At 64.9% G+C, this 56,240-nt stretch carries 49 protein-coding genes (1 of these 49 running past the window's edge); 23 read left to right on the top strand and 26 right to left on the bottom strand.

Annotation, left to right across the window (positions count from 1 at the left end):
- Positions 1 to 170: 170 nt before the first annotated feature.
- The 4 genes from AC1DW2_RS21085 to AC1DW2_RS21070 form a co-directional block, all read right to left on the bottom strand.
- Positions 171 to 1,103: an alpha/beta hydrolase gene (locus AC1DW2_RS21085; RefSeq protein WP_166105555.1), complete on the bottom strand. Its 933-nt coding sequence runs from the start codon at positions 1,101 to 1,103 to the stop codon at positions 171 to 173.
- Positions 1,104 to 1,246: 143 nt separating this feature from the next.
- A complete protein-coding gene (locus AC1DW2_RS21080; RefSeq protein ID WP_175618015.1) occupies positions 1,247 to 1,762 on the bottom strand; it encodes a hypothetical protein in 516 nt (171 codons plus the stop codon).
- Between the two features lie 20 nt (positions 1,763 to 1,782).
- Positions 1,783 to 3,405: a flavin monoamine oxidase family protein gene (locus tag AC1DW2_RS21075; protein ID WP_477007110.1), complete on the bottom strand. Its 1,623-nt coding sequence runs from the start codon at positions 3,403 to 3,405 to the stop codon at positions 1,783 to 1,785.
- Positions 3,406 to 3,734: 329 nt separating this feature from the next.
- A complete protein-coding gene (locus AC1DW2_RS21070; protein WP_477007109.1) occupies positions 3,735 to 4,304 on the bottom strand; it encodes an alpha-ketoglutarate-dependent dioxygenase AlkB in 570 nt (189 codons plus the stop codon).
- Between the two features lie 79 nt (positions 4,305 to 4,383).
- Between AC1DW2_RS21070 and AC1DW2_RS21065 the strand changes: the two genes are divergently transcribed.
- Positions 4,384 to 4,524, top strand: coding sequence for a hypothetical protein (locus AC1DW2_RS21065; RefSeq protein ID WP_007597071.1), 141 nt, complete (start codon positions 4,384 to 4,386; stop codon positions 4,522 to 4,524).
- Here the strand turns inward: AC1DW2_RS21065 and AC1DW2_RS21060 are convergent.
- Genes AC1DW2_RS21060 through AC1DW2_RS21050 form a run of 3 tightly spaced genes read right to left on the bottom strand, consistent with a single transcriptional unit; the run spans position 4,521 to position 8,321 of the window.
- The gene (locus AC1DW2_RS21060) at positions 4,521 to 6,107 is read right to left on the bottom strand and encodes an ATP-binding protein (RefSeq protein WP_477007108.1); all 1,587 of its coding nucleotides are present in this window, start codon (positions 6,105 to 6,107) and stop codon (positions 4,521 to 4,523) included. The two genes, AC1DW2_RS21065 and AC1DW2_RS21060, sit on opposite strands and share 4 nt — an antisense overlap.
- Complete coding sequence (locus AC1DW2_RS21055; protein ID WP_477007107.1) at positions 6,104 to 6,808, bottom strand: response regulator; 705 nt, start codon at positions 6,806 to 6,808, stop codon at positions 6,104 to 6,106. The genes AC1DW2_RS21060 and AC1DW2_RS21055 overlap by 4 nt, the downstream gene beginning before the upstream one ends.
- A gap of 16 nt (positions 6,809 to 6,824) precedes the next feature.
- Complete coding sequence (locus AC1DW2_RS21050; RefSeq protein WP_477007106.1) at positions 6,825 to 8,321, bottom strand: DUF4153 domain-containing protein; 1,497 nt, start codon at positions 8,319 to 8,321, stop codon at positions 6,825 to 6,827.
- A gap of 189 nt (positions 8,322 to 8,510) precedes the next feature.
- On the opposite strand from AC1DW2_RS21050, the gene AC1DW2_RS21045 reads away from it, so the two are divergent.
- Positions 8,511 to 9,875 carry a glycoside hydrolase family 3 N-terminal domain-containing protein gene (locus tag AC1DW2_RS21045; RefSeq protein ID WP_477007105.1) on the top strand — a complete coding sequence of 455 codons (1,365 nt, stop codon included), beginning with the start codon at positions 8,511 to 8,513 and terminating at the stop codon, positions 9,873 to 9,875.
- Here AC1DW2_RS21045 and AC1DW2_RS21040 read toward each other — a convergent pair.
- A complete protein-coding gene (locus tag AC1DW2_RS21040) occupies positions 9,851 to 11,473 on the bottom strand; it encodes an ABC transporter substrate-binding protein (RefSeq protein WP_477007104.1) in 1,623 nt (540 codons plus the stop codon). The genes AC1DW2_RS21045 and AC1DW2_RS21040 overlap by 25 nt on opposite strands.
- 108 nt (positions 11,474 to 11,581) lie before the next feature.
- Entirely contained in the window at positions 11,582 to 12,472 is an 891-nt protein-coding gene (locus AC1DW2_RS21035; RefSeq protein WP_477007103.1) for a LysR family transcriptional regulator, read from the bottom strand.
- A 97-nt stretch (positions 12,473 to 12,569) separates the two neighbouring features.
- Between AC1DW2_RS21035 and AC1DW2_RS21030 the strand changes: the two genes are divergently transcribed.
- Positions 12,570 to 13,247: a peroxiredoxin-like family protein gene (locus tag AC1DW2_RS21030; RefSeq protein ID WP_477007102.1), complete on the top strand. Its 678-nt coding sequence runs from the start codon at positions 12,570 to 12,572 to the stop codon at positions 13,245 to 13,247.
- Positions 13,248 to 13,371: 124 nt separating this feature from the next.
- A complete protein-coding gene (locus AC1DW2_RS21025) occupies positions 13,372 to 13,632 on the top strand; it encodes an outer membrane protein (RefSeq protein ID WP_477007101.1) in 261 nt (86 codons plus the stop codon).
- A gap of 65 nt (positions 13,633 to 13,697) precedes the next feature.
- On the opposite strand, the gene hydA is transcribed toward AC1DW2_RS21025, so the two are convergent.
- Together hydA and AC1DW2_RS21015 are read right to left on the bottom strand one after the other, a co-directional pair.
- Complete coding sequence (hydA, locus tag AC1DW2_RS21020; protein ID WP_477007100.1) at positions 13,698 to 15,152, bottom strand: dihydropyrimidinase; 1,455 nt, start codon at positions 15,150 to 15,152, stop codon at positions 13,698 to 13,700.
- Positions 15,153 to 15,266: 114 nt separating this feature from the next.
- Positions 15,267 to 15,875 (bottom strand): TetR/AcrR family transcriptional regulator, encoded by a 609-nt coding sequence (locus tag AC1DW2_RS21015; RefSeq protein WP_477007099.1) that lies wholly within the window; start codon positions 15,873 to 15,875, stop codon positions 15,267 to 15,269.
- Positions 15,876 to 15,978: 103 nt separating this feature from the next.
- Between AC1DW2_RS21015 and AC1DW2_RS21010 the strand changes: the two genes are divergently transcribed.
- From AC1DW2_RS21010 to AC1DW2_RS20985, 6 genes are all read left to right on the top strand, one after another.
- Positions 15,979 to 16,674: a PspA/IM30 family protein gene (locus AC1DW2_RS21010; RefSeq protein ID WP_071909451.1), complete on the top strand. Its 696-nt coding sequence runs from the start codon at positions 15,979 to 15,981 to the stop codon at positions 16,672 to 16,674.
- A gap of 40 nt (positions 16,675 to 16,714) precedes the next feature.
- Positions 16,715 to 16,990: a YiaA/YiaB family inner membrane protein gene (locus AC1DW2_RS21005; RefSeq protein WP_014491840.1), complete on the top strand. Its 276-nt coding sequence runs from the start codon at positions 16,715 to 16,717 to the stop codon at positions 16,988 to 16,990.
- Between the two features lie 261 nt (positions 16,991 to 17,251).
- Positions 17,252 to 18,313, top strand: a complete 1,062-nt coding sequence (locus AC1DW2_RS21000) for an amidohydrolase family protein (RefSeq protein WP_477007098.1) — start codon at positions 17,252 to 17,254, stop codon at positions 18,311 to 18,313.
- Between the two features lie 71 nt (positions 18,314 to 18,384).
- Complete coding sequence (locus AC1DW2_RS20995; protein WP_477007097.1) at positions 18,385 to 19,497, top strand: amidohydrolase family protein; 1,113 nt, start codon at positions 18,385 to 18,387, stop codon at positions 19,495 to 19,497.
- Between the two features lie 21 nt (positions 19,498 to 19,518).
- Positions 19,519 to 19,932 carry a Rieske (2Fe-2S) protein gene (locus tag AC1DW2_RS20990; protein ID WP_014491843.1) on the top strand — a complete coding sequence of 138 codons (414 nt, stop codon included), beginning with the start codon at positions 19,519 to 19,521 and terminating at the stop codon, positions 19,930 to 19,932.
- Positions 19,933 to 20,005: 73 nt separating this feature from the next.
- A complete protein-coding gene (locus tag AC1DW2_RS20985; RefSeq protein WP_014491844.1) occupies positions 20,006 to 20,212 on the top strand; it encodes a hypothetical protein in 207 nt (68 codons plus the stop codon).
- Between the two features lie 159 nt (positions 20,213 to 20,371).
- Here the strand turns inward: AC1DW2_RS20985 and AC1DW2_RS20980 are convergent, their stop codons facing one another.
- Positions 20,372 to 21,217 (bottom strand): SDR family NAD(P)-dependent oxidoreductase, encoded by an 846-nt coding sequence (locus AC1DW2_RS20980; RefSeq protein ID WP_166083544.1) that lies wholly within the window; start codon positions 21,215 to 21,217, stop codon positions 20,372 to 20,374.
- Between the two features lie 183 nt (positions 21,218 to 21,400).
- On the opposite strand from AC1DW2_RS20980, the gene AC1DW2_RS20975 reads away from it, so the two are divergent.
- The 3 genes from AC1DW2_RS20975 (at position 21,401) to AC1DW2_RS20965 (ending at position 24,877) form a co-directional block, all read left to right on the top strand.
- Positions 21,401 to 22,897, top strand: a complete 1,497-nt coding sequence (locus tag AC1DW2_RS20975; protein ID WP_166083562.1) for an aldehyde dehydrogenase family protein — start codon at positions 21,401 to 21,403, stop codon at positions 22,895 to 22,897.
- A 119-nt stretch (positions 22,898 to 23,016) separates the two neighbouring features.
- Complete coding sequence (locus tag AC1DW2_RS20970; RefSeq protein WP_208084436.1) at positions 23,017 to 24,144, top strand: alkene reductase; 1,128 nt, start codon at positions 23,017 to 23,019, stop codon at positions 24,142 to 24,144.
- Between the two features lie 226 nt (positions 24,145 to 24,370).
- A complete protein-coding gene (locus AC1DW2_RS20965) occupies positions 24,371 to 24,877 on the top strand; it encodes a GFA family protein (protein ID WP_231143646.1) in 507 nt (168 codons plus the stop codon).
- On the opposite strand, the gene AC1DW2_RS20960 is transcribed toward AC1DW2_RS20965, so the two are convergent.
- Positions 24,831 to 25,373 (bottom strand): TfoX/Sxy family protein, encoded by a 543-nt coding sequence (locus AC1DW2_RS20960; protein WP_477007096.1) that lies wholly within the window; start codon positions 25,371 to 25,373, stop codon positions 24,831 to 24,833. The two genes, AC1DW2_RS20965 and AC1DW2_RS20960, sit on opposite strands and share 47 nt — an antisense overlap.
- 40 nt (positions 25,374 to 25,413) lie before the next feature.
- On the opposite strand from AC1DW2_RS20960, the gene AC1DW2_RS20955 reads away from it, so the two are divergent.
- A complete protein-coding gene (locus AC1DW2_RS20955) occupies positions 25,414 to 27,075 on the top strand; it encodes a thiamine pyrophosphate-binding protein (RefSeq protein ID WP_477007095.1) in 1,662 nt (553 codons plus the stop codon).
- Positions 27,076 to 27,304: 229 nt separating this feature from the next.
- Here AC1DW2_RS20955 and AC1DW2_RS20950 read toward each other — a convergent pair whose 3' ends face one another.
- Positions 27,305 to 28,684, bottom strand: coding sequence for an LLM class flavin-dependent oxidoreductase (locus AC1DW2_RS20950; RefSeq protein ID WP_477007094.1), 1,380 nt, complete (start codon positions 28,682 to 28,684; stop codon positions 27,305 to 27,307).
- 285 nt (positions 28,685 to 28,969) lie between these two features.
- Here AC1DW2_RS20950 and AC1DW2_RS20945 point away from each other — a divergent pair, with 285 nt between their 5' ends.
- The 6 genes from AC1DW2_RS20945 (at position 28,970) to AC1DW2_RS20920 (ending at position 34,725) form a co-directional block, all read left to right on the top strand.
- Entirely contained in the window at positions 28,970 to 30,355 is a 1,386-nt protein-coding gene (locus AC1DW2_RS20945; protein ID WP_477007093.1) for a M20 family metallopeptidase, read from the top strand.
- Between the two features lie 100 nt (positions 30,356 to 30,455).
- Positions 30,456 to 31,367: an amino acid ABC transporter substrate-binding protein gene (locus tag AC1DW2_RS20940; RefSeq protein ID WP_063985668.1), complete on the top strand. Its 912-nt coding sequence runs from the start codon at positions 30,456 to 30,458 to the stop codon at positions 31,365 to 31,367.
- A 117-nt stretch (positions 31,368 to 31,484) separates the two neighbouring features.
- Positions 31,485 to 32,216, top strand: coding sequence for an amino acid ABC transporter permease (locus tag AC1DW2_RS20935; RefSeq protein WP_063985667.1), 732 nt, complete (start codon positions 31,485 to 31,487; stop codon positions 32,214 to 32,216).
- Between the two features lie 4 nt (positions 32,217 to 32,220).
- Entirely contained in the window at positions 32,221 to 32,913 is a 693-nt protein-coding gene (locus tag AC1DW2_RS20930) for an amino acid ABC transporter permease (RefSeq protein WP_166083568.1), read from the top strand.
- A gap of 12 nt (positions 32,914 to 32,925) precedes the next feature.
- Positions 32,926 to 33,657, top strand: coding sequence for an amino acid ABC transporter ATP-binding protein (locus AC1DW2_RS20925; protein ID WP_014491857.1), 732 nt, complete (start codon positions 32,926 to 32,928; stop codon positions 33,655 to 33,657).
- A gap of 207 nt (positions 33,658 to 33,864) precedes the next feature.
- Positions 33,865 to 34,725 carry a D-amino-acid transaminase gene (locus tag AC1DW2_RS20920; protein ID WP_166083569.1) on the top strand — a complete coding sequence of 287 codons (861 nt, stop codon included), beginning with the start codon at positions 33,865 to 33,867 and terminating at the stop codon, positions 34,723 to 34,725.
- A gap of 138 nt (positions 34,726 to 34,863) precedes the next feature.
- On the opposite strand, the gene AC1DW2_RS20915 is transcribed toward AC1DW2_RS20920, so the two are convergent.
- The 3 genes from AC1DW2_RS20915 to AC1DW2_RS20905 all read right to left on the bottom strand — a co-directional run bounded on the left by AC1DW2_RS20915 (position 34,864) and on the right by AC1DW2_RS20905 (position 38,250).
- Entirely contained in the window at positions 34,864 to 35,325 is a 462-nt protein-coding gene (locus AC1DW2_RS20915) for a carboxymuconolactone decarboxylase family protein (protein WP_007615070.1), read from the bottom strand.
- A gap of 40 nt (positions 35,326 to 35,365) precedes the next feature.
- On the bottom strand, positions 35,366 to 36,982 hold the full coding sequence (locus tag AC1DW2_RS20910; protein ID WP_477007092.1) for an MDR family MFS transporter: 1,617 nt from the start codon (positions 36,980 to 36,982) through the stop codon (positions 35,366 to 35,368).
- Positions 36,983 to 37,098: 116 nt separating this feature from the next.
- A complete protein-coding gene (locus AC1DW2_RS20905; protein ID WP_477007091.1) occupies positions 37,099 to 38,250 on the bottom strand; it encodes an HlyD family secretion protein in 1,152 nt (383 codons plus the stop codon).
- A 141-nt stretch (positions 38,251 to 38,391) separates the two neighbouring features.
- Between AC1DW2_RS20905 and AC1DW2_RS20900 the strand changes: the two genes are divergently transcribed.
- Positions 38,392 to 39,300 (top strand): LysR family transcriptional regulator, encoded by a 909-nt coding sequence (locus AC1DW2_RS20900; RefSeq protein WP_071909470.1) that lies wholly within the window; start codon positions 38,392 to 38,394, stop codon positions 39,298 to 39,300.
- A 237-nt stretch (positions 39,301 to 39,537) separates the two neighbouring features.
- Here the strand turns inward: AC1DW2_RS20900 and iaaH are convergent, their stop codons facing one another.
- Together iaaH and AC1DW2_RS20890 are read right to left on the bottom strand one after the other, a co-directional pair.
- On the bottom strand, positions 39,538 to 40,956 hold the full coding sequence (gene iaaH / locus AC1DW2_RS20895) for an indoleacetamide hydrolase (RefSeq protein WP_477007090.1): 1,419 nt from the start codon (positions 40,954 to 40,956) through the stop codon (positions 39,538 to 39,540).
- A 76-nt stretch (positions 40,957 to 41,032) separates the two neighbouring features.
- Positions 41,033 to 44,482 (bottom strand): indolepyruvate ferredoxin oxidoreductase family protein, encoded by a 3,450-nt coding sequence (locus AC1DW2_RS20890; RefSeq protein ID WP_477007089.1) that lies wholly within the window; start codon positions 44,480 to 44,482, stop codon positions 41,033 to 41,035.
- Positions 44,483 to 44,634: 152 nt separating this feature from the next.
- Between AC1DW2_RS20890 and AC1DW2_RS20885 the strand changes: the two genes are divergently transcribed.
- Complete coding sequence (locus AC1DW2_RS20885; RefSeq protein WP_014491864.1) at positions 44,635 to 45,090, top strand: Lrp/AsnC family transcriptional regulator; 456 nt, start codon at positions 44,635 to 44,637, stop codon at positions 45,088 to 45,090.
- 131 nt (positions 45,091 to 45,221) lie between these two features.
- On the opposite strand, the gene AC1DW2_RS20880 is transcribed toward AC1DW2_RS20885, so the two are convergent.
- Genes AC1DW2_RS20880 through AC1DW2_RS20870 form a run of 3 tightly spaced genes read right to left on the bottom strand, consistent with a single transcriptional unit; the run spans position 45,222 to position 48,462 of the window.
- Complete coding sequence (locus AC1DW2_RS20880; RefSeq protein WP_166083575.1) at positions 45,222 to 46,007, bottom strand: fumarylacetoacetate hydrolase family protein; 786 nt, start codon at positions 46,005 to 46,007, stop codon at positions 45,222 to 45,224.
- A 15-nt stretch (positions 46,008 to 46,022) separates the two neighbouring features.
- Positions 46,023 to 47,390: an LLM class flavin-dependent oxidoreductase gene (locus AC1DW2_RS20875; protein ID WP_477007088.1), complete on the bottom strand. Its 1,368-nt coding sequence runs from the start codon at positions 47,388 to 47,390 to the stop codon at positions 46,023 to 46,025.
- A gap of 19 nt (positions 47,391 to 47,409) precedes the next feature.
- Positions 47,410 to 48,462, bottom strand: coding sequence for an Ldh family oxidoreductase (locus tag AC1DW2_RS20870; protein ID WP_477007087.1), 1,053 nt, complete (start codon positions 48,460 to 48,462; stop codon positions 47,410 to 47,412).
- 295 nt (positions 48,463 to 48,757) lie between these two features.
- Between AC1DW2_RS20870 and AC1DW2_RS20865 the strand changes: the two genes are divergently transcribed.
- Positions 48,758 to 52,873: a bifunctional diguanylate cyclase/phosphodiesterase gene (locus AC1DW2_RS20865; RefSeq protein ID WP_477007086.1), complete on the top strand. Its 4,116-nt coding sequence runs from the start codon at positions 48,758 to 48,760 to the stop codon at positions 52,871 to 52,873.
- On the opposite strand, the gene AC1DW2_RS20860 is transcribed toward AC1DW2_RS20865, so the two are convergent.
- The 4 genes from AC1DW2_RS20860 to AC1DW2_RS20845 form a co-directional block, all read right to left on the bottom strand.
- Positions 52,847 to 53,188 carry a hypothetical protein gene (locus tag AC1DW2_RS20860; RefSeq protein ID WP_063985656.1) on the bottom strand — a complete coding sequence of 114 codons (342 nt, stop codon included), beginning with the start codon at positions 53,186 to 53,188 and terminating at the stop codon, positions 52,847 to 52,849. The genes AC1DW2_RS20865 and AC1DW2_RS20860 overlap by 27 nt on opposite strands.
- A 223-nt stretch (positions 53,189 to 53,411) precedes the next feature.
- Positions 53,412 to 54,404, bottom strand: a complete 993-nt coding sequence (gene galE / locus AC1DW2_RS20855; protein ID WP_028147948.1) for a UDP-glucose 4-epimerase GalE — start codon at positions 54,402 to 54,404, stop codon at positions 53,412 to 53,414.
- A 19-nt stretch (positions 54,405 to 54,423) separates the two neighbouring features.
- The gene (locus AC1DW2_RS20850; protein ID WP_071909478.1) at positions 54,424 to 55,230 is read right to left on the bottom strand and encodes a WecB/TagA/CpsF family glycosyltransferase; all 807 of its coding nucleotides are present in this window, start codon (positions 55,228 to 55,230) and stop codon (positions 54,424 to 54,426) included.
- Positions 55,223 to 56,240, bottom strand: partial view of an exopolysaccharide transport family protein gene (locus AC1DW2_RS20845; protein WP_477007085.1) — the final stretch only. 1,361 nt of this gene lie beyond the right edge of the window; only the last 1,018 of its 2,379 coding nucleotides appear in the window; its start codon lies off the right edge, out of view; the stop codon is at positions 55,223 to 55,225. Before AC1DW2_RS20845 ends, AC1DW2_RS20850 begins: the two co-directional genes overlap by 8 nt.

Below are 56,240 nucleotides of genomic sequence, written 5' to 3'. Positions count from 1 at the left end.
AGGGAACGCATCTTTCGTTTGGCGAGTGACTCCATTCATTAGCGCGTCGGCGATGAGGGCACAGCGTGGCCACGTGCTCCGCTGCGCTCCCTCCCCCCTTGCGGGGGAGGGCGGGGGAGAGGGGTGGCCCAGCAAAAGGTGAAAGTCGTCGCGCCGCCCGCAACGCGCCGCTACGGCAGCTCCCGCGCCTCGAGCTGATGCACCAGGAGCAGCGTCGGTTCGGCGAGGCTGTCGCCGGAGCCGTCGAGGCCGAAGGCGGCGGCGATGCCGTCGCGGCTGCGCAGCAGCGTGCTGCGCGGGCAGTGGCCGGCGCCGCAGAGGGTCTTCTTCAAGGTCTCGCCCTGCGCCACGAGGTTCGCGGGATCGTTCGCGGCCCAGGCCAGCACGATCGGCGCGTCGACGTTGAGGATGCCGGGGAAGACCGACCGCTTGTCGTATTGGGTGGGGTCAGTGCCAAGATAGGCCTTCTCGCTGTCGCTCGCGTCCTTGCCCGCGCGGTAGATCCCGGACACCAGCACGACGGCGGCGACATCGGCGCGGTCGGTCTGGAACTCGGGATGCGCCAGCAAGGTGGCGACATGGAAGGCGCCGGCGCCGTAGCCGACCGCGACGATCTCGCGGGCATCGCCATTGAACAGGTCGATGTTGCCGTGGACCCAGGATAGCGCCGCCGCGACGTCGGTTGCACCCATCGGCCAGGTCGCCGCAGGCGCAAAGCGATAGTTGACGCGCACGCCGATCATGCCGTTGCGCGCGGCAAAGCACATCGCCTGGTCCTGGACCTCGCGTGACAGGTCCGGCGCGCCGCGATCGCCGGTGAAGGTGTCGCCCCCCACGAACACCAGCACGGGCCGGGGCGTATCCGCCTTGGTCTCGCTGCTGGTGGCGACGTCGAGCACATTGGCCTCGCTCTCGCCGTAGCGCAGCCCCCGCGAGAAGGAGATCTGCTCGCACAGCCGCGCAGTGCCACCGGCGGTCGTGTCGTTGTCGGTGAGGCCCACCCGGACGAGATTGGACGGCCCCGTGAGCCGCGCGGGCAACGGACCGCGTGCGGAGGCTGCCGTCATGCCCAGGATGAGGAAGAAAGCGAGATAATTCTTCATGTTGGTATGTTGGTGCCGGCCCTGCGTGCCCGATATGGGCTCGCGCATTTGGCCCGTCTTTTCAATTCGCCTTATTAGTTAGTTCGTCTTGAGGCGATTTCACGGCACCCGGTTTCTTGCCCATGTTCTTGCCCATGCGCGGTTCAATTCCCCGGCTGGAACGTGCAGTCGGCCCCGCTCCCGTCCTTGCGGCGGATGGCATTGGGGTCGATCGTGCAGCTCAGCTTGCTCAGGCTCTCGAAGTTCGATCCCGCCGCACCATCGGGCGGAATGCCGGCGAGCGCTTCTGTCGCGAAAATTTCATTGGCCGTCGAACCGTTCACGGTCCTGCTCTTCTTGCCGAAGGTCAGCTCGCAATTGCGTAACGTGATGTCGACATTGCCGGTGCGGCAGACGATTCTGTCCACAGTCACCACGATTGGCTTCTTGTAGGGAATCTCGGCATTGGCGGCGAACAGCATCGCCACCGCCTTCCTCTCGGCGCCGGTCAGGTCCGGCGACAGCGGCGCGATCACGCCCGCGAGCGCCAGCGCCGTCGAGCCCGAGACTTTCGCAGGCGTCGCCCCCGAGGCTCCGGCGGCGTTGAAGGCGCCGGCAAAAGCGAGCGCGGAGATGATGCGGGCCCAAATCCTGGATCGGGCCCTTGTCGTGAATGTCATTCGCGTCGCTTCCTCTCCGGTCACGGCTTCGCCGCCGCAAGGCGCCCCGAACCTATGACAGAATTGCTAGTCCGGGCAGAGCCATGCGCTTCAGGCTGCTTGTCGATGGCCTTGATGATCGCAGCCGCCGCCGTCTGGCCGGACTGGAGAGCGCCTTCCATGTAACCGAAATAGGCAAAGCAGGTGTGCTCACCGGCAAAGAACAGGCGGTCCTCGAAGCCCTTGGCCAGCAGCGGACCGGCGCGGCAGACCTCGCCCGGGGCGGGACAGGAATAGCCGGCGGCGGTCCATTCGTCGCGCGGCCAAGCCATGAACTCCGGTTGATCGGCCAGATGCGCGACATAACCCTTGTAGACGCTGCCGATCTGCTGCGCGTAGAACGCGTCGACCTGCGTCTGGTCACCGGGCTGGTAGTGCTTGAGAGCTTCCGCCGCGACGTCGGCGCCGGCAAACAGGCTGAGCTCGACCGGATGATCCGGCGGGGCGATCTGGTTGTCCGTCCCTTCCCAGGTGACACCGAACTGGTTCGAGATGGCAGTCGGGGCGAGGCCCTCGCCGATCCAGAAGCGCTTCTTGAGCGGGCTGAGATATTTCACAGCCGTCCCCATCGTGACGTAGTAGTCGTGCGGCAGGTGGGGCGTGATCGTGATCTTGGCGTTGGGTGAGTCCGGCCACAGGCTCGGGGGTATCGCGAGCACGGCATAGTCGGCGGCGAAGGGCGCGCGTGCCGTTCCGTTGCCGGAGGGGCTGAATTCCAGGGTCACGCCTTCGCTGTCGATGCGGATGGCGCGCACCGGCGTCGACAGGTGGGTGCTGGCGCCCTTGTCCTCGATGTCCTGCGCGAGACGAATGGCGAGCTCCTGATTGCCTTCCGAGCAGCGCAAAGTCTCGGTCTGGGTGAAGAAGGCGTCGATCTGGTCCTTCATCCGTCCGCCCGCGACGACGGCCAGATTAGCAAGAAGGCTCTGCTTGGTGGTCGGCTGGCCGGCGTCGTTGGAGAACTGCTCGTCCATGGCGTGCTTGGTGAGCTTCGAGCAGTCGAGGCTGGCGATCCACTCCGCAATCGTCCTGGCGTCGAGTTTCCTTGCGCCCTTGGCGCGCCAGGGCTTGTCAGGCTTGACCCTGCCGGCCCACCGACTGAGCTTGCCGAAAGCATCGTCCATCTCGTGATAGACCAGCTTCATCTGGCCGTCGGAGAGCTTGTGGCCGTCGAGAAACACCGGCATGTCGAGCTCGAGCGCGTCGAAATTGGTGTCCGAGGTGATGACGGAGAGGCCGAGCTCGAACCGCTTGGCATATTTCAGCCAGAGCGGATGGTTGTAGCCGATCAGCTCGCCGCCGGCCTCGACGATCCCGCTCGGCTTCTTCTTGCTGAGAACCCGGCCGCCGAAGCGGTCGCGGGCCTCGAACAGCGTCACCTCGCAATGCGCGACGAGCTCGGAGGCCACCATCAGGCCGGCGAAGCCGCCGCCGATGATCGCGACTTTCGGGCGTCGCACCGCCAGCGCGCGGAGCGCGGTGGGTGAACGGATCGTGGGTGGGGTGGGTTGAAGGGCGAGCTTGTCCTTGACCCGCCGTTGGCGCTCCGCCCCCGAAATCCTGGGCCCGTAACGCCGGTGCAGCCGCGCAAACAGCGAACGCATCGCGAGCTTCCCTTGAAAATGTCTTCTGCCGGGACGGCGCCGTGCCGCGCCCTGAAATGCTGCAACATCGGTTAAAAATGGACCGGTCGATAGAAGCGAGACTAACTTACAATCTTGCGGAGAGTCGAGTGGCGGCTTCTCTTCCCCCCGAAATCTTGCCCCTGGCCCGCAATTGAAGGGAAAATCCGCGAACCGCGCGACGATTGCGCGGCGCGGCTGTTTTGGTCCGACGTGTCAAACATTTGGGGCGCGCGACCGCGGCCGCATGCCGGCCGCGCGTTCTACTGTGCATGGGGTTGTTTTCGCAGTTTTTGTTTTGGGGGGGCCGGTCACGCCTGCTTCATCGTCCGGAAGGTGATCGAATAGCGGCGTGCCTCAACCGGCGGGATGCTGTGCTCCCATTGTGACCGCGCCTCGCCGTCCATCAGGTAGAGCGAGCGCGGCAGGGCTTCGAGCGCGTGGCGCTCCCATTTGTCGCCGCTACGGCGGCGGAAGCGGAATTTGCACGGTGAGCCCAGCGACAGGCCGAGGATCTCCTTGAAATGCGGCTTGTCGCGGTGCCAGCCGATGCCGACGCCGGTGTCATATTCGGTGCAGAGCACCTGCCGGACGCTGCCGGCGGCGAGGCCCGCCCAGGCCTCGACCTGCCGCGCGACGGGCAGGACCCAGTCCGGGATCGGCTCGGCCTCGGCCAGCCGTTGCAGCGAATAGTCATAGCGATAGCCGAACGAGGCCACCCGGCGGTTGCCCTCGAAGGCGCCGAACTGGAAGCGCTGCAGCGGCAATGCTGCGATGCGGCCGATCAAGTCCTGCTCGACGGCGGCCACGACGAAGTCATCGGTATAGCGAAGCCCGGCAGGACCGGCTTGCGGTTCGGCGAATAGACCTAGCTGCGTCATTCCTCGCATTTCCGTGATGGAACCTATTGGCGGCTGAAGCGACTTACATAGGACACGGAAAAAAACGTGCGAGGCTGTCATGGCAGAGAAGCATACCGCCGATCCGGCAGAGATCATGCGGGCGACCGGTCATCCTGAGCTGGAATATGCCGCCGGCTGGACCATCGCCGGTCTGGTCACCATCGGCACCATCGTCGCCGCCTGGGTATTCGCGATCTAGGCTATCGGAAACTGGAGCTCGAAGGCCGCGCCCTCGTCGGTCGGCTTCAGCTTGATCGAGCCGCCATGGCTCGCCATCACCGCGCGCGCGATCGCCAGCCCCATCCCGGTGCCGCCCTGGTCGCGGCGGGTGGTGAAGAACGCATCAAATATCCTGTCGCGGTTCGGCGCCGAAATCGGCTCGCCATCATTGCTGACCGTCACAAGCAGGGTCGTCCGCTCGTCCACCGCCTCCAGCCTGATGGTCCTCGCCCGGTGCCGCATCGCGTTGTCGGCGAGATGCGACAGCACGATCAGCGCCTTCTCGCCGGACATGCCGATCGCCCGGTCGAGGCGGCCGCTGGCCTCGATTGAGCTTGCCGGAAACCGGCTCCTTAGGTCGGCGATGACAGGCGCAAGCTCGGTGCGCTCGTTCTGCGGCAGGCTCTCGGCGCGGGCGAGTTCGCGCAGCCGCTGCGCCATCGCCTCCAGCCGCTGCGTGTCCGACAGGATGTTGGCGATGAACGTCTTCTGCTCGGCAGGCGTCAGGCCTTCCGGCTTTCCTTGAAACGAATCCTGCAACAGCTCGGCCGCACCCTTGATCGAGGTCAGCGGCGATTTCAGCTCGTGGGTGAGGTGGGCCGAGAACGTCGCGATATAGTCCGAGCGCCGCGCCAGCTGTTCCGCCATGCCGAGAAAACTGTGCGAGAGCTGGGCGAACTCGCGGGTGCCGTAATGCCGGAGCGGCCGAAACGCCTCGCGGTCGCCGCGGCCGATGCGCGCGGCGCGGTCGATCAGCTCGCGCATCGGCAGCGTGATGGTGCGCGAGAATACGAGGCCGATCGCGATGGTGCCCAGGATCACGGCGAGCCCCGCCAGCACGAACTTGGCCCGCTCCTGGTAGAGATGGTCAAAGATGTTGCTCGGCGTCCGCGTGGTGTAGATCACCCCGGCGACGCGATTGTTGACGATGACGGGCATCGCCGAGAACACATGCACGCCGAGGCCGCGGCTGAAGGAATAGATCGGCGGCGGCGGTCGATCCGGGACGCGGTTGCGCAGGGTGGCGCGGTATTGCCCGTGCAGCGCGTCCGCGACCTCCTCGATATGGGCGAGCGACTGCCCGACCTCGTAGCGCCCGGCGATCACCACGCCCTGCGGATCGAGGATGCGAAAACCCGCCAGCGTCACCTTCTGGGTCTCGCGGATGATCGGCGTCAGCCTTGCGCCGATCTCGACATAGGCTGGCTGCGCCGGCTGCGGCGCGGCTTGCGCATCGGGCCGCCGCCGCAAGAGATCGTTGGCGGTGAGGTCGAGCGCGGGACGGATCGGGGTGACCTGGTCGCCGGGGTCGGGCAGCACGTTGGGCGGCACCTCGGCGCCGAGCGTCAGGCCGCTGTCGAGCCGCGCCGTGACCTCCTGCGCATAGATCGTCGCCAGCACGCGGCTCTGCGCAATCAGCTCGGCCTGGGTCTGGCGGATGAGCTGGTTGTCGTAGAGGCGGAAGAAGAACAGGCCGACCAGCGGCAGCACGCCGACGGTCGCCAGCACCGTGAAAATCACGAGGGTGAGCGACGGCCGCCATTTGTCGGGCGCTGCGCTCATGCCTCTTTCTCGCAGCGGCCGAGCTTGAAGCCGACGCCGTGGATGGTCTCGATCACGTTCTCGCAATTGTGCGCCGTGAGCTTGGCGCGGATGTTGCGGATGTGGCTGTCGATGGTGCGGTCGGAGACCTGGATGTTGAGCTGATAGGCCGCCCGCATCAGCTGCTCGCGGTTGAACACCGAGGTCGGCCGGGTCAGGAACGCGCGCAGGATGCCGAACTCGATCGCGGTCAGCTTCAGCGGCGTGCCGGCAAAGGATGCGACATGCTGCTCGGGATCGATCAGCAGGCCGCCTTGCGACAGCGCGCCCGGCCCGGTCTTGGCCTCGCCATTGCGCGGGCTGAGGCGGCGCAGGATGACGTTGACACGCGCCACCAGCTCGCGCGGGCTGAACGGCTTCGTCACGTAATCGTCGCCGCCGATCTCGAGGCCGAGGATGCGGTCGATCTCCTCGTCGCGCGCCGACAGGAACAGGATCGGCACGTCGGACACCTTGCGCACCTCGCGGCAGACATCGAGCCCGTCGAACTCGGGCATGCCGATGTCGAGCACGATCAGGTCGGGCTTGTCGGCGGCAAAGCGGGCGAGTGCCTCCTTGCCGTCGCGCGCCTCGATCACGTCCATGCCGGCCTTCTTCAGGGCGACGCGGATGACCTCGCGGATGTGGCCCTCGTCGTCGACGATGAGAATGCGATGCGCCAAGAACCTCTCCGCTTCCTCAGCCTGCCTGCTGATCCTTTGCCTGCGCGTCCAGCCTGCGCGGGAGCCGCCAGCTCCGAAAGCCCCAGCTCCGCCAGGCCAGATCCTGGCGCTGCTGTTCTACAAGGCGGTCGCGGCGCGACACAAGGCAGCTCTCGGGGGCGCCGGGCCGGAGCAAGATGGCCTTGTCGATGGCAGGCAGCGCCTGCGGCCCGAGCGTCAGGAGATAGTTGATGTCGATCTGCACGCCTTTGCCCGATGCTTCCCGGCTGTGGGTGACATTGTAGTCGGCAATGAACGCATCGAAGTTCACAAGCGAGCAGCTATAGAGCACGATCGTCAGCGCGATCAGATTGGCACCGACGAGCCACTGGTTGGACCGGTTGAGCGCGATGCGCGCCACGATCAGGACCAGCCCGAGCGCCACCAGCCCCATCCAGATGAAGGCCGCGATGCGCCAATAGGTCAGCATGTAGATGTCGACATAGAGATCGAGGCGAAGGATGGAGGAGGCGACGAGCAGCACGTTCTGCCCGACCCAGAGATAGACCAGCGGCCGGATCACTCTTGATTTCTCGGCCGCCCCGCCCGGGCGCATCGCGACCAGCACGAAGGCGGCGGCGAGCAACGCGGTCGCGATCAGCGGATAGGCGCCGCGATGGGCGTAGGCCGCATAGGTCAAATTGTCGGGCAGCGCCACATGGCCCCAGAGATAGATCCCGTCGAGGATGGACTGCGCCGCGAACAGCAGGTTGAACAAGATCAGCGAGCGCAGAATGGTGGAGGGGTTCAGAAATTCGGCCGAGACCAAGGGCGGGAGCGGGGCCGGCACGGGGCCATCGGCAACGGCGGTGGTGACAATCGTCCTGCGCCGCCAGCGCACATGGATGAACGGCCAGACCAGCGCCAGCATCATGGCCCAGAACAGCACGCGCGGGATGCTGATGTATTCGAGGATGAGCTTTGGATTGAGCAGGGACACCCATTGCTCGATCACCGGATTGGCCGCGGCGAACAGCGCGACGAAGACGGTGCTGAGCGTTGCCGGGAGCAGCCAGAGTGCAATGCCGCGGGTGAACGCCGACATGTTGAAGATCTGGAGCGCCTCGAGGAAGAACCTGAAGGGCCCGAACAGGACAAAGTTGCGCAGCGCGCGGGCACGCTCAGCGAACCCGGTCGTTTCGGGATTGGTCGCGATCAGAAGCGCAATGGCCAGCGCCATGGTGAAGATCAGGAAGGACAGCATGTTCAGCTCCTCGACGGCCGGAACGAGGCCGGCGACGAGAACGGCCGTGCCGATCATGGCGCGCCGCAGACCCAGGGCCGCATGATTGAAGAGCATCGACACGCAGGCCATCGCGACCGCAAAGAGCGTCAGCGACAGCCCGATCCGCTGGCCGTAGAACAGCCAGTCGGCGAGCGCGGCCAGCACCAGCGCGAGGCCGACCTTGGCCGGGATCGAGGAATGCCTGATCGGCTGGATTTCCGCTGCTATCGTCGAAGCCAGGCTCGTCATATCCAAATGACCTTTCGTGATGGGTGGCATCACGAAGTCTGAACACCTGTTGTGCAGAAGGCGGGACCATCATCTGCACGGTTTCAGGAGTCTTCTGCAGTTTTCGTGCAGGCGCGCGTTTGCCTCTCGCACAGCGTGATTCGCTTTGATAGGTGCGGAGCATTCGCCACTCATAGCGTGTGACGCATCATGCAATTCCTCGGTCGTATCGGTCTCATCCTGCTCTGGCTGGCCGCGCCGCTCGTCGCATTCGTGGCCGCCAACAAGAACGATCCCTATCTGGTCCCGCTGCGCGGCGCGGGAAACCTCGCGCTTGTCGTCGCAAGCCTCGCGATCGTCATCCTCCTGCTCCGCAAAGGGCGTTGGCGTACCATCGCGGGCAAGCTGCTCGTCGTGCTCTGGTGCCTGCCGCCGGTCCTGATGTCGGCGGCGCATCTGAAGTTCGAGCTGCGCAAGCACGACGTGCTCGCCGCGAGCGCCACCGAGGCGCGTCAGCTCGGACCTCACTTCATGGTGGGCTATTCCTCCTTTCCCGAGGTTGCGCGCCTTGCCGAGCAGGGCTTGATCGGGGGCGTCTACGTGACCCGGCGCAACATCCACGGCCGGACCGTCGAGACGTTGCGCGCCGAGATCGCGGCGCTCCAGGACAAGCGGCGCGCCGCCGGCCTGCCGCCGCTGGTCGTTGCGGCAGACCAGGAGGGCGGCATCGTCGGACATCTCGCGCCGCCGCTGACGAAGGTGCCGGCGCTGGCGACGCTCAGCGGGCTCGCCCCCGACGAACAGCAGGCCAGGGCCCAAGAGTTCGGCCGTATCCACGGCCGCGAGCTCGCCGGGCTCGGCGTCAACCTCAACCTCGCGCCGGTGCTCGACCTCAAGCCGCCGGTTCGGCGCAATCGTCTCGATTTTCACACGCTGATCGGTCAGCGCGCGATTGCGACCGACCCTGCCGTCGTCAGCACGATCGCGAGCGCCTATGTGCGCGGGCTGGAAGAGTCAGGCGTCGGTGCTACGCTGAAGCATTTTCCCGGCATCGGCCGCGTCCGCACGGACACGCATCATTTCAGCGCCAAGCTCGATACGCCGGTAAAAGAGCTCGAAGCCACCGACTGGCTGCCGTTCCGCGAGGTGTTGTCGCATTCGCGCAGCGCGCTCATGGTTGGGCACGTGACGCTCACGACCGTCGATCCCGATCGCGCCGCCTCGCATTCGAAACGCGTTATTGATGGCATCATCCGCGACAAGTGGGGTTACCAGGGCATGGTGATGACCGACGACCTCGTGATGGGTGCGATCTACCAGCACGACGTCTGCAAAGCCGTGGTCGAGGCGATCAACGCCGGCGTCGATCTGCTGCTGGTTGCCTATGATGGTGCGCAATTCTATCGGGTCTTCGCCTGCGCGCTGGATGGGTCGCAGCAGGGCAAGCTCGACGCGGCGATGCTGCGCACGAGCGCGGCACGGTTGGCGCGGGGCTTCCCGACCGAGCAGGCGCGAGCCGCCTCGGACGTCGTCCGCGTTGTCGACTGGCATCAGCCCTTCGCGAACTGGCGGTAGTCGGGTTCGCGGTGAAACCAGAACTCGTAGCCGGTGATGGCCTTCTGCATGGCGACGTCGTGGATCGGCTGGTTGAGCGGAACGACGGGAACGTCGCGCATGCAGAGCGCGATGAAATCCTTCACGCACCGGTCGTATTCCGCCGCATCCGCCGTGAAGCGCGCCTTGTCGATCAGCGCGTCCATCGCCTTGTTCTGGTATGACGAGATGTTGAAGATCGAATTGTTGCCGTGGAAATTCCAGTAGAAATAGTACTCGGGATAATCGAGCCAGCCGCTGAAGCGGTTGAGCGCGAGCGGCAGCTCCTTCTTGTTCAGCGTCGTGCGCCAGTTCGCGCCGGGGATTTTTTCAATCGACGCCTTGATGCCGATCTTGGCCAGACTTTCCTGGATCAGGATGGCGGTCGGTTCGCCGACGGTCGCAGTGCCTGTGTCAAGCGACAAGGTCGTCTCCAGGCCGGACTCAAAGCCTGCTTCCTTCATCAGCGCCTTGGCCTTGTCGAGATCGGTGACATAGGGAGAGGGCTGTGGCCACACCGGTTTTGAGACGTCCGCCGCTCCGCCATACATTGGAACGGCGCGGCCGAAGAACGCGCTGCTCTGGATCTGCTCATAGGGCATCGCCCAGGCGATGGCCTGCCGTAGCTTCACATTGTCGAACGGCGGCTTCGCTGTGTTCAGCGCGACGTACCAGAGCGCGTTCGGGATCGGCACGCCCGATACCTTGACCTTTGCCTCCTTGATGATCTGCTCGAAATCGCGCGGCGCAAAGCCGCTTGAAATATCCGCATCGCCGCGCTCCAGCATCGCGCGGCGCGTGCCGGCGGAGGGGACGTCGCGCGCGATCACGCGCCTGATCTTCGGCAGCGGTCCGCTCTTCCAGTCGTCGAAGCGGGCCAGCACCGTCTCGCTTCCTGGCTTCCAGCTTTCGATCCTGTAGGCGCCGCCACCGGCCTCGTTGGTCCTGAGCCAGGCCAGCGCCCAGGGATCTTCCGCCGTCGCGTTCTTCTTGGCGAGTTCGGAATTGATGATGAAGGGGACGACGACGGCGACGTTGAACAGCAGCATCTTGTCCTTGCGGACATAGTCGATGCGGAAGGTGTGGTCGTCGACCACCACGAACTGCTCGGGCTTCTCCAGCGAACCCGCCGACATCTGGAAGGTCGGAAAGCCGCCGACCTTCACGGCGCGGTCGAACGACCATTTGACGTCCTTGGCGGTAACAGGCGTGCCGTCGTGGAATTTCGCGTCCTTGCGAAGCCTGAAGGTGCAGGACATGCCGTCGGCGGCGACTTCCCAGCTCTCGGCGAGTTCGGGCGCGAGCTTTTCGCGATCATAGGACACGGTCCCATCGGGCAGCGTCTTGGAGGCGTAGGTCAGCAGGCGGTCGTAACAGTTCCAGGACAGGCCGTTCACGGTCTGGTTGGAGCCGACGCCCTGCATGTCGAGCGAGTTCGGCCCGAGCTCCTGCACCACCAGCAGCGTCTCGCTACGCCCTTGGGCAGTGGCGAAGCGAGGTGCGATGGCGGTCAATCCAGCTGCGCCAAGGCCTCCCAGCAACACATTGCGGCGGCTGATGTCGAAAGACGATGCATTCATCGATGCCTCCTTGAGCCAATTGCGACCAAAGGAGGCAAGCGCCATGCCAGTAAATGCGACGCATGGTGTCGCAGCCCGCTGTGCCCGCGGAACGGTCCGGCGCGTCGCTCATGGCGTCTGCTTCATGTCGGTCGCGAGATAGTCCACCAGAGCGCGCACCTTGGTCGAGGGGCGGCGGCCACCCGGGAAGACGGCGTAGACGTCGATGGGCGAAAGCTTGTAGCTCTTCAACAGTGGGACCAGCGTGCCGGCGGCGATCTCGGGTCCGGCCATGATTGGCGATGTGATCGCGATGCCGAGCCCCGCCTGCACACAGGCGAATACGCCGGGGCCGGAATCGGTGGTGATGCGGCCGCGGACATCGACCGATGTCTCCGCTCCGTTCCGCGTGAACGACCAACTGGTGCGGCCGGACTGGCCTGGTCCGAAAATGCAATCGTGGGACGCGAGGTCCGCCGGCGTTTTCGGTGTGCCACAGATGGCAAGATAAGACGGCGATGCCACCACGAGGCGCGGCAATATCCCGAGACTTCGCGCGCCAAAGCTGGAGTCGTTGAGCAGGCCGAGCCGAATGGCGACATCGGTCCCCTCTGCGACGAGGTCCTGGCGTTCGTCGACCACGGATAGCTCGACGCGCAGCAGCGGATGCGCAGCCAGGAATTTCGGCAGGCGCGGGATGATGTTCCGGGCGCCGTACATGACGGGCATCGTGATGCGGATCGTGCCACGCAGCGAGTCGATGCCGCGCGCGGCGTCCTCGGCGTCCTCGATATCGGCCAGCACTTCGCGTGCGCGGGTGAGGAACAGCGCGCCGGCGTCGGTGACGGTGATGCGGCGCGTGGTTCGCAGCAGCAGCTTGACGCCCAGCCGGGCCTCCAGCTCGCCGATGATGCGGGACACCGAGGGCTGCGACAGGCCGAGCTCGCGTGCGGCCTTCGAAAAGCTGCCGCTCTCCGCCGCGCGGACGAAGACGGCCAATTCCTGGAGCCGGTCACTCATTTGAAATCCAGATAAATGTTCTCCGTATCGACCGTATACCCCTTCATTTTCGAATGATCCAGATAGGACGGGCCAACAGCAAAAGATGGAGCTACCCATGGCCCTTCAAGACAAACTCGATGCCTTCAAAGCCGACTTCGAAGCCGGCCGCTTCCCGCTCAAGCCCAACCAGGAGGCGCTCGACACCATGCAACGCGCCACCGCCGAACTGATCGCGAGCGGCCAGGCGCAGCGCGCCAAGAAGGCCGGCGACGCCGCGCCGGAATTCATCCTCAGGGATCCCGACGGCAAGCAGGTCGCGTCGCGCGACCTGCTCGCGAAGGGACCGCTGGTCGTGTCGTTCTATCGCGGCGTCTGGTGCCCGTATTGCAACCTCGAACTCCAGGCGCTGCAGGAGGCGCTGCCGGAGATCGCCGCACGTGGTGCGAGCCTGGTTGCGATCTCGCCGCAGACCGCGCCGAACAGCCGTAAGTCGGAGCGCGAGAACAAGCTGTCGTTCCCGATCCTGAGCGACGTCGCGAGCGGCCTCGCCGACGCCTTCGGCATCCGCTTCGCGCTACCGGTCGATCTCGTCTCGCTCTACAAGTCCTTCAAGAACGACCTGCCGACGTTCAACGACAATCCGGCCTGGGTGCTGCCGATGCCCGCGCGCTACGTCATCGGCCGCGACGGCATCATCGCCTATGCGGAGGTGAACCCGGATTACACGCATCGCCCCGATCCGTCCGAACTGTTGCCGGTGCTCGACCGGTTGCGGGCCGGCAAGGCGGCTTGAGTCGTTCGCCATTCCGGGGCGAGCCGACGTGCCCACGAAACGTGGTCGCGATTTCGCCCCGGAATTCCAACGGCGTCGCAGGTCTGTCCCCGGCAGAGCATGGTGCTGTTTCCGCTGTGGCGTGTTGAACTGGCTTGCTTATGGCCGCGGCGGCGTCGCCTGGACGCGGGAAAAGGCCGACAATGTTGTCACGCCTCCGCTTCTTGGATTCCCGGTCGATCCCAAGGCGACCGCGACGCGCACTGGCTGGACCGCCGGTGTCGGCCTCGATTGGGCATTCGCGCCGCACTGGTCGACGAACTTTGCGTACGACTACTATGATTTCGGCGCCAACGATTTCGTTCTGACCAATTCCGTCCCGCCAGTGACCTTCAGCGGAACCTGAAGGACAGAATCCACGCGGTGACCGTCGGTGTGAACTATCGCTTCTGACCGACGACTGGAGAATCCCTACGGCGTGACCGCCCCGCGTGCGACCGCACGCGGGGCGGTCAGTTGCTTCCACGTCGAGTTGGCGACGTGCACCGGCGAGAACGCCGGACGTTCGATGTAGTGGCCGTCGCCGGCCTCGGCGCGCAGATCGCCAGCCTTCCAGACGACGCGGCCACGCGAGAGCGTCGCGGCCGGTCCGCCGGTGCAGGCGAAGCCTTCGAACACGTTGTAATCGATCCGGCTCATCTGCCGCTTCGCGCTGATGGTCTTGCTCGCCTTGGGGTCCCACACCACGACATCGGCATCCGAACCGACGGCGACCGCGCCCTTGCGCGGGTAGATGTTGAGGATGCGCGCGATGTTCGCCGAGGTCACGGCGACGAATTCTTCCTTCGTGAGCCGTCCCGTGGCGACGCCCGCGGTCCACAACAGTGCGAGCCGATCTTCGAGGCCGCCGGTGCCGTTCGGGATCTTCCTGAAATCGCCGAGCCCGAACCGCTTCTGCTCCGTGGTGAAGGCGCAATGGTCGGTGGCAACCACCTGGAGCGAGCCTGATTGCAGGCCGGCCCAAAGACTGTCCTGATGCGATCTGTCGCGGAACGGCGGCGACATCACGCGTTGCGCGGAATGATCCCAGTCCCTGTCCTGGTACTCGCCGGCATCCAGCAGCAGATGCTGGATCAGCGGCTCGCCATAGACGCGTTTCCCAGCAGCCCGTGCGCGGGCAATCGCCTCATGCGCTTCGCGGCAACTCGTGTGCACGATATAGACCGGCGTGCCCGTCATGTCGGCGATCATGATGGCGCGGTTGGTGGCTTCGCCCTCGACCTCCGGCGGCCGTGAGTAGGCGTGGCCCTCGGGGCCGGTGACGCCGCGCGCGATCAGCGCTTCCTGCATCAAGGCGACGACGTCGCCGTTTTCCGCATGCACCACCGGCATGGCGCCGAGATGGGCGCAGCGCGCGAACGAGTTGTAGAGCTCGTCGTCGTTCACCATCAGCGCGCCCTTGTAGGCCATGAAATGCTTGAAGGTGTTGATGCCGTAGGTTTTGACCACGGTCTCCATCTCGTCATAGATCTGCTTCGACCACGACGTCACCGCCATGTGGAAGCCGTAGTCGGTCGCCGCCTTCTCGGATTTGTGCCGCCACTCCTGATAGGCCGCGAGCATCGACTGGCCGGGATCGGGCAGGCAGAAATCCACCACCATGGTGGTGCCGCCGGTCAGCGCCGCCTTCGTTCCGGATTCGAAATCGTCGGCAGTCACCGTGCCCATGAACGGCATTTCGAGATGGGTGTGCGGATCGATCCCGCCCGGGATGACATAGGCGCCGCCGGCATCGACGATCTCCGCGCCCGTCGGTGCATCGAGCGATGTTCCGATCGCGACGATGGTCTCGCCGTCGATCAGCACGTCCGCACGGCGCGAATGATCATGATTGACGACGGTGCCGCCGCGGATGAGGAGGGGCATGGGAGACTCCGGAGAGAGGACGAGACGCGGCGAAAGCTAAGCGTGCTGCCAGCGATGCGACAGGCGAAATTTTAGTCAGGCGCCGCCACCGGTTTCGCTGCGCTCTCTCGGCTTCTACGCCGCCCGCGCGATCAAGCCGTCGATCATCGCCCGCACCAGGCCCGCGATTTCCTTCCGCAGCGCCGGCAGCGGCACGGCGACCAGCCTCTGCTCGAGCCCCAGCGCCACCATGCCATGCACGGCCGAGAACAGGCTGCGTGCGGTGATGCCGAGCTCCTCGGTCCCTCTGTCTGGAAATAACGATGCCAGTGGCGCGTAGATGTGTCGGAACAGCTGCAACTGGTCGTCGACGGACCAGTCGGGGACTTCCTTGCCGGGCTCCATGCGATGCTCGAACATTGCGCGCCAGAGCTCGAGATTTTCTGCGGCGAAATCGCAATAGGCGATCGCGATGCGGACCAGCGTCTCCTGCGGCGACGGATTGCCCGCGCTCACCGCCGCGCTGAGCACCTTGTCGAGCCGGAGTAACGTGCGCGAGCCGACGCGTAGGACCAACTCGTCCACGTCGGCGACGAGATTGTAGACTGCGCCATTGGCGCAGCCGATCTCGCGGGCGAGATCGCGGGTTTTGAGACCCGCCAACCCTCGCTCAGCGATCATCCGCTCAGCCGCCTGGATCAGGTCGGCCCGCAGTTTCTCTCGACGTTCCAAGGCTTTAGTCATCTGTTAACCAAATTCTTGAGCGACGCTCAAATATTTATTGAACGATGTTCAAGGTCTCTGCTACAAACCATCTGTGAGCAACGCTCATAACAGGGAGCAGCAAATGTTCAAGACCGTAGTGACACTTTTCCGCGGCAGCGTGGCGGCCGCGGGCGAGGAACTGGAAGACCGTACGGCCCTCCTGATCCTCGACCAGCAGATGCGCGACGCGGCCGCCGCCGTCGAGCGCAGCAAGCGGACGCTGGCGCTGGCGATCGCCCAGGACCAGCAGGAAGGCCGCAAGCTCGAGGCGACCGTCGCCCGCATCGCCGATCTCGAGACCCGTGCGGTTGCGGCGCTCGACGGTGGCCGCGAGGACCTCGCCAAGGATGCCGCCGAAGCCATCGCGGGCTTGGAGGCCGATCGCGATGCGGCGATGACCGCACGCGCATTGTTCGCGACCGAGATCATCCGGCTGAAGCGCCATGTCGCAAGCGCGCAGGCCCGCATCACCGAGCTCGATCGCGGCCGTCGTGTCGCCCGTGCCTCGGAAGCGGTGCGCTCGCTTCGCCGCAGCGGCATCGAGGCGGCACGCCCTTACGAATCCACGCTGCCGGAAGCGGAGAGCACCTTGAGGCGCCTGCGCGACCGGCAAATGGAAGCCCAGGCCGCTGACGACGCGCTGGTCGAGCTCGATGCGGCCAGCGGTCCGCTCGCCACCGCCGAACGGCTCGCCGAGCAGGGCTTTGGCCCCCGGCTCAAGACGACCGCGGACGACGTGCTGGCGCGGTTGAAGTCCAAGCGCATGCCGACTGCCTGACCCCAAACCCCATCATCATTCGAACCGACAGGAGACCATCATGAACCAGAACGGCCAGCCCCACAGCAGCGCCTGGGTGACCTTCACTTACGCGTCCTTCGCAGCCTCCGCGTTCCTCGTCGCCATCGGCATCTTCTTCCTGCCGATCGATCTCTGGATGAAGGGCTATCTCACCATGGGCATCGTGATGCTGATCCAGACCTGCATCACCCTGACCAAGACGGTGCGCGACAATCACGAGAGCAGCCGGCTGGTGAACCGCATCGAGGATGCCAAGGCCGAGCGCCTGCTCATGGAAGTGTCCAAGGCGGCCTGAGGCGAGAGCGCATATAAGCGCGAAGCTACCTGCAATATGGAGCGGCGGATGCCCCGGCATCCACCGCTCGCGCCGTGAGACCATCCATCCTCGAGCGGTCGCCCCGAGCGGCGATCGCGGAGCTTCGTATCGCGCCTGCGAAATGCAACCGAGCCATGACGGATCGCGCGGGCGGGCGACCTTGCGCGCCAGCGCGGGCAGGGGCACTCTGCGCAAGCGGCGCACAAGAACGCCGCCAATAAGATTGCGCGAGGAAGCTTCATGGCGGTGACGCGGATCGACTGCGATATCCACCCGGCAGTTGGTGGCACGCGCACAACGCTGCTTCCCTATCTCAGCGATCACTGGAAAGAGCAGGTCGTGAGCCGCGCCATCGACGGGCTTGATCTCACCTCCTATCCGCCGAGCATGCCGCTGACCGGCCGTGCCGACTGGCGACCGGCCAATGGCGCCAAGCCCGGCTCCGATCTCGCCATGGTGCAGAAGGGCGCCTTTGATCAATTGGGCGCCAGCCACGCGATCCTCAACGTGCTCTATGGCGCGCAGGCCGTATTCGACGCCTATATGGCGGCGGATTTTTGCAAGGCGATCAACGACTGGATCGCCGCCGAATGGCTGTCGCGCGATCGCCGCCTGCGCGCCTCCATCGTGGTGCCGATGCAGGACCCGGATCTCGCGATCGAGGAGATCGAGCGCCGCGCCGGCGACAATCGTTTCGTCTCCATCCTCGTGTTGGCACAGGGCGAGACGCTGCTGGGGCGGCGGCATTACTGGCCGGTGTACCGGCTTGCCGAGAAGTACCAGCTACCGCTGGCGATCCATGCCGGCACGCAATATCGCCAGGCGCCGAGCTCGGCCGGCTGGCCGTCGCACCGCTACGAATATTATTTCGTCGAGGCGCAGGCGTTTCAGGCGCAGATCCTGAGCCTCATTTATGAAGGCGTTTTCGGCAAGTTTCCCAACCTGAAGGTCGTGCTGATGGAATCCGGCGTGAGCTGGCTGCCGGCCTTCATGTGGCGCGCCAACAAGACCTGGCGCGGCGTCCGCGTCGAGGTTCCCTGGGTCGAACGCGAGCCGGCTGCAATCATCCGCGACAATTTCCGCGTCACCATGCAGCCCTTCGACGCGCCGGGCGACGCCAAAAGCGTCGAGGAGATCATCGACCAGATCGGCTCGGAAAAGATGTTCCTGTTCGCGTCCGACTATCCGCACTGGCAGTTCGACGGCGACGATCCGATCCCGCCGAACCTGCCGAAGAGCATCATCGCAAAGATGTGCGTCGACAATCCGCTGGAAACGTTTCCGCGGTTGTCGATCAACTGACGCATGATCCGGGAAAGTGGGTACCGGTTTCCCGATAAGATCATGCGCAAACAAAAAGTTTGGAGGATCGCATGAGTGACGTCATCGACCGCCCGCTGCTCGACGAAGAAAAGCCCGCCACCTCGCGGCTGCGCATCGTCGATTGCGACGTGCATCCGAGCCTGCGCTCGACCGACGATCTCAACGAGTTCCTGCCGAAACGCTGGCAGCAGCATCTGAAGGAGTATGGCAGCCATCTGCGCACGCCCTATCTCTTCACCACGCCCTATCCGCGCTCCTCGCCACTGATCGCGCGCCGCGATGCGTGGCCGCCGACCGGCGGGCCGCCCGGCTCTGATCTCGCCTTCATGCAGAAGCAGCATCTCGATCCACTCGATGTCGAGTTCGGGATCTTGCAGGTGCTCGATCTCTTCATCTTCTCGCAGCAGAATTTGGAATTCGGCGCCGCGATCCAGCGCGCCATCAACGACTGGCAGCTTGCGTTCTGGTCGCATCGCGATCCGCGCCTGAAGGCCTCGATCCTGGTCGGGCAGGACGGCGTGGATCTCGCCATCGCCGAGATCGAGCGCTGCGCCAAGGTCGGTGAGTATATCCAGATCAACGTCTCGCCGCGCGCCAACGAGCCGCTCGGCCGCCGCCGCTACTGGCCGATCTACGAGCGCGCCGAGGCGCTGGACCTGCCGCTCGGCATCCATGTTGGCGGCTATGGCGGCCATGCGCCGACCGGTGGCGGCTGGCCGTCCTATTATGTCGAGGAGCATCAGTCCAACGCGCACACCATCGCGGCGCAGCTTGCGAGCCTCGTCATCGAAGGCGTGCCGGAGCGCTTTCCGAAGCTGAAGATCGTCTTCATCGAGGGCGGCTTCGGCTGGATCCCGTCGGCGGTGTGGCGGATGGACCAGCATTTCGAACGCTTCCGCAGCGAGGTGCCGCATCTCAGGCGCAAGCCGTCGGAATATGTGCGCGAAAACTTCTGGTTCACGACGCAGCCGATCGACGAGCCCGACGAGGCGCGGCATCTGCGTTCGCTGATCGAATGGGTCGGCATCGACCGTCTTCTGTTTTCGTCGGACTATCCGCACTGGGATTTCGACGATCCGCGCTTCGCCTTCAAGACGCCGCTCTCTGAAGCCGAGCGGAAGAAGATCTTCAGCACCAATGCCCGCGCGGTCTACAAGTTCTGAGCAAAGAGGTTCTGAACGGATATGGCCCGTCACATCGTCGCGCGCACCTCGGAGATCCCGCCCGGCGGCAACAAGGTCGTCGATATCGCGGGCCGCGACATCGTCGTGTTCCACGTTAACGGCGAGTTCTTCGCGCTGTTGAACCGCTGCCCGCATGAGGGCGCCCCGCTGGAGAAGGCGGCATGCGTAGCGCGGCTGACCTCGCCCGAGCCCGGAATCTATGAGCGCTCGCGCGTCGGCGAGATGCTGCGCTGTCCCTGGCACGGCTGGGAATTCGACATGCGCAACGGCCAGTCCTGGTTCGATCCGAAACGGGTCAAGATCCGGTCCTATCCGGTCGCGGTGGAACGTGGCGAAGAGTTGCAGAAGGGCCCGTATGTCGCCGAGACGTTTCCGGTGCATGTCGAAGACAGCTATGTGATTGTCGAGGTCTGAGCCGGCATTGCCGATTGAGATTCGAACGCAGGTGCGTTATGGCTCTCGCGCTTTCCAGAGGCGGAGATGAGCTTTGTCGAAACAATCCCTGCGTGAGGAGGCCGAGCGCCTGATCCGCGAATCGATGGAAAAGAAGACCATCGTCGTCAAGCAGGGCTCGACCCGCATCGAGGCCGTCTGCGGCAAGTGCGGCGCGCCGAACCGGGTGCAGGCGGAAAAGGGCCAGAGCCGGGTCAAGTTCGCCTGCAAGAATTGCGGGCATCAGCAGGAAACGCTGTAGGGCGCTTGCGCGGTATTGCTGCGCCGCGAGGCTCTAACTCCTCATCCTGAGGAGCCCGCTGAAAGCGGGCGTCTCGAAGGATAGAGGCCGAGCTGTCGCAGCGGGGCCTTCATGGTTCGAGACGCGCGTTCCGCGCTCCTCACCATGAGGGTCTGATAGTCACTCCCCCTTCACGAACTTCGCGAACGCGTCGGCATAGTCCGGGTGCCAGCGCGACAGCGGCGGGCGGTTCTCGACGATGTCTCCCGCCGCCCACAGCATCCGCTTCTCGTCGAGCGCGCGCGGCACGTCGTTGTCCGGACACAGGATGTAGAAGTCGCCGGCCTCCAGCCGCGCCAGCATGAAATCCACGGTCTGCTCAGCCGTCCAGGCTCCGGCCGGCTTCTCGGTGCGGCCCTTCGCGGTCAGGCCGGTGAAGACGAAGCCGGGGATCAGCAGATGCGCGGTGATGCGGCAGTCCTTCGTGTTGCGCAGCTCGTGCTGGAGCGCTTCCGTAAAAGCCTTCACGCCGGCCTTGGAGACGTTGTAGGCGGGATCGCCGGGCGGCGTGGTGATGCCCTGCTTCGAGCCGGTGTTGATGATGAGGCCGCGCCTGCCGCGCGCGATCATGCCGGGCGCGAAGATGCGCGAGCCGTTGATGATGCCCCACATGTTGACGCCGATGATCCGCTGCCAGTTATCGGGCTCGCCGAACAGCGTGCTGCCCGGCTGGATGCCGGCATTGTTCATGAGGATGTCGGTGCTGCCGAAGCGCTCGCGCACGGCGCGTTCCAGTTCCGTCACGCTCTCGGCCTTGCTGACGTCGACCGCGAACGTCATCACATGTGTGGCAGGCGTGACGGATGACAGTTTTGTTGCAGCTTCCGCCAGCCGCGCCTGATCCACATCTGCGATGCACACCTTCAAGCCGGCGCGCGCGAAGGCCAGCGCGGCAGCCAATCCGATGCCGGATGCGCCGCCCGTGATCACGGCGACATTGTCTTTGACGATGGCGGAATGTGGCATGGTTGGTCTCCGGGGAAGGGCTCGGTCGAGCTATAACATGGCACTCGCGCGACCCTGCACAAGTCGGCATGGGAGGTCTTCGTTCCACGCCGCCTTTACGCCTTTCCGGCGGCGCTGTATTCTATTCGACCTAACGATCCCGCCCAGATCGAACCAATCAATCATTTGACAGGGAGTGCAGCCATGGCTGTGTCGCAGGCTATTCCGATCACGCGCCATCCGTTCGCCAACGGGTCCTACAAGCAGATGCTGATCGGCGGGAAGTGGGTCGATGCTGCCTCAGGCAAGCGCTTCGAGACCCACAACCCCGCCACTGGCGAATTGCTGGCGACGGTCGCCGAGGGCGACAAGGAAGACATCGACCGTGCGGTCGCCGCCGCTCGCCGTGCCTTCGAAGGCCCCTGGAGCAAAGTAAAACCGTTCGAGCGGCAGAACCTGCTGCTCAAGCTCGCCGACCTCGTCGAGAAGAATTTCGACGAATTGTCGCAGCTCGACACGCTCGACATGGGCGCGCCCCTCAGCCGCACCCGCGCCTATCGTCTGCGCGCCGTCGGCATGTTGCGCTATTACGCCGGCCAGACCACCGCGATCCATGGCGAGACCATCGAGAACTCGCTGCCCGGCGAAATCTTCTCCTACACGCTGAAGGAGCCGATCGGCGTCGTCGGTGCCATCATTCCCTGGAACGGCCCGCTCACCGCGACGATCTGGAAGATCGGTCCGGCGATCGCGACCGGCTGCACCGTGGTGCTGAAGCCTGCCGAAGAGGCGCCGCTCACCTCGCTGCGCATCGCCGAGCTGGCGATGGAAGCCGGCATTCCGCCCGGCGTCATCAACGTCGTGCCCGGCTATGGCGAGACCGCGGGCGCTGCGCTTGCCTCGCATCATGATGTCGACAAGGTCGCCTTCACCGGCTCGCATGTCACGGGACAATCGATCATCCGCGCCTCGGCCGGCAACCTCAAGCGCGTCTCGCTCGAGCTCGGCGGCAAGTCGCCGGACATCGTGTTCGCCGATGCCGATCTCGATGCCGCCGTCCCCGGCGCTGCGATGGCGGTTTTCGCCAATTCCGGCCAGATCTGCAGYGCCGGCACACGCCTGTTCGTCGAGCAGTCGGTCTACGAAGAGTTCGTCGGCCGCGTCGCCGAGTTCGGCAAGAAGCTGCAGGTCGGCAACGGCCTCGATCCCAATGTGCAGATCGGCCCGCTCGTGTCCGAGGAGCAACTCAAGCGCGTCACCGGCTATCTCGACATCGGCCAGAAGGAAGGCGCGCGTGCGCTCGCCGGCGGCGGTCGCGTCACCGAAGGCGCGCTGTCGAAGGGCTTCTTCGTCTCGCCGACGGTGTTCGCGGGCGTGCAGGACAACATGCGCATCGCGCAGGAGGAGATTTTTGGTCCCGTCATCTCCGCGATCGCGTTCAAGGACATGGACGAACTGGTCAAGCGCGCCAACAACACCACGTTCGGCCTCGGCTCGGGCCTGTGGACGCGCGACGTCAGCAAGGCCCATGCGGTGGCGAAGAGCTTGCGCGCCGGCTCGGTGTGGGTGAACTGCTACCAGGCGATGGACCCGGCCGTGCCCTTCGGCGGCTACAAGATGAGCGGCTACGGCCGCGAATCCGGCAAGCAGCACGTCGAGGAATATCTCAACGTGAAGGCCGTCTGGATCAAGACGGCGTAGGGCCTGCTCTCTCCGGCGTTCCGCGAGAGGGAATATCTGCTTTTAATGGGGCGGCGCCTTTTCCAGGGGCCGCCCCTCGCTATATGATCCGCATCCTTCCATAGCCGTCTGAGGCCCACATGAAATTCGAGGCGTTGTTCAAACCGTTGCAGGTCGGTCCGTACAAGCTCGCGCATCGCGTCGCGTTGGCGCCGCTGACGCGCATGCGCGCCGAGCGCGAGAGTTTTTCGCCGCGGCCGCTCAACGCCGAATATTACGGTCAGCGCGCCACGCAAGGCGGCTTGATCATCGCTGAAGCGTCCCCCGTGCTCTCGCATGGCCGCGGCAACCCCGCGACGCCCGGCATCTATTCGGAGGCGCAGATCGCCGGCTGGCGCAAGGTGACGGATGCCGTGCACGCCAAGGGCGGCATCATCTTTCTTCAGCTCTGGCATGTCGGCCGCGTCTCGCATTCGTCCTTCCACGGCGGTGAGCCGCCGGTCTCGGCTTCGGCGATTGCGATCAAGGCCGAAGGCATGAAGGCGATGACCGCCGACGGCAAGATTTCTGATTACGAGACCCCGCGCGCGCTGGAGACCGACGAGGTCAAGGGCATCGTCGAGGCCTTCCGGCAGGGCGCCAAGAACGCGCTCGCCGCCGGCTTCGACGGCGTCGAGATCCACGGCGCCAACGGCTACCTGCTCGAGCAGTTTTTGCAGTCGCGCAGCAACCAGCGCACCGATCAGTATGGCGGCGGAATCGAGAACCGCGCGCGGCTTCTGCTCGAAGTCACGCAGGCCGCCATCGACGTCTGGGGCGCGAACCGCGTCGGCGTGCGGCTGTCGCCCCACGGCATCGCCAATGATTCCGGTGAGCCCGATCCGATGCCGCTTTACACGCACGTCGTGAAGGCGATCGACAAGCTCGGCCTTGCCTATCTTCACTTCATCGAGCCGCGCTCCAGCGGCGCCGGCCGTGCCGACGTCCACTGGGAGAACGTGCCCTCCGCAATGGTGCTGTTCCGCCCGCTCTACAGCGGCGTGCTGATGACCGCCGGCGGCTTCACCGGCGAGACTGCGAATGCGGCGATCGCCGACGGCCACGCCGACATCATCGCCTTCGGCCGCATCTTCATCTCCAACCCCGATCTGCCGCGCCGCCTTCGGCACGACTATCCGATCACGCCGTATAACCGCGCGACGTTCTACGGCGGCGAGGAGAAGGGGTATACGGATTACCCGGTGTATGACGAGCTCGCGACGGCGTAGAGACCTTCGTAGCCCGGATGGAGCGCAGCGAAATCCGGGTTTCTCACCTCGCCGATAGACTTCCCCGGATTGCGCTTCGCTCCATCCGGGCTACAGGTCTATATTCGTAGCTCCGACGAGCCCACAAACTCCGTCATTGCGAGCGTAGCGAAKCAATCCAGAGTCTTTCCGCAGAGGCAGTCTGGATTGCTTCGCTGCGCTCGCAATGACGACGGAAGGACCTACCATGGCCAAAGCCGCAGTCGCCGCAGGAACCGCCACCGGCCAATGCCTCTGCGGCAAGGTCACCTTCGAGATCGACGTCCCCGCGCGTTGGGCCTGGCATGATCATTCGGCCGCTAGCCGCCGTGCCCACGGCGCGGCCTATGCGACCTATGTCGGAAGCTGGAAGAAGCGCTTTCGCATCACCTCGGGGAAAACCGCGCTCGCCCGCTACGAGGACAAGGCCACCAGGACCGCGCGCAGCTTCTGCGCCCATTGCGGCACGCCGATCGCGTACGAGCGGCCGCGCGGGCCGCACATGGTCAACATCCCCCGCGCCCTGTTCAACGAGCGCACCGGCCGCCAGCCGCTCTATCACATCGCGATCGAAGAGCTCCAGGAATGGGCCTATACCGGCGAGCCGCTGGTGCCGCTGAAGGGCTTTCCGGGTGTGGTCTGGCAGCGCTCGAAAAAGAAGAAGCGCGCTAGCGGCGAAGACCCTTTCGAGCTCGGCCGCGAGGAGGTGCTTTAGCCTTGGCGGCGACCTTGGTCTTCGCCGCAACAGCCTTCCGCGGCGCCGCTTTGCGTCCCGCCGCATTCGCCGCCACGAAGTCGAGCCCGCGCTTGACCCATTTTTTCAGCTCGGCATCGCTCTGATAGCCGTCCGGCGCGACGCGCACGAAGCCGGTCATGATGCGCCCGCGCATTTCCATCGGGCTTGTGTGCGGCTCCTGCAGCATGCGTGCATGCGCTTCCGGGCCGACGCGGATCAGCATGCCGCCGCGCCCGCTTACGGTGCAGCACATGGTGTTGTTCACCATGAAGCAGAGGCCGCCCATCATCTTCTTTTCCGCGACGTCTCGCTGACCCGCCAGCAATTTGCGCACCCGCGCCGCGGTGTTCTCGTCATAGGCCATCGCGTTTCCCCGTGCAGGCTTACGCCCGAGCATGTTCCCAGCTTGCCCGCGCCGACGCAAGTCTGCCATGACGGCGCTTCCTTGCGTGCCTCGGCCAAGTTCGGCCATCATGCCTCACCTTGCGGCAGCACCCGCGGGGCCTGGAGGAAACATGAAGAACAAGATTACCGGCCGCTCCGCTTTTCTCGCGCTGCTCAAGGACGAGGGCATCACCCATCTGTTCGGCAATCCCGGCACCACCGAGCTGCCGATCATGCATGCGCTGAAGGACCATCCTGATCTCACCTATGTGATGGCAATGCAGGAGAGCCTGGTGGTGGCGATTGCGGATGGCTACAGCCGCGCCTCCGGCAAGCTCGTCGCCTGCAACGTCCATGTCGCGCCGGGGCTCGGCAACGCGATGGGCTCGCTCTACAACGCCCAGTTCACGGGCACGCCGATGATCCTGACCGCCGGCCAGCAGGAGCAGGGCCACGGCCTGATGGAGCCGGTGCTTTATGGCCCGCTGGTGCGGATGGCCGAGCCGCTGGTGAAATGGGCGGTCGAGGTGACGCGGCTGGAAGATCTGCCGCGCATCGTCCGCCGCGCTGCCAAGGTCGCGATGACGCCGCCGACCGGGCCGGTGTTCATCTCGCTGCCGGGCGACATCCTCAACAGCGAGGCCGGCATCGATCTCGGCCGCTCCACCCGCATCGATGCTCGCGTAAAGCCGTCGGACGAGGCACTGAAGGCGTTTGCCGCGCGGCTGCTCAAGGCCGAACGTCCCGTCATCGTCACCATGGACGAGGTGGTCAAGAGCGATGCGCTGAAGGAGGCCGCCGAACTCGCCGAGCTGCTTGGTGCGGCCGCCTATCAATCCTCGACGCCCTACGGCTCGCATTTCCTCTCGGAAAGCCCGAGCTTCGTCGGCGCGCTGGCGCGCGTGCAGAAGGTCGCGCGCGACACGCTTGCGCCGTATGACCTCCTGATCGCACTCGGCGGCGATCCCTTGCGGATGTCGGTCTATAGCGAGGTCGACGCGCTGCCTGACGGACTCGGCATCGTCCAGATCGGCCTGGTCGATTGGGAGATCGCCAAGAACTACGGGGCTGAAATCGCGCTCAAAGCGGATCTGAAGGAAACGCTGCGGGCGCTGATCCCGGTGCTGAAGGAGATGGGCGGCGCTGCGCTGGCAAGCCGTGCAAAGCAGCGCCTCGCCGAGCTTGCACCGAAGAACTGGACCGCGCGGCGTGCTGCGCTGGTCGAGCAGATCGGCAAGACCGCCGGCCGCAGCCCGATCGATCCGGACGTCCTGGTGCTGCAAATGGTCGAGGCCATGCCCGGTCATGCGATCCTCGTCGACGAAGGGCTGACCTCGAGCCGCCAGATCACGGCGCTGCGTCCGCACCGCGACCGCTTCGGCTATCATGGGCTTGCCTCCGGCGGCATCGGCTGGGGCCTGCCGGCCTCCGTCGGCGCCAGCATCGCCAATCCGGATCGCCCGGTGGTGTGCTTCTCCGGCGACGGCAGCGCGATGTATTCGATCCAGTCGTTGTGGACGGCGGCGCATCACAAGCTGCCGCTCAACGTCGTCATCGCCAACAATGGCGGCTACCGCATCATCAAGCAGCGCCTGCTCGCCTTCCATGGCGACGACAATTACGTCGGCATGGATTTTGCCGATCCGCCGGTGGATTTCGCAGGGATCGCGAAGGCGCTCGGCTGCGAGGCGATCAAGATCAGCGATCCCCGGGAGTTGAAGGCGACGCTGGCGTCGGCGTTCGGCCGGCCGGGGACGAAGCTGATCGAGGTGATGGTGGACGGGAAGGTGTAGGGCAGCGCGCCATCGCGTCGGTGCTCGCCACGATCTCAGCTGTCATCGCCCGACTTGATCGGGCGATCCAGTATTCCAGAGACGGCTGTGATTCCTCGATAGGCCGCGGCGTACTGGATGCCCCGGTCCCGGCTCCGCCAAGGCTACGCCGGGGCCACAAGGGTGCTCGGCCGCCGAAGCCTTTGGGCGAAGGCGGCAAGCCGGGGCATGACAGCGTACCTAGCGGCTTCTACCCCTTCTTCCCCACCCGATACCCCGCCGCCGGATGCGGCGCGCCGAGCCTCGCGCGGCCGTCGCCGAACAGCTTCTCCCGCAATGTGCCCTTTGCGTATTCCGGCTTGTAGCGGCCGCGCTTGGTCAGCTCCGGCACCAGCATGTCGGCGATGTCCTCAAAATCGCCGGGCGAGATCGCGAACGCGACATTCAGCCCGTCGACGTCGGTCTTCTCGAACCAATCCTCGATCTTGTCAGCGACGCTCTCGGGCGTGCCGACCACGACCGGGCCGGCGCCGCCGATACCGACATGCTCGATGACGTCGCGGACGGTCCAGACGCGGTCGGGGTCGCCGCGCGTGACGTTGTCGAGTGCGCTGCGGCCGGCATCGTTCTGGACGTGACGCACCTGCTGGTCGAGCTCGTAGCCGGAGAAGTCGATGCCGGTCCATCCCGACATCAGGGCCAGCGCGCCTTCCGGACTGATATGCGACCGGTAGTCGGCATACTTGGCCGCCGCTTCGGCTTCCGTGTTGCCGAGGATGATCGTCATCATGTTGAACATCAGGATCTCCGCCGGATTGCGGCCGAGCGCGGCGGCTTCCTGGCGGATCGCGGAGACGCGCGGCGCAATGATCTTGGCTGACGGTCCTGACATGAACACGCATTCGGCATGCTTCGCCGCGAACTGCCGGCCGCGCGGCGAGGTGCCGGCCTGGTACAGCACGGGCGTCCGCTGCGGCGATGGCTCGCTGAGATGGATGGTGTTGTTGATGCGGTAATTCGCGCTCTCATGATTGATGCGATGAACCTTGCTCGGATCGGTGAAGATGCCGCGCTTGCGGTCGCGCAGCACCGCGTCGTCCTCCCAGCTCCCTTCCCAGAGCTTGTAGACCACCTCCATATATTCGTCGGCGATGTCGTAGCGATCGTCGTGTCCGGTCTGCTTGTCCTTGCCGGCGCCGCGCGCGGCGCTGTCGAGATAGCCGGTGACGACATTCCAGCCGATCCGTCCCTCGGTGAGATGGTCGAGCGTCGACATCCGCCGCGCGAACGGGTAGGGCGGCTCGAAGGACAGATTGCTGGTGACGCCGAAGCCGAGATTTTTCGTCACCGCCGCCATCGCCGAGAGCAGCAGCAGCGGCTCGTTCGACGGCGTCTGCGCTGCATTGCGCAAGGCCGCGTCAGGGCTGCTGCCATAGACGTCATAGACCCCGAGCACGTCGGCCAGGAACAACCCGTCGAAACGGCCGCGTTCGAGCGTCCTGGCGAGATCGATCCAGTAGGGCAGGCGGTTATATTCGGCGGTGCGATCGCGCGGGTGGGTCCACAGCCCGGGTGATTGATGCGCGACGCAATTCATCGCAAAGGCGTTGAGCCTGATCTGCTTGGCCATGATGATCCCCCGGCGCCCTGTACCGAGCGCTCTTCGAATGATAAACGTGCGCCTCAACTTGGCGAAGTTCTTGCATATTCTTGGCCCTTGGCAAGGGCCAAGAATAGAAAGGCTTGCGCTTGGCAAGGCCAAGATCAGCGGCGCTCCCGCTCTTGGCAAGCCAATCTCAAGAGAGCAAGAACGAAATCGCAAGAGAACTACAAGAACTGTCCAAGTCCCCGCCACTTTCGAAGGGCTACCTGTCTCGGGTAAGGTCCTTCGTCCCAACGCCTCGAAAAACCAGCCATGACCAGAGCCGACGCCATCGCCCGCGCCCGCGACGATTTCAAATCCGGTGCGTTCCTCACCGAGCTCGACCGCCGCGTAGCCTTCAAGACCGAAAGCCAGAATCCGTCGCGCGGCGCCGAGCTGCGCGGCTACCTGGAACAGGAGATGATGCCCTCCTTTGCTGCGCTCGACTTTACCAGCCGCATCGTCGAATCCCCGAGCGGCAAGGCGCCGTTCCTGTTCGCCGAGCATCACGAGAGCGCGTCAGCGCCGACCGTGCTGATCTACGGCCATGGTGACGTCGTCGACGGCATGGAGGGGGAGTGGCGCGACGGCCGCGATCCCTGGCGCACGACGGCTGCGGGCACGCGGCTCTATGGCCGTGGCACCGCCGACAACAAGGGCCAGCACAGCATCAACATGGCGGCACTCCGCGCGGTGCGCGAGGCCCGCGGCGGCAAGCTCGGCTTCAACGCAAAATTCATCATCGAAATGGGCGAGGAGATCGGCTCGCCCGACCTCGGCAAGGTCTGCGACCTCAATCGCGATGCGCTCAAGGCCGATTTGTTCGTGGCCTCCGACGGACCGCGCCTGTCGGCCGACCGGCCGACCTTGTTCCTGGGCTGCCGCGGCGGCATCCGCATTCATCTCGACGTCAATCTGCGCGACGGCGGCCATCATTCCGGCAATTGGGGCGGCGTGCTCGCCAACCCCGCGACCATTCTCGTCAACGCGATCTCGACGCTGGTCGACGGCCATGGCCGGCTTCAGCTCGACGCGCTGAAGCCGCCGCGGCTCACCAACCAGATCCGCAGCTATCTTGCCGACGTGCAGGTGGTGCCGACCGCGGACGAGCCGGCGCTCGCGGAGAACTGGGGCGAGGAAGGGCTGTCGGCCGCCGAGCGGCTCTATGCCTGGAACACGCTCGAAGTGCTGGCGATGTCGTCCGGTAATATCGAGAAGCCCGCGAATGCCATCCCCGGCCACGCCAATGCCGTGCTGCAACTGCGTTTCGTGGTCGGGACCAAGGTCGACGGCCTGATCGATGCGGTCCGCGCGCATCTGGTGCAAAAGGGCTTTCCGATGGTCGAGGTGCGGGCCGCCCAGAGCTTTGCGGCGTCGCGCACCGATTTCGACAGCCCCTGGATCACGTGGGCGGCGGATTCGGTGAAAGAGACCACCGGCAAGGCGCCGGCCGTTTTGCCGAATTTCGGCGGCTCGCTGCCCAACGACGTGTTTTCCGAGATCCTGGGCCTGCCGACGATCTGGGTCCCGCACTCCTATCCCGGCTGCTCCCAGCATGCGCCCAATGAGCACATCCTGCTGCCATTGACCGAAGAGGCCTTGACGGTGATGGCCGGGCTGTTCTGGGATCTCGGGGAATTGCCCAAGCCATTAAGCTGAGCCATTAACCTGAGCTGCAATCCAGCCGAAAGTCACATTCTAATCCGGCCCAATCTGTGCTTGCATCCGGGCCGCATCATCCTGAAAGGGGAATAAAAAAGTGAGACATTTCCGTAGCATCGGCCTCGCGCTCGCCGCGACCTTCGCCGTCAGCCAGGCCGGGGCCCAGGAGCTGACCGGCACGCTGAAGAACATCAAGGACACCGGCGCCATCACGCTCGGCTTCCGCGATTCCTCGATCCCGTTCTCCTATCTCGACGACAACCAGAAGCCCGTCGGGTTCGCGATGGACATCTGCTACAAGATCGTCGACGCCGTGAAGAAGGAGCTCAAGCTCGACAAGCTCGAGGTCAAGCTCAATCCGGTGACTTCGGCGACCCGTATTCCGCTGATGGCCAACGGCACGATCGACCTCGAATGCGGGTCGACCACCAACAATGCCGACCGCCAGAAGCAGGTGGCCTTCACCAACACGCACTATCTGACTGCCAGCCGCTACGTCTTCAAGAAGTCGAGCGGCCTGAAGTCGATCGACGATCTCAAGGGCAAGACGGTGGTCTCCACCGCCGGCACCACCAACATCAAGCAGCTCACCGAGGCCAATGTCGCGAAGAGCCTGGGTGCCAATATCATCCCGGCCAAAGACCATGCCGAGGCCTTCCTGATGGTCGAGACCGACCGCGCGGTCGCCTTCGTGATGGACGACGTTCTGCTCGCGAGCCTCGTTGCCGGCTCGAAGACGCCGGACGACTATGTCATCTCCAAGGACGCGTTCTCCAAGCCTGAGCCCTACGGCATCATGTTGCGCAAGGACGACGCGCCGTTCAAGAAGGTGGTCGATGCAGCAACCGCTGCGCTCTACACCTCCGGCGAGGGCCTGAAAATCTACGATAAGTGGTTCACGGCCAAGATCCCGCCGAAGGGCCTCAACCTCAACACCCCGATCTCGGCCGAGCTGAAGAACGAGTTCGCGAAACCTTCGGACTCGCCGAACCCGGACGACTACAAGTAAGATATAACCTCGGTCTCCGGATCGGGATCATGTCCGGCCACTCTTGACACCAGGGTGGCCGGACATTTGCATAGGCGCCTGCGACTTCCATGATTGGCGCGTTCGCGCGGGGGACACGTGAACTACCACTGGAACTGGGGAATCTTCTTCGAGCCGAACCCGATGGGGACCGGCACCTATCTCGATATGCTGCTGTCGGGACTGGTGTTGACCCTCAAGACGGCGGCGCTCGCCTGGATCATCGCGCTGATCTTCGGCTCGCTCGTCGGCGTCATGCGCACGCTGCCGTCCAAGGGCGCCTACTGGTTCGGCTTCTGCTGGGTCGAGTTCTTCCGCAACATGCCGCTGCTGGTGCAGCTGTTCCTGTGGTTCTTCGTGCTGCCGGAATTGCTGCCGAAGGCCGCCGGCCTCTGGCTGAAGCAGCTGCCGAACGCGCCGTTCTGGACGGCCGCGATCGGCATCGGCTTCTTCATGTCGGCCCGCGTCGCGATACAATTGCAGGCCGGTATCGGCTCGCTGCCGCGCGGCCAAAAAATGGCGGCGACCGCGCTCGGGCTGACCACCGTGCAAGGCTATCGCTACGTGCTGCTGCCGATGGCGTTCCGCATCATCCTGCCGCCGCTGACCTCCGAGTTCCTCAACACCATCAAGAACACGGCTGTCGCCATCACGATCGGCCTGATCGAGTTGACTGGTCAGGCGCGCTCGATGCAGGAATTCTCGTTCCAGGTGTTCGAGGCTTTCACGGCCGCGACCTTGCTCTATCTCCTTGTCAACGCCATTGTCGTGACCGCGATGCGCTTCCTCGAGCGCTGGGTCGCGATCCCCGGCTACATCACGGGGAAATAGCACCATGTTCAGCAATCTCGATTTCGAGGTCATCCGCCGCTCGCTGCCCTATCTGTTCTACGAGGGCATGACCTTCACGGTGACGCTGACGGCGCTCGCCGCCCTCGGCGGCCTGATCTTCGGCACGGCGATCGCCCTGATGCGGCTGTCCGGCTACAAGACACTCGGGCGCATCGCGGGTGTCTATGTCGACTTCATGCGCTCGCTGCCGCTGGTGCTGGTGATCTTCTGGTTCTATTTCCTGGTGCCCTATATCGGGCAGTGGGTGACCGGCGCCTCGCGTCCGATCAGCGTCGGCGCGTTCGCATCCTCGCTCATCACCTTCATCATGTTCGAGGCGGCGTACTTCTCCGAGATCATGCGCGCCGGGATCCAGTCGATCTCGCGCGGCCAGCCGGCCGCCGCCAACGCGCTCGGCCTGACTTACGCGCAGACCATGCGCTACGTCGTGCTGCCGCAGGCGTTCCGCAACATGCTGCCGGTGTTGCTGACGCAGACCATCGTGCTGTTCCAGGACACCTCGCTGGTCTATGTGCTGTCGATCCCGGACTTCCTCGGCGCGGCCAGCAAGGTCGCGCAGCGCGATGGCCGTCTGGTCGAGATGTATCTGTTTGCCGCCGTCGTCTACTTCACCATTTCCTGCATCGCGTCTTTCGGCGTTCGCCGCCTCCAGTCGCGCATCGCCATCATTCGATAGAGCGCATCGGTCATGATCGAAATCAGCCACGTCAACAAATGGTACACCCCGACCTTCCAGGTGCTGACCGACTGCACCACCAGCGTGACCAAGGGCGAGGTCGTCGTGGTCTGCGGCCCCTCGGGCTCGGGCAAGTCGACGCTGATCAAATGCGTCAATGCGCTGGAGCCGTTCCAGGAGGGCGACATCAGCGTCGACGGCACCAAGGTCAATGACCCCAAGACCAATTTGCCGAAACTGCGTTCGCGCGTCGGCATGGTGTTCCAGCACTTCGAGCTGTTCCCGCATCTGAAGATCATCGACAACCTCTGCCTCGCGCAGCAGAAGGTGCTAGGACGGTCGTCCGACACGGCTGTGGCAAAGGGTATGCAGCTCCTGGACCGCGTCGGCTTGAAGGAGCAGGCGCAGAAATTTCCGGCGCAGCTCTCCGGCGGCCAGCAGCAGCGCGTCGCGATCGCCCGCGCGCTTGCCATGGACCCGATCGTCATGCTGTTCGATGAGCCGACCTCGGCGCTCGACCCCGAGATGGTGAGCGAGGTGCTCGACGTCATGGTCGATCTCGCCCGCGAAGGCATGACCATGATGGTCGTCACCCACGAGATGGGTTTTGCCCGCAAGGTCGCTAACCGCGTCATCTTCATGGACCGCGGCGAGATCGTCGAGGACGCGGCGAAGGAGGACTTCTTCGGCAAGCCGCGCAGCGACCGCGCGCAGAAGTTTCTGTCGAAGATTCTGTCGCATTAACCTCTGCTGTCGTTCCGGGACGCGCCTCTTGGCGCGGGCCCGGAATCCATAACCACCGGCCGGGGTTATGGATTCTCTGATGCGCAATTGCGCATCAAAGCTCGTCGCTTCGCGCCGCCCCGGAATGACGGGTTGAGGGTTTCGTGACCCCAACAAATCCCGTATACGGGCAGGCAAATCCCCCTTTCCCTCCCCAGGAGACCTGCCTTGGACTCGATCGCCTACGTCAACGGCTCATTCGTCCCGCTCTCGGACGCCAGAATCTCGGTCCTCGATCGCGGCTTCCTGTTCGCCGACGGCATCTACGAGGTCTCGGCCGTGCTCGACGGCAAGCTGGTCGACAACGCTTCGCACCTGACGCGGCTGGAGCGCTCGGTCGGCGAGATCAAGCTGAAGCTGCCGGAGACGGTCGAGCGCATCACCGAGCTCCAGAAGGAGCTGATCGCGCGCAACAAGGTCGAGAACGGCCTCGTCTATCTCCAGGTCACGCGCGGCGCCGACAAGGGCCGCGACTTCGCCTTTCCCAAGGGCGACGTCAAGTCGAGCCTGGTGATGTTCACCTCCGAGAAGGACATCATCAACGCCGCCTCGGCCAAGACCGGCATCAACGTGATCACCGTGCCCGACATCCGCTGGGAACGGCGCGACATCAAGAGCGTGGCACTGCTCGCGCAGGTTCTGGCGAAGCAGGCCGCGGCCGAAGCCGGCGCCGGCGAGGCCTGGATGCTGGAAGACGGCTACGTCACCGAGGGCGGTTCGTCCTCGGCGTTCATCCTGACCAAGGACGACGTCATCGTGACCCGCAAGAACTCCAACGCGATCCTGCCGGGCTGCACCCGCAAGGCCGTGGTGGCGCTCGCCGAAGAGCGTCAGCTTCGCGTCGAGGAACGTTCCTTCACGGTCGCCGAGGCGCTCGCCGCCAAGGAAGCCTTCGCCACCTCGGCGTCGCTGTTCGTCCAGCCGGTGGTTGCGATCGACGGCAAGAAGGTCGCCGATGGCAAGCCCGGTCCGATGGCCACGCGGCTGCGGGAGATCTATATCGAGTTCGCCAAGGCGACGGCGGTTTAGGCCGCAAACTCCGCTATCGTAGGGTGGGCAAGGCGAAGCGTGCCCACCATTCCTTCAGCGAAGGCGTCAGAAGACGTGGGCACGGCGCAAGTGCGCCTTTGCCCAACCTACGAGATTTGCCCGAGAGGAAGCGCCGTCCTACGCCACCGACGCCTTCACCTTCACCGGATGCACCGCGCGGAACGCGATCGCGATTCGGTTCCAGGCATTGATCGCCCCGATCAGCATCGTCAGGTTCACCGTCTCCGCATCGGAGAATTGCGCGCGGACCTGCTCGTAGACGTCGTCCGGCGCGTGGGTCTCGGAGATCAGCGTCACTGATTCCGTCCAGGCCAGCGCGGCCCGCTCGCGATCGGTATAGAGCGGGGATTCGCGCCAGGCGTTGAGCAGATAGATGCGCTGTTCGGTCTCGCCGCGCTTGCGGGCGTCCTCGGTGTGCATGTTGATGCAGAAGGCGCAGCCGTTGATCTGCGACGCCCGGATCTTGACGAGCTCGATCAGCGATTTCTCGAGGCCCGTGGACTGGATCTGCTCCTCCAGCGCCATCAGCGCCTTCATCGTGTCGGGGGCGGCCTGGTAGAAGTTCATGCGGGGCTTCATAGTCGTTCTCCTTTGCTTGAGTTAGTCTCTTGGGTTGATCTCAGTGAGCTCCACCGGCCGAGGTCTGGCCGGGTTTCTTCAGGAAGAATAYGGCGATCAGGGCCACGATCAGTGCCATGCCGAGCAGATAGAAGGTGTCGCTGAAGGCGAAGATGTAAGCCTGCTTCTGCACGGTGTGGCCGATCGCGACATAGGCGCGATGCGCGGCGTCGGCGCGGTCGAGCACGCCGTGATTGATGAAATACTGGGTGAGCTGCTCCAGCCGCGTCCGCGTCGCCTGCTCGAACACCGAGACCGACTGCATCAGCACGTTGGAGTGATATTGCTCGCGCTTGGTCAGCAGGGTCTGGAGCAGGGCGATGCCGACGGCGCCGCCGAGATTACGCATCATGTTGAACAGGCCCGAGGCCGAGCCCGCATTCTCCGCTTCGATGCCGGCGGTCGCCACAGCCGACAACGGGGCCATCACGAGCGCTTGGCCGATCGCACGGACGACATTGGGCCACAACAGCTGGTCGGCAGCGTAATCGTTGGTCATATAAATGTTCAGGAAGTTCGAGGCCGCGAACAGGACGAAGCCGACGCCGATGATGATCCGCGCGTCGAACTTCTGCATCAGGCGCGGCACCAGCGGGATCAGCACGAGTTGCGGCAGTCCGGTCCAGGCCAGCACCATGCCGATCTGCTCGGCATTGTAGCCCTGGATGCGCGCCAGATATTGCGGCAGGATGAACACCGAGCCGTAGAGCGCGACACCGAGCAGGAAGTTCGCGAGCATGCCGAAACCGAAATTGCGGCGCACCAGCAGGCGCAAATTGAGCAGCGGCTTCTTCGCAGTGAGCTCGATGATCAGGAAGGCGGTCAGCGCGGTGGCCGCGATGACCGACAGCTTGACGATGAAAGGCGAGCCGAACCAGTCGTCCTTGTTACCTTCCTCCAGCACGGTCTGAAGCGCCGACAGTCCGATCGCCATGGTGATGATGCCGGCCCAATCGCCCTCGCGCAGCAGCGCAAGCTTCATGGGCTTGGCGTCGAGCGCGTACCAGAGCATGCCGACCATGATCGCGCCGGGCACGAGGTTGACGTAGAAGATGTACTGCCAGCCGAAATTCTCGGTGAGATAGCCGCCGATGGTCGGGCCGATCGCCGGTGCGAACGTCGCCGACAGCGCGAACAGCGCAAGGCCGACGGGCTGCTTCGCCCGAGGCAACAGCGTGATGATGAGCGTGAACGCCATCGGGATCAGCACGCCGCCGGTGAAGCCCTGCACCGCGCGCAGCACGATCATTTGCGGCAGGTCCTGCGCCAGCGCGCAGGCCGCCGACAGCAGCAGGAACAGGACCGCATTGGTGAGCAGATAGATGCGGATCGAGAACACCTGCGCAAGCCAGCCGGAGAGCGGGATTACCACGATCTCGGCGATCAGATAGGAGGTCGAGATCCAGCCGCCATCGTCGATGCCGGCGCCGATCGCGCCCTGGATGTCGGCGAGCGAAGCGTTGACGATCTGGATGTTCAGCACCGCCATGAAGGCGCCGAGAGTCGCGCCGATCACCGCGATCCAGGTCTTTGCGGAAACGGCCGGCGTCGCGGGCGCAGCAGGGGCGGGAATGCTGGCAGCGGAGGCGGCGTCGGCGGTCGGTTGGAGCGTGCTCATGGAAGCCTCGTCTCGGTCATGGAGACAGGATGCATTAGGCGGTTGGTTTCGATAATCGAGGAAGCGTGGGAAGGATCGTCCGGCAGGACTTGATAATCCTGCCGGTCTTCCTCGCCTCAGCCGCCGTTCGGGCGGGGTGTGTTGTCGGCGAGGCGCTTGGCCGTCTCGCGCTCGGCCAGCACAGTCGCCTTGGTGTCGATGGTCGGCACCGCCGACATGCCGGGCCTGAGCAGGCCGGTCAGGCTGTGGTCGTCGAGCATGATCTTCACCGGCACGCGTTGCACGATCTTGGTGAAATTTCCGGTGGCGTTATCGGGTGGCAGCAGCGCGAATTCAAGTCCGCTGGCCGGCGAAAGGCTGTCGACGTGACCGCGCAGCGTGCGATTGCGAAAACTGTCGACCTGCAGCTCGACCGGCTGGCCCGCACGCACATGCGTGAGCTGCGTCTCCTTGAAGTTCGCGACGACATAGACCGCATCGAGCGGCACCACCGCCATCAATTGCGTGCCGGCCTGCACATACTGGCCGACGCGTAATGAGCGTGCGCCGACCGTGCCGTCCACCGGTGCGGTAATCTCGGTGTAGGACAGGTTCAGCTCTGCCTGCTGTGCGACCGCGCGGGCGCGGTCGAGCTGCGCCGTGGCCTGGGCGCGCTGGGTGGTGAGCACATCGACCTTGCGCTGTGCGGCCACCAGGCCCGACTTGGCGTGCTGCAATTGGGCGTTGCTGGCGCGCAGCGCCGCATCGGTCTGTTGCGCACGCTGGATCGTGCCGGAGCCCGACTTCATCAGGTCGTCGTATCGGGCGCGTTCCTCCTGGGCGAATTTCAGATTGGCGTCGGCCGCGGCCACGTCGGCCGTGCTCTGCTCGATGATCGGCTGCTGCAGCTCGAGCTGGGCGTCGATGTTGCGCACCGAGGCTTCGCCGGCGGCGACGTCGGCGCGGGCCTGGCCGAGCGCGGCTTTGAAGTCGCGGTCGTCGATCTTGGCGAGGAGCTGGCCGGCCCGGACCTTCTCGTTGTCGCCAACCAGCACCTTCGCGATGTAGCCGGAAACCTTGGGGGCGATGATGGTGGAATCCGCCTTCACATAGGCGTCGTCGGTGGATTCGAGGTAACGGCCGGTGCTCAGGTAGTTGTAGCCGAAGTCGCCGGCCGCGGCGATTCCGAGGGCCAGTGCCAAGCCGATGGCCGCCCGCTTGATCGCCTGCCAGGATGGACGAAAGCTGATTTTCTGATTGGTTTCAGTAGCATAAGAAGCGTTCGACATGGCATCCTCGGAATTCCCAACCGCCCCGATCCGAACGGTGCGCCGTTGATGTCGGCAAGATGCGCTGTCTTCCCGCTTGTGATAATCCCGGAAGAAATGGAAGCATTATCCAGCCATAGCGGATAATCCGGAGCCAGATCGATGGACCGCTTCACCAGTCTCACCGCCTTCGTCCGGGTGGTCGAAAATGGCGGCTTCTCCGCCGCCGCCCGCCGGCTCAACATGTCCACGACCATGGTGAGCAACCACGTCCAGGCGCTGGAGGACCGGCTCGGGGTTCGGCTGCTCAACCGCACCACGCGAAAAGTCAGCCTCACCGAAATCGGCAAGGCCTATTACGACCGCTCGACGCAGATCCTCGCCGATCTCGAACAGGCCGATGACATCGCCGGCGCGCTGCAATCGACGCCGCGCGGCACGCTGCGCATTCACACCGCCACCCACATGGTGCCGTTCGTCGCGCCCGTAATGGCCGAATTCCTCGCGACCTATCCGGAGGTGAAGGTCGATCTGCGCATGGGCGAGACCAATGTCGATCTGATCGAGGAGGGCTTTGACCTCGCGCTGCGCATGGTCGCGCCGCCGGACTCCAGCCTGATCGTGCGGAGCCTGGCGACCTGGCGGCACGTGCTGTGCTGCTCGCACGGCTATATCGAGGCGCATGGGCGCGTGCAGACGCTCGAGGAACTCGCCGGGCACAATTGCGTGCGCCACATCAACTATCCCTTCGACGAGTGGCGCTTCTTCGATCGCAAGGGCACGCCGGCCTCGGTGCGCGTCTCCGGCAATCTCGTCACCAACAGCGGCGAAGCCCTGCGCGAGGCAGCGTTGCAGGGCGCCGGCATCAGTCTTGCGGCCGGCTTTCTGGTGGGTGATGACCTCGATGCGGGCCGGCTGGTGCGCCTCCTGCCGGAGTACCGGCCGGTCGAGATGTCGATGAACGCGGTCTATCCGCATCGGCATCATCTGTCGGCGAAGGTCAGGACCTTCATCGACATGCTCGTCCAGCACAGCGCCGAGCAGCAGAAGCTGATCAATCCGTATGCGTGAGACGTCGTCGTTCCTCATCCTGAGAGCGCGGAACGCGCGTCTCGAAGGATGAAGGCCAGTGGCCTCGCCCTTCGAGACGCTTGCTTCGCTAGCTCCTCAGGGTGAGGAGATAGATATATGTTCGCGTCAAGCGGCAGAGCCGTAGGGTGGGCAAAGGCGCGAAGCGCCGTGCCCGCCACCCATCAATGATAGCGAAAGGTGGTGGGCACGCTTCGCTTTGCCCACCCTACGAGAGCGTCAACGCGGTGCGGGCAGTCGTCCGAACACGCTGTCGAGCGCCACGCCGATCGCGAGCAAGCGGCGATCGCTTCCCGCAGGACCATCCAACTCAAGCCCGATCGGCAATTTGCTTGTCGCGCCAAGCGCGATCGGAATCTGGACGCCGGGAATGCCGGCATTGCTGCCGGGATCGGTGTTCTGGATGATCAGGCCGAAATTCTCGAGGCTGCTGGACTCCGGGTTGGAGGCAATTGCAACGCGCGGCGTGGTCGGGAAGGCGACGGCGTCGAGCTTGTTGGCGGCAAACGTATTGCTGTAGAGCGCCTGAAGCGCCGGGCGCGCGGTCTTGATCGCGGCGTCATAGATCGGCCTCGCGTCGAACAGCGCGTTGTCGGGGCCGGGCAGTTTGCGCGGGATCACCATGCCGTCATAGATGCCTTTCACGTCGGCGCTGGAGATCTTCTCAGCCAGCGCCTCGATGCTGAGGCCGGTCCCGGTGTGCTTGAGATAGGCGACCATGTCGTCATAGGCCTCATACAGCGCGACGGGAAAGCTGACCTGGCCATTGAGCTCGGCGAGCTCAGGCATCTCGATCTCGACGACCATGACGCCCTGCGCCTTCGCTTTTGCGATCGCCGCGTGGAACGCGGCGTCCGTATCGGCGTCGAGATTGGTCAGCATCGATCTCGTGATGCCGATCCGTACCTGCTTCAGATCAGCCGGCGCAATCGCGTCGCCGCCTGCGATCACGCGATCGAGCAGCGCGACATCCGCCATCGTCGCGGCCATGGGCCCCGCGGTGTCGCGGGTGTGCGAGATCGGCGCGATACCCTCTTGCGGATAGCGCCCGACCGTCGGGCGTAACGCGGCGCATCCGTTCAGCGCGGCGGGGACACGGACCGATCCGCCGGTGTCGGTTCCGAGCCCGCCCGCGACGATCCGCGCGCCGAGCGCGGCGCCCGTCCCAGACGAGGAGCCGCCGGCGATCAGCGTGCGGTCATAGGCATTGCGCACGCCGAACTCCGCGCCGGTCTTGAACGCGGTGTTGTAGCCGGAGATGCCGAAGGCGAGCTCGTGCATGCTGGTCTTGCCGATGATGACGACGCCTGCAGCCCGCAGCTTCGCGACTACGGGCGCGTCGGCCTTCGGAACGTAGTCCTTCAGTGCCGGTGTGCCGGCGCTACAGGGCAGTCCCGCGACCTCGATGTTGTCCTTGATCACGATGGGCACGCCGCCGAGCGGCTTTGTCCTGTCGCCCGTCGCGTCGAATGCGGCAGCGGCTTTCAGGGCGCCCGCTTCGTCCAGGGTGACGAAGGCATTGAGCTCGGCATGGGCTTTGGCGCGGCTCAGTGCTTCCGTCGTGAGTGCGGTACTCGTGACTTTCCCGGCGCGCAGGTCGGCGACGGCCTGCCTCAGGGTCAACTGGTCCAAATCCATGATGCGTCATCCGATTGCAGGGGCGCCAACAGGGGGCCGCCTAAAGTCCGGAGGCTGAGGCCTCACTGGTGCCGCGTCAACCGTGGGCGTGCATCTTTTGCGTTACCGACGTCGTCAAATTCGTGAGCAGCCGCTCGACCTCGGGCTTCACCTTGGCGATCGCGGTGTCCTTCACGGGTCCGTAGCCGCGGATATCCATCGGCGCCTTTGCGACGGCAACGAGGTCGGGTAGATGCGCTGCGTCGAGCTGGCCGAGCATGCGTTCGATCAGGCCTTCATACCAGGCGATCAATCCCCGTTCAGTGCGCCGCTCATTCGTGTAGCCGAACGGATCGAACGGCGTTCCGCGCAATCCCTTCAACCGCGCCAGCATGGCGAGCGGCATCTGGATCCACTGGCCGAAAGCGCGCTTGCGCGGACGGCCGCGTGCGTCGGGTTTTGACGGCAGGAACGGCGGCGCGAGGTGATATTGGACGCGAAAACCGTCCTCGAACTCGCGCTTCAGCTCGCCGAGGAAACCGCTCTGCATGTGCAGACGCGCCACCTCGTATTCGTCCTTGTAGGCCATCAGCTTGAACAGGGCGCGCGCGACCGCGTCGGTCAGCACCTCACTGCTCAGAGCGGCTTCGGCCTGGCGGACCCTCGCGACGGTCGCCCGATAGCGCGTCGCATAGGCGGCGTCTTGATAGGCGGCGAGGAAATCGGCGCGGCGATCGATGATCTGATCGAGCGTCTCGGCTTCGGGCGCTTCGTCACTCCCCGGCAAAAACTCCGGATCGGCCGCGGCGATTCGGCCCCAGGCAAAGGCCTGCTTGTTGCGTTCGACCGCGACGCCGTTGAGCTCGATCGCGCGCAGCAGCGCCGGCAGCGCGACAGGAATAAGCCCGCGTTGCCAGGCGAAACCGAGCATGATGATGTTGGCATAGACTGCATCGCCGAGCAGCCGCTCGGCGAGCGCGTTGGCGTTGATGGTGTCGAGATTGTCGTTGCCAATGACTTGTCGGATCGCGCGCAGGCGGGCAGGCGAGGCGAGATCGGCGTCGCGGAAGCGGACGACGTCGCCGGTCGGCATCTCCGCGGTGTTGACCGCGGCGCGCATGCCGCGGCGATAGGTGCCGGACGCCTTAGGTGAGGAACTGACGACGAGGTCGCAGCCGATCAGCGCGTCGGCCGCGCCCTGGTCGATGCGGACCTGATGCAGCTCGTCCGGACTTGATGCAAGGCGGATGAAGCTCAGCACGGGACCAAATTTCTGTGCAAAGCCGGTGAAATCCAGCACGGAGACGCCACGCCGCTCGAGATGCGCGGCCATGCCGATCAGCGCGCCGACCGTGATCACGCCGGTGCCGCCGACGCCGGTCACGAGCAAATCGTAGGGACGATCGAGCGTGGCGGGAGCGGGCAGGGGAAGCGTAGCCGCGCGACCGACTACGTCGATCTCGCTCGCACTCTTCTTCCGGCGCGTCGCGCCTTCGACGGTGACAAAGCTCGGGCAGAAGCCGTTGAGGCAGGAAAAATCCTTGTTGCAGGACGAGAGGTTGATCTGGCGCTTGCGACCGAACGGCGTCTCCCTTGGCTCGACGCTGAGGCAGTTGGATTCGACCGAGCAGTCGCCGCAGCCTTCGCAAACGAGATCGTTGATATAGGCAAAGCGCTTTGGGTCGGCCATCTGTCCGCGTTTGCGCCGGCGACGCTTCTCGGTGGCGCAGGTCTGCTGATAAATCAGGACGGAGACGCCGGAAATGTCTCGCAGCTCGCGCTGCACGGCGTCCATCTCCTCGCGCGGATGGATCGTCACACCGATCGGCAGGTCTGCCGGCAAGAATTGCGCGGGATCGTCCGACACCAGCGCGATGCGTCCCACGCCTTCGGCGCGAACGCTGTGGGCGATGGCATGCACGCTGATGGAACCGTCGACCGGCTGGCCGCCGGTCATCGCCACGGCATCGTTGAACAGGATCTTGTAGGTGATGTTGGCCCTGGCGGCGATCGCCTGCCGGATCGCCATCGAGCCGGAGTGGTAGTAGGTGCCTTCGCCGAGATTCTGGAACACGTGCTTGTGGCCGGTGAAGCGTGACGACGCCGCCCAGTTGACGCCTTCGCCGCCCATCTGGATCAGCGAGGAGGTCTCGCGGTCCATCCAGCTCGCCATGAAATGGCAGCCGATGCCGGCCAGCGCCTTGGAGCCTTCCGGCACCTTCGTCGACGTGTTGTGCGGACATCCGGAGCAGAAATACGGCGTGCGCGTCGCACCGCTGACGTTGATCGTGCGCGCGGCCTCGGGCATCAAGGCGGCCGCGCGCGCGGCGAGATTGAGGCCTGGGAACATCGGGTCGAGCCGGCGTGCGAGCACGCCAGCAAGCGCACGCGGCGACAATTCGCCGATCCAGGAGATCAGCCGCGCCCCTCGCTCGTCGTGCTTGCCGACCATGCGCTCGGGCTTTGAGCCTGGATAGTCGTAAAAATATTCCTTGAACTGGCTCTCGATGATGCCGCGCTTTTCCTCGACGACGAGGATCTCGCGCTTGCCCTTCACGAAGTCCATCGCGTCATGCAGCGCCAGCGGCCAGACCATGCCGACCTTGTAGACGTCGATGCCGATGTCGCGGCAGGCCGCTTCATCGAGGCCCATCAACCGCAGGGCCTCCATCAGGTCGAGATGCGCCTTGCCCGTCGTGACGATGCCGTAAGTGGCATTGGGAATATCGTAGATGTGGCGATCGATCGGATTGGCTTTTGCAAAGGCGTAAACCGCGTGCTTCTTCGCCTCCAGCCGCTCCTCGATCTGGGGGCCCGGCAGGTCGGGCCAGCGATAGTGCAGTCCGCCCGGCGGCGGCGTGAAGTCAGGCGTCTGGAAGGCGCGCGGCGGGTGCAGCGCGACGGATGCACCTGACTCCACGATTTCCGAGATCGCCTTGAAGCCGACCCACATGCCGGAGAAGCGGCTCAGCGCGTAGCCGTATTCGCCGAACTCGAGATATTCGCTGACGCTTGCGGGGTGCAGCGTCGGCATGAACCAGCTCATGAAGGCGACATCGGACTGGTGCGGCATCGAGGAGGAGACGCAGCCATGGTCGTCGCCGGCGACGACCAGCACGCCGCCATGCGGGGAAGAGCCGTAGGCGTTGCCGTGCTTGAGGGCGTCGCCGGAGCGATCGACGCCTGGGCCCTTGCCGTACCAGAGCCCGAACACGCCATCGACTTCGCGATCTGCCTGCGTCTCGACCTGCTGCGAGCCGAGCACCGCGGTTGCCGCGAGGTCCTCGTTCACCGCGGGGAGAAATTCGATGCGATCCCGCTTGAGCCGCTCCTGGATGCGCCAGAGCTCGAGATCGACGCCGCCGAGCGGCGAGCCACGATAGCCGGAGATGAAGCCGGCGGTGTTCAGCCCGGCGGCGCGGTCGCGCCGCGCCTGATCGAGCGCAATGCGGACGATGGCCTGCGTGCCAGTGAGGAAGACACGGCCCTCTTCGCGATCGTAGCGGTCTGAGAGCTCGTAGCTGTCGAGTGATGGAACGGCGTCCATGGCGGACCTCGTGCGGCATCCTGCCGGATGACGGGAGGGTATGCCGGGGAGGCTGGTAGGTCTTGCCTATTCACCCTGTCTTGATCGATAATTCGGTAAAATTTTGCGGAGCATGGCATAATTCGGTAGAAGTTACCGAATCGGGGGCTTCCATGATTGAAGAGCAGGACGCGCGGATTCTCGCCCATCTCCAGACGGACGGCCGCGCCACCAACCAGCAGCTCGCCGACGAGGTCGGCATGTCCACCTCGGCGTGCTGGCGCCGGGTGCGTGCGCTGGAGGAGGCCGGCGTCATCCAGGGCTATGCCGCGCTGATCGCGCGCGAGCAGGCGGGCTTTGCGATGTCGGCCATCCTGCATGTCTCGCTGGAGCGGCACGATGCCAAATTCGTCGACGAGTTCGTCGCGCGGGTGACCACGCGGCGCGAAGTGCTGGAGTGTTTCGCGACCACGGGCGACGCCGACTATCATTTGCGCGTCGTCGTGCAGGACATGGCGGCCTACAACAGATTCCTCGACGAGTTCATGTTCCGCATTCCCGGCATCCGCTACGTCCGCAGCAACGTGGTGCTGAAGGAGATCAAGACGAGTGTGGCGCTGCCGTTTTGATTGCGTGGGAAGTGCCGTGGTGCCGTAGGGTGGGCAAAGGCGCGCTTGCGCCGTGCCCGCCATCTCGCCTCCATTACGAATGCGGTGGGCACGCTTCGCTTTGCCCACCCTACGGCTCCTCAGGATGAGGACTACCGCTGCTCCCGCACAAACCTGTTCCGCAATGTCCCCACGCCGGTGATGTCGATCTCCACCACGTCGCCGTGCCCGATGTCAGGCGAGGCGCCGTCCGTGCCCATCCAGATCACGTCGCCGGGCCACAGCGTGAAGTACTTCGTCAGCTCGACCAGGAACGGCACCACGCCGAAGATCATGTCGTTGGTGTAGAAGCGGTTGGTCTCCTTGCCGTTGACCCGGACGACGGTTTCCATTTTCGCCAGATTGGCCTCGGTTTCGATCCACGGGCCCATCGGCTTGAACGTGTCGGCGTTCTTCGAGCGCCACAGGCTGCGATCGGCCTTCTGCCAGCTGCGTTCGCTGACGTCGTTGCCGATGGTGTAGCCGAACACGCAATCCATCGCATTTTGCTTGGTGAGATGCTTCACCTTCTTGCCGATCACGACGACGAGCTCGCCTTCATAGTGGATCTTGTCCGTCGCAAAGGACGGGATCACGACGTCCTCGTCATGCGCGATCAGCGCGTTCTGGGCGCGGTAGCCGATCTCGGGTCTATCAGGGACGGCCGGCACCTCGCCGCGCTTGTCGGCGGCTTCCTTCAGGTGCTTCAGATAGTTCAAGCCGACGCAATAGAAGGTGCGCGGGATCAGCGGCAGCTCGATCCGAACCTGCGCCAGCGGATGCGTGCGCGAGGTGCGCTGCCATTCGCCAAAGGGATCGCCGTCGACCGCGATCACCTGGTCGCCCTCGACAATTCCCCAGGAGGTCTTGTCCGAGGCAGTGAATTTCAGCCAGCGCATGCTCTGTCCTCGTTGTTATTCCGCGGCATCGCGCGGCTGCACCTTCCGGGCGCCGGCCGTGGGCCGCTTCAGCCCGAGATTTTCGCGGAGTGTCTTGCCCCGATACTCCTTCTGGAACAAGCCGCGCCGTTGCAGCTCCGGCACGACGTGTTGCACGAAGTCCGCATAGGAGCCGGGCACATAGGTCGCGGCGATGACAAAGCCGTCGCAGCCACGCTCGACGAACATCTCTTCCAGTCTGTCCGCGATCTCCTTGGGACCGCCGACCATGGCGTCGTGGACCTGGCCGCGGCCCGAGAAGGTGACGAAGTCGCGCGCGCTCGGATTGCTCTTGCCGGAATTCTTCAGCACGCCGTCGCGGAGGCCCAGAATACCCTGCATGCTCTTCAGATCGTCCGTCGTCAACGGCTCGTCGAGGTCCTTGGAGGCGAAATCGTAATTGAGCGCTTCAGCCAGCAGCGACAGCGCGTCGATCTCGAGCGGCAGCTTGTTGATCAGCGCCATCTTGTCCTCAGCCTCGGCCTTGGTCGCGGCGCAGACCGGCGTCGTCAAATTGCAAAGGCGCATCTGATCGGGATCGCGGCCAGCCTTGGCTGCCTCGTTTCGGACGGCGGCATAACCTTCCTTGGCACCGGCGAGATTGCGCGCAGCCGTGAAGATCACCTCGCCCCAATGGCCGGCAAAGCGCTGGCCGCGGCCGGATGCGCCGGCCTGGATGATGACGGGATGGCCCTGGTCCGAGCGCGGCACGGTGAAGGGTCCGCGGGACTTGAAGGCCGCGCCCTTGTGATCGAGCCGCTTCACCTTGGCCGGATCGGCAAAGCGGCCGCTCTTCTTGTCCATGATGAGCGCGCCGTCTTCCCAGGTGTCCCAATGCCCGAGCACGACCTCCATGAATTCGTCGGCGCGGTCGTAGCGCGAATCATGTTCGGGATGGGAGTCGCGGCCCATGTTGAGGGCCTCGCCGTCATTGAGCGAGGTCACGACGTTCCAGCCCGCGCGTCCGCCGGACATCAAATCGAGGGTTGCGAAGCGGCGCGCAACGTCGAACGGCTCGTAGTAGGTGGTCGAGCAAGTGGCGCCGAGGCCGAGCTTGTCGGTGACCATGCCCATCGTGGTCAGCACGATCAGCGGATCCATCTTCACGCAGCGGATGCCGTATTCGACGGTATGGGCATGATCGTTGCCGTAACGGTCGGGCATCGCCAGCCGATCGTCGAAGAACGCCATGTGGAACTTGCCGGCTTCGAGGATCTTGGCGATCTCCTGATAATAGTCCGCCGACATCGAATCGTCGCGCGAGTCCGGATGCCGCCACGAGCTCGGCAAATTCGAGCAGTTCTGCGCCTGGAGGAAGCCGACCAGTACCATCTGCCGCGTCATGCTCTTCTCCCAAATTCCGTCAGGCCAGATCAAGGACGGTGTCGAGCCGGTACTCGCGCGCCAGCGCGCGCAGCTTTTCCCAGGTCGCATCCTCGATCTCGATGCCGTCGCGCAGGCGTTGCTGCTCGCGCAACCCCTCGATCTCGCCGGGATAGTACACGCCCTTGCTGCCTTCGGAGGGCGGCGTCGATTTCAGATAGTGCGCGAATTCGGCGACCTCGCGCTTGAATTCCTTCAGCGGACGGAACGCGGCGACGTTGAACACCGCCATGAAGCATCCGTCATTGTGACGTCCGGTCGGTTCGACGCCGAAGCCGAGACCGGTCAGCAGGCCGCACAGCACCTCGACCATCGCGGCGAGGCCGCTGCCCTTGTAGCCCTCGGTGCCGCCGAGCGGCAGCAGCGCGCCGCCCTTGCGATATTGCGTGGGGTCGGTGGTGTGCCGTCCCTCGGCATCGATGATCCAGCCCGTCGGAATCTCCTCGCCGCGGGCGACCGCGAGCTGGATCTTGCCGGCCGCAACCGCCGAGGTTGCCATGTCCAGATAGAACGGCGCGTCGAGATCGGACGGCACCGCGATCGAGATCGGGTTGGTGCCGAGCCGCGCCTCCTTGCCCCCGAACGGCGCCACGTGCTTCGGCGAGCGGCCGGAATCCGCCGTCGCAATCCCGATCATGTCTTCGCGCATCGCCATCAGAGGATAGGCGGCGAGGCGGCCGACATGGCTTTGCCGGAACACGGTGCAGGCGGCAACGTTCGCCGTCTTCGCCTTCTCGATCGTCAGCGCCATCGCCTTGGCGTTGACGTGGAAGCCGAACCCCCACTGGCCGTCGATCACGGTCGTGGTCGGCGATTCCTGGACGATGGTCCATTTGGCGCCGGGCACGATGTGGCCGGCCTTGATGCGGTCGATGTAGGTCGGAACCGCGATCACACCGTGGGAATCGTGACCGGCGAGGTTGGCGTTGACGCAGCCTGTGGCCACCGCATCGGCCTCTTCGTCGGAAGCTCCGGCGGCGCGGAGCAGCGCGGCGCTGATGAGCGTGAGGCGGTCGGTCTTGACGACGGGCATGGCGTTCCCTCGGCATTGTGCCCTTAACGGGCTGCTTGTTGGGAGCCATCGTCTCAAAGCGTGGGAGCGATATCAATCTCCCGTAAACCAATACAGGGCTGCAAATTCGTGACGAGCGCGCGCCTTTGGCCGAATAATCCTCCCGTGCGGCGGCATTCCCGACAGTTTGGCGCCGGCCGTTCGCAGCTCGTTCACTTTGATCGAGGGTTTGCAGCGCGCAATAACGACCATTTAGGCCGTCGCCGTTCATAAAGCACCCGGGAGAATTAGGCAGAAATGCCCGGGAGCTGAGACCGTGCAGACGACCCTCGCGCGCACCTTTGCAGCGTTGAGCGCCATCAACGAAGCGATCCTTTATGCGAAATCGCCGGACGAGCTGTACCAGAAGGTCTGCGACGCCGGGTTTTCGAGCGGAGACTTTTTGGCCGTTGCGGTTTTCCTGGTCGGGCCGGATGGCCGACGGTTGTGCTTTGCGGCCGGTTGCGGCGATGACGTTGCGCGGCTGCGCTCGCTCGAGATCACGACTGACTCCGGCACGCCCGAGGGAGCGGGTGTCGGCGGCGAAGCCTTTCGCAATCAGAAGCTGAGCATCAGCAACGATTACCTGAATGATCCTCGCTCGCTGGCGTGGCGCGAGGGCGCAGCCAAGGCCCACATCGGCGCGGCGGCTGCGCTGCCGCTGCTCTGCAGCGGCAAGAGCGTCGGCGTGCTGTATGTGACCCGCAGGGAAGCCGGCTCACTGAACGAGCAGATGGTGTCGCTGTTCGAGCGGATGTCGGCCAACATCTCCTATGCGCTGGACAATTTCGCGCGCGAGACCGCGCGCCAGACCAGCGAGCTCGCGACGCGGCGGCTGAACCGCATGTTTGGCGCGCTCAGCGCGACCAACGAAGCCATCCTGCGTGCGAAGACCGAGGGGGAATTGTATCAGCTCGTGTGCGACGCCTCGGTGCACGGCGGCAAGTCGCTGGCGACCTTCGTTCTGCTGAAGGAGCCGGACTCGCATTGGCTGAAGCCTGTCGCCGGCACCGGCGAGAATCTGGAGATCGTGGCCCGGACCCACTACTCCGTCGACCCCGAGAATCCCTATGGTCGCGGCATTTCCGGCGAGGTGTTTCGAACCCAGAAGCCCCATGTCGAACGCGATCTCGCGCGTCGCACCAGGGGAACGCCGTGGGAGCAGGCCAATCTCAACACGGGTGTTGCCGCCTGCATCGCGGCCCCCCTGATCCGGAACGGCGAGAGCATCGGCGTCATCCTGTCCTTCCTCAGCAAGTCCTGGGCGAAGGACGAGGGGGTCGTCGCACTCATGCTGCGCATCGCCGAGAACGTCTGCTTCGCGATCGACAATTTCGACCGTGAGGCCGAGAAGGCGCGGATCGCCGAGGAGGAAGACCGCCTGGCGCGCATGTACGCGGCGCTGAGCGCGACCAATGAGGCGATCCTGCGCGCACGCTCGCGGGGCGAGCTCTTCGACCTCGTTTGCGAAGCGACGGCGAAAGGCGCCAAGTTCACCTCGGCCAACATCGCGCTCGTCGATCACGATGCCGAGCTGCTTCGCGTCGTTGCTTGCTACGGGCCGAACGCGGATATGGTCCGAAATTTCAAATTCTCCACGTCCGACCAGGTGCCTGAAGGCCGAGGGCTGACGGGAACCGCTTTCCGCACGCGCCAGCCTTGCATCAGCAATGATGTGCAGTCCGACGACCGGATCGCGCCCTGGGCGGCCAACGCTCGTCGGAACGGCATCGGCTCCTCCGCGGCGCTGCCGCTGTTCAATGGCGACAGCGTCGAAGGCGTCTTCCTCTTCAACTCGCCGGAACGCGGCACGTTCACGCCCGAATTCGTCGAGCTGCTGCAACGGCTCCAGGCCAATGTCGCCTTCGCGCTCGAGAACTTCGACCGCGCCGACGAGAAGGCGAAGGCCGAGATGCAGCGCAACCGTCTTCGGGGCATGTTGGAGGCGCTGAGCGCGACCAACGAAGCGATCATGCGCGTGAAATCCCGCGCCGAGTTGTTCGAAGCCGTGTGCGAGGCCGCCGTGCTCGGCGGAACGTTCTCATCTGCCACCATCGCCTTGGTCGATCCGACGGGGCGCTATCTCGACATCGCCGTCACCAAGGGCGAGTGCCGCGGTCACGTCGAGAACTGGCGTTTCGCGACGTCCGCCGATGAGCCCGAAGGACGCGGGCTCGCCGGCACCGCATTTCGCACCAAGGCCCCTTGCGTCGCAAACGAGCTCCTCACGGACGTTCGTGCGACGCATTGGCGTCGAATCGCGCGAGATCAGGGGACGAAATCGGGCGGCTGCTTCCCGCTGCTGAAGAACGGCACCGATGCCGTCGGCGTCCTTCTGTTCCTTTCGCCGGACGAAGGCACCTTCACGCCTGACCTCATCCAGTTGCTGGGGCGCCTCGCGGAGAACGTCTCTTTTGCGCTCGACAATTTCGCCCGGGCCGAGGAGCGGTCACGGGCCGAGGCGCAGAAGGAGCGCCTGACGCGCATGTTCGCCGCGCTGAGCGCCACCAATGAAGCGATCGTGCGGGCCAAGTCGCGCACCGAGCTGTTCGAGCTGGTGTGTCAGGCCGCGTCCACCGGCGGCAAGTTCACCTCGACGACCATTGCGCTCGCCAAGGCCGACAGCGACCAGCTCGCGATCGTCGCGGCCGCAGGGCCGTCCGCCGAGACCACGAGGAACGTTCGTCTCTCCATCGACGCTGACCGGCCCGAGGGGCGCGGCATGAGCGGAACCGCGTTCCGCACCCGGCAGCCCTGTGTCAGCAACGACTATGTCAACGACAGCCGTGTGAGCGCCTTCCACGCCGTCCTGCAAGGCGACGGCGCGCGCTCCGGCGCGGCGTTCCCGCTGATCACGCACGATCAGCCCGTCGGCGTCATGATCTACATGTCGACCGAGCAGGAGACCTTCACGGCCGAGTTCGTCGAACTGTTGCAGCGCCTCGCCGACAACGTCTCCTTCGCGATGGAGAATTTCGATCGCGCCGACGAGAAGAACGAGGCCGACGAGCGGATCGAATACCTCGCCTCGCATGACAGCCTGACCGACCTGCCGAACCGCGAGACCTTCAACGGGCTGTTGCGGGAGGCGATCGACGAAGCTCAGCGCCACGATCACCGTTTCGCGGTGTTGTTCATCGATCTCGACCGCTTCAAGGTCATCAACGATTCGCTTGGCCATGAGGCCGGCGATCTGCTCCTGCTCGAAGTGGGGAGCCGGCTGCGCGGTGCGCTGCGGGAAACCGACGTGGTCGCGCGCCTCGGCGGCGACGAGTTCGTGGTGATCCTCGACCAGTGCGGTGAGATCGACGACGTCCAGCGCATCGCGACCGGGCTGCTCGTGGCGCTCGCCGAGCCCATGGAGCTGGCCGGCCACGAGTGCCACACCACGGCCTCGATCGGCATCGCGATGTATCCAGCCAACGGCTCCGACGTTCAGACGCTGACCAAGAACGCCGACATGGCGATGTATCTCGCCAAGGAAGACGGCAAGAACGGCTATCGCTTCTTCTCCAAGGAGGTGAAGACGCAGTCGATCGAGCGGCTGTCGCTCGAGAGCGCGCTGCGCCGGGCGCTGGAGCGCGAGCAGTTCTCGCTGAACTACCAGCCCAAGGTGGACATGGAGACCGGCCAGATCACCGGCGTGGAAGCGCTGCTGCGCTGGACGCACCCGGATCTCGGCAGCATCTCGCCGGCCCAATTCATTCCGCTTGCGGAAGAGACCGGGCTGATCGTGCCGATCGGCCGCTGGGTGGTGAAAGAGGCCTGCGCGCAGGCCATGGCCTGGCAGCGTCGTGGCCTGTTGCCGGTGTCGATGGCGGTCAACCTGTCGCCGCGGCAGTTTGTCGACGAACATCTGTTGCAGGACGTCGACGAGGCGCTGGCGGCCTCCGGCATGTCGCCGGTGCTGCTCCAGCTCGAGGTCACCGAGAGCATGATGATGCGCAATGTCGGTCGCGCGCTGAAGGTGCTCGACGCCATCCAGAGCCGCGGCATCCGCCTCGCCATCGACGATTTCGGCACCGGCTATTCGTCGATGTCGCTGATGAAGCATTTTCCGATCGACACCATCAAGATCGACCGCTCCTTCGTGCGCGACCTGCCGCAGGATTCGGAGGACCAGGCGATCGCGCAGGCGATCATCAGCATGGGCAAGGCGCTCGGCATGACCGTGGTCGCCGAAGGCGTCGAGAACGCGGAGCAGGAGGCGTTCCTGCGCGCCCATGGCTGCGACGAGATGCAGGGCTTCCTCATCTCCAAGCCGGTGCCGGCGCGGCAGATGGCCGAGCTGCTGCGGCCGATCGAGCTGCCTGTCGCGCCGCCGCTCCAGCCGGAGCCGGACCTCGCTGCGACCGAAGCCGCGGCGTTACGGCTGAAACGCGCTGTCATCTGACGGCTGCGGGTGCAACTCGCGGACGTTGTCTTGCTTGATGTCCGCTTTGCGCGGAAAATCATCCGGCCAGGGCTGCGAGGTTTGCTCGGCGAACAGCTCAAGGAGGGCATGCGCACCTTCGGCAAAGCTTGAGCCGTCGCCGAGGCCCAGCTCACAACACCACACCTGTCGCATCGGCTCGTGCGCGTCGACCACCGCCATCGCCGGTCCCCACCACCAGGCCGGTGCGGGCGAGCGTTCGTCCTCCGGCACGGCGTGCCATAGGACGAGCTCGTCCATCACGCGCTCGAATTGCAGGCTTGCGGCCTGATGCATTCGCTCCGTGCTCCCTGGGCCGCGCCTGAAAGCAGGCCGATGCCCGGACTCGATCGTGGCCTTCGCTGTGAAGAACAGGCTCGCGCTATTGGCGGAGCCTCACATGCCGCTTCCATTGGCGGCCATAAGAGCAACATGCGGCGGTCGGGACATGCGCCGCCGCCGGCTGTGATCATCTCTTTAGCCGCTCGGGGGCCCGACCGGCAAGCCGTAATACGGGTGTCTAGCGCGTCCTGAGCGGATGCGCTGTCTGGTGCCAGGCCCAGGCAGTCCGGATCACCGTCGGCAGGTCGGAATGGCGCGGCACGAAGTTCAGCACTTTTCGCGCGGCGGAGGCATCGGCGACCAGATAAGTGGGATCGCCGGCGCGACGCGGCTTCATGGTGTGCGGCACCTCGCGCCCGGTCTCCTGCCTGATGGCGTTCAGGATCTCACGGACCGAAAAGCCGGAGCCGGTGCCCAGATTGAAGCTGCCGCCGGCATGTCCCGTTTCCAGGAGCTTCAGTGCTGCGACATGCGCCGCAGCGAGGTCGGTGACGTGGATGTAGTCGCGGATCGCGGTGCCGTCGGGCGTGTCGTAATCGTCGCCGAACACGGCGAAGTCGACATGGCCCTGCAGCGCCATCATGGCGCGCGGAATGAGATGCGTTTCGTTGTCACGCAACTCGCCGATGCCGCCGGCCGGGTCGGCGCCGCTGGCGTTGAAATAGCGCAGGCAGAACGCGCCGAAGCCGTAGGCTGCGCGATAATCGGCGAGCATGCGCTCGATCATCCATTTCGACGCGCCGTAGGGATTGATCGGTGCGCAGGGGAAGTCCTCCGGCAGCTCCTTGGAATCGGCGTTGCCGTAGACGGCGCCGGTCGAGGAGAACACGATGCGCTGGCAGCCTGCGTTGCGCATCGCCTGCAGCAGCGACAGCGTGCCCTGGACGTTGTTGATGTAGTATTTCTGCGGGTCGGTCATGGACTCGCCGACGAGGCTTGCCGCTGCGAAATGCATCACCGCCGTGACCTTGTGGTCGGCGAAGGCGCGCGCCAGCGCGGCGCCGTCGAGCAGGTCGCCCGTCACCAGCGGACCCGCGACGAAGCTGCGATGACCTGTCGAGAGATTGTCATAAACGACGGGCTGATAGCCGGCGGCAGACAGGGCGCGGCAGGCATGCGAGCCAATATAGCCCGCGCCCCCTGTGACGAGGACGGTCGGTCGGTCGGTCATGTCGTCTTCTACTCTTCTCTCAGCGATTGGAAGGCCGTTTGCGGCTGAAGAGAAGATAGAGCGCGCGAGGGTTGGTGGTCAAATAGCGCCAGAGCAGGCGGCGCGGCTCGAGCCATGTGCGCCAGGCCCATTCGAGTCCGATCTTCTGCATCCATTGCGGCGCGCGGGATCGGCTGCCCGATAAAAAGTTGAACAAGCCGCCGGACGTCTTGATAACGCCAACATTGGTCAGCAGCGGCGTGTATTGCTCGACGAATGCCTGCTCGTTGGGCACGCCGAGCGCGACCCAGAGGTAATCCGGGGCGAGTGCGTTGATCTCCTCGACTTTCGCGCGCAGGGCGTCGCCGCGCAGATAGCCGTGGCTGTACCCGACGATCTTGAGGTTTGGATACAGCTGCTGGACATTCGCGACCGCCGCGGCGTTCTCTTCCTCGCTGGCACCGAACATGTAGAAAGTGCGGCCGACGGCTTCGGCCTTGCGCGCGACCACGTGGAACAAATCGGTGGTGGCGACGCGCTCCGGCAGCGGAAACCAGGATTGCAGCTTTGACGCCGCGACCAGCGGCTGGCCATCGGCGTTGATGAGGTCGGCGCCGCGGAACAGGCGTTCGGTCTCCGGTTCGGTCGAGCAGCGCGCCAGCACCTCGCCATTGGCCGAGGTCAGGTGCAGCGGACGGCCGATGCGATTGTCGGGATCGGTCGCCTCGATCATGAAATCGGCAGTTGCTTCCAGGTCGAGCGCGGCCATGCGAAGGCCGCCGATAGTGATCCGCGGCACGTCGGCGGTTGCGGCCCGGCCGTCCAGATTGACGCGGCGCTCAAGCATATTGTCTGCCTCGCTGGCGCGCTTGAGTTGCGGGGGTGAGCTCGTCGAGCACGACGCCGACGAGCCTGCGCTCGGCGCGACCGAGCGTGTTCAGGATTTCTTCCAGGCCGTCGTTGATGTCGAGGCTGGTCGGCAGCACCGCCACCAGCGCGTCGGTGTCGTCGAGCAGCTTGCGGCTGGCCGCACCAAGCGGCGTCACGGGGCCGTCGAGGATCACGAGATCGTAGCCGCCGGCGGCGCGCGCCTGCTCGATGGCCTTGCGCATGGCCTCAGTCGCCTTGCCCGCATCGCCGTCGGCGGCCGGCAGCACCGAGATGCCGTTGACCGTCTTGATCTCGCGCGAGGCCTTGCTGCCGATCGAGAGCCAGCCGAGCCGGCTCGGCTCGCTCTTGCCGGGGCGGCTCACCTTGTTCGAGAGCGAGTGTGCCTGATGGTCGGCATCGATCATCAGCACGCGGGCGCCGTCGCGCGCGGCCGCGAGCGCGAAATTCAGCGCGGTCACGCTGCGCCCGGTGGTCTCGCCCGCGCCGACGAGCGCGATGACCGGCATGGCCTTGCCGCCGGCACGCCGGGCCACAGCAGTGCGCATGTCGCGCCAGGCGTTGAGCAGCGTCGTCAGCGGAAACCCGGGGCGCAGCGTCGGCCAGCCAAGCCGGGTCAGATCGACACCGCCGCCGGTGGCGAGGATGGCGCCGAGCGTGTGAATGACGTCGGCCTCCTGGAGGCGCGCGATCAGCGGCTTTCCGATCAGCGTATTTTCGTCCATCTCCGGCTGCAGCGATGGCGCGGCGAGCTCCGGTAGAGATTGCGCAATTTCCGGAGCTCGCGGAGCCGGCTGCGGCTGGGCTGCTTCCGGTGTCCGCGAAACCTCCGGCGCTCGCGGAGCCCGCGGTGCCGGCGTGCGCTCACGACGGGCCGGTGTGGGCGCTGCCGGCGCGGTCGCACCGGCGGACAGCAGCTCGGCCGCGACGAACCAGCTTGCAGCAGCGAGCGCACCGAAGATGAAGCCG

The organism is Bradyrhizobium sp. P3_C3, assembly GCF_056402655.1.
Note: the sequence above shows the minus strand (reverse complement) of the source record. Positions and strands in the feature narration are given on the sequence as shown.

Excerpts from the sequence above, each read along its gene's own strand:
- AC1DW2_RS20905 (WP_477007091.1), bottom strand. The coding sequence starts at position 38,250 with ATGTCGAACGCTTCTTATGCTACTGAAACCAATCAGAAAATCAGCTTT.
- AC1DW2_RS21040 (WP_477007104.1), bottom strand. The coding sequence starts at position 11,473 with ATGAATGCATCGTCTTTCGACATCAGCCGCCGCAATGTGTTGCTGGGA.
- AC1DW2_RS20870 (WP_477007087.1), bottom strand. The coding sequence starts at position 48,462 with ATGCCCGTCGTCAAGACCGACCGCCTCACGCTCATCAGCGCCGCGCTG.
- AC1DW2_RS20915 (WP_007615070.1), bottom strand. The coding sequence starts at position 35,325 with ATGAAGCCCCGCATGAACTTCTACCAGGCCGCCCCCGACACGATGAAG.
- AC1DW2_RS21005 (WP_014491840.1), top strand. The coding sequence starts at position 16,715 with ATGAACCAGAACGGCCAGCCCCACAGCAGCGCCTGGGTGACCTTCACT.
- AC1DW2_RS21010 (WP_071909451.1), top strand. The coding sequence starts at position 15,979 with ATGTTCAAGACCGTAGTGACACTTTTCCGCGGCAGCGTGGCGGCCGCG.
- hydA (WP_477007100.1), bottom strand. The coding sequence starts at position 15,152 with ATGCCCCTCCTCATCCGCGGCGGCACCGTCGTCAATCATGATCATTCG.
- AC1DW2_RS21000 (WP_477007098.1), top strand. The coding sequence starts at position 17,252 with ATGGCGGTGACGCGGATCGACTGCGATATCCACCCGGCAGTTGGTGGC.
- AC1DW2_RS20860 (WP_063985656.1), bottom strand. The coding sequence starts at position 53,188 with ATGCATCAGGCCGCAAGCCTGCAATTCGAGCGCGTGATGGACGAGCTC.
- AC1DW2_RS20925 (WP_014491857.1), top strand. The coding sequence starts at position 32,926 with ATGATCGAAATCAGCCACGTCAACAAATGGTACACCCCGACCTTCCAG.
- AC1DW2_RS20885 (WP_014491864.1), top strand. The coding sequence starts at position 44,635 with ATGATTGAAGAGCAGGACGCGCGGATTCTCGCCCATCTCCAGACGGAC.
- AC1DW2_RS20980 (WP_166083544.1), bottom strand. The coding sequence starts at position 21,217 with ATGCCACATTCCGCCATCGTCAAAGACAATGTCGCCGTGATCACGGGC.
- AC1DW2_RS21075 (WP_477007110.1), bottom strand. The coding sequence starts at position 3,405 with ATGCGTTCGCTGTTTGCGCGGCTGCACCGGCGTTACGGGCCCAGGATT.
- AC1DW2_RS21065 (WP_007597071.1), top strand. The coding sequence starts at position 4,384 with ATGGCAGAGAAGCATACCGCCGATCCGGCAGAGATCATGCGGGCGACC.
- AC1DW2_RS21060 (WP_477007108.1), bottom strand. The coding sequence starts at position 6,107 with ATGAGCGCAGCGCCCGACAAATGGCGGCCGTCGCTCACCCTCGTGATT.
- iaaH (WP_477007090.1), bottom strand. The coding sequence starts at position 40,956 with ATGGATTTGGACCAGTTGACCCTGAGGCAGGCCGTCGCCGACCTGCGC.
- AC1DW2_RS21035 (WP_477007103.1), bottom strand. The coding sequence starts at position 12,472 with ATGAGTGACCGGCTCCAGGAATTGGCCGTCTTCGTCCGCGCGGCGGAG.
- AC1DW2_RS20950 (WP_477007094.1), bottom strand. The coding sequence starts at position 28,684 with ATGGCCAAGCAGATCAGGCTCAACGCCTTTGCGATGAATTGCGTCGCG.
- AC1DW2_RS21085 (WP_166105555.1), bottom strand. The coding sequence starts at position 1,103 with ATGAAGAATTATCTCGCTTTCTTCCTCATCCTGGGCATGACGGCAGCC.
- AC1DW2_RS21045 (WP_477007105.1), top strand. The coding sequence starts at position 8,511 with ATGCAATTCCTCGGTCGTATCGGTCTCATCCTGCTCTGGCTGGCCGCG.
- AC1DW2_RS20875 (WP_477007088.1), bottom strand. The coding sequence starts at position 47,390 with ATGACGCGGCAGATGGTACTGGTCGGCTTCCTCCAGGCGCAGAACTGC.
- AC1DW2_RS20990 (WP_014491843.1), top strand. The coding sequence starts at position 19,519 with ATGGCCCGTCACATCGTCGCGCGCACCTCGGAGATCCCGCCCGGCGGC.
- AC1DW2_RS20850 (WP_071909478.1), bottom strand. The coding sequence starts at position 55,230 with ATGCTTGAGCGCCGCGTCAATCTGGACGGCCGGGCCGCAACCGCCGAC.
- AC1DW2_RS20960 (WP_477007096.1), bottom strand. The coding sequence starts at position 25,373 with ATGATGGCCGAACTTGGCCGAGGCACGCAAGGAAGCGCCGTCATGGCA.
- AC1DW2_RS20955 (WP_477007095.1), top strand. The coding sequence starts at position 25,414 with ATGAAGAACAAGATTACCGGCCGCTCCGCTTTTCTCGCGCTGCTCAAG.
- AC1DW2_RS20890 (WP_477007089.1), bottom strand. The coding sequence starts at position 44,482 with ATGGACGCCGTTCCATCACTCGACAGCTACGAGCTCTCAGACCGCTAC.
- AC1DW2_RS21030 (WP_477007102.1), top strand. The coding sequence starts at position 12,570 with ATGGCCCTTCAAGACAAACTCGATGCCTTCAAAGCCGACTTCGAAGCC.
- AC1DW2_RS21070 (WP_477007109.1), bottom strand. The coding sequence starts at position 4,304 with ATGACGCAGCTAGGTCTATTCGCCGAACCGCAAGCCGGTCCTGCCGGG.
- AC1DW2_RS21015 (WP_477007099.1), bottom strand. The coding sequence starts at position 15,875 with ATGACTAAAGCCTTGGAACGTCGAGAGAAACTGCGGGCCGACCTGATC.
- AC1DW2_RS20995 (WP_477007097.1), top strand. The coding sequence starts at position 18,385 with ATGAGTGACGTCATCGACCGCCCGCTGCTCGACGAAGAAAAGCCCGCC.
- AC1DW2_RS20970 (WP_208084436.1), top strand. The coding sequence starts at position 23,017 with ATGAAATTCGAGGCGTTGTTCAAACCGTTGCAGGTCGGTCCGTACAAG.
- galE (WP_028147948.1), bottom strand. The coding sequence starts at position 54,404 with ATGACCGACCGACCGACCGTCCTCGTCACAGGGGGCGCGGGCTATATT.
- AC1DW2_RS20965 (WP_231143646.1), top strand. The coding sequence starts at position 24,371 with ATGGCCAAAGCCGCAGTCGCCGCAGGAACCGCCACCGGCCAATGCCTC.
- AC1DW2_RS21080 (WP_175618015.1), bottom strand. The coding sequence starts at position 1,762 with ATGACATTCACGACAAGGGCCCGATCCAGGATTTGGGCCCGCATCATC.
- AC1DW2_RS21050 (WP_477007106.1), bottom strand. The coding sequence starts at position 8,321 with ATGACGAGCCTGGCTTCGACGATAGCAGCGGAAATCCAGCCGATCAGG.
- AC1DW2_RS20880 (WP_166083575.1), bottom strand. The coding sequence starts at position 46,007 with ATGCGCTGGCTGAAATTCACTGCCTCGGACAAGACCTCCTGGGGAATT.
- AC1DW2_RS20930 (WP_166083568.1), top strand. The coding sequence starts at position 32,221 with ATGTTCAGCAATCTCGATTTCGAGGTCATCCGCCGCTCGCTGCCCTAT.
- AC1DW2_RS20900 (WP_071909470.1), top strand. The coding sequence starts at position 38,392 with ATGGACCGCTTCACCAGTCTCACCGCCTTCGTCCGGGTGGTCGAAAAT.
- AC1DW2_RS20945 (WP_477007093.1), top strand. The coding sequence starts at position 28,970 with ATGACCAGAGCCGACGCCATCGCCCGCGCCCGCGACGATTTCAAATCC.